The organism is Alicyclobacillus acidiphilus NBRC 100859, from assembly GCF_001544355.1.
Classification (GTDB): domain Bacteria; phylum Bacillota; class Bacilli; order Alicyclobacillales; family Alicyclobacillaceae; genus Alicyclobacillus; species Alicyclobacillus acidiphilus.
Map to the genome: position 1 here is coordinate 1 of NZ_BCQI01000019.1, position 56799 is coordinate 56799.

61 protein-coding genes and 2 riboswitches are annotated in these 56799 nt (G+C 52.8%); of the genes, 30 read left to right on the top strand and 31 right to left on the bottom strand.

The window, feature by feature from the left end; genetic code table 11:
* Positions 1 to 110: 110 nt before the first annotated feature.
* The 5 genes from AAC01S_RS09220 to AAC01S_RS09240 form a co-directional block, all read right to left on the bottom strand.
* Complete coding sequence (locus tag AAC01S_RS09220) at positions 111 to 1043, bottom strand: AAA family ATPase (protein WP_245630144.1); 933 nt, start codon at positions 1041 to 1043, stop codon at positions 111 to 113.
* Positions 1044 to 1246: 203 nt separating this feature from the next.
* Positions 1247 to 2122 (bottom strand): metal ABC transporter permease, encoded by an 876-nt coding sequence (locus AAC01S_RS09225; protein ID WP_217997822.1) that lies wholly within the window; start codon positions 2120 to 2122, stop codon positions 1247 to 1249.
* Complete coding sequence (locus tag AAC01S_RS09230) at positions 2094 to 2984, bottom strand: metal ABC transporter permease (RefSeq protein WP_306307174.1); 891 nt, start codon at positions 2982 to 2984, stop codon at positions 2094 to 2096. Before AAC01S_RS09230 ends, AAC01S_RS09225 begins: the two co-directional genes overlap by 29 nt.
* Before the next feature lie 50 nt (positions 2985 to 3034).
* Positions 3035 to 3886, bottom strand: coding sequence for a metal ABC transporter ATP-binding protein (locus AAC01S_RS09235; protein ID WP_067621410.1), 852 nt, complete (start codon positions 3884 to 3886; stop codon positions 3035 to 3037).
* Positions 3886 to 4848, bottom strand: coding sequence for a metal ABC transporter solute-binding protein, Zn/Mn family (locus AAC01S_RS09240; RefSeq protein ID WP_217997825.1), 963 nt, complete (start codon positions 4846 to 4848; stop codon positions 3886 to 3888). Before AAC01S_RS09240 ends, AAC01S_RS09235 begins: the two co-directional genes overlap by 1 nt.
* Positions 4849 to 5185: 337 nt before the next feature.
* Here AAC01S_RS09240 and AAC01S_RS09245 point away from each other — a divergent pair, with 337 nt between their 5' ends.
* From AAC01S_RS09245 to AAC01S_RS09275, 7 genes are all read left to right on the top strand, one after another.
* Positions 5186 to 5611: a Fur family transcriptional regulator gene (locus AAC01S_RS09245; protein ID WP_067621411.1), complete on the top strand. Its 426-nt coding sequence runs from the start codon at positions 5186 to 5188 to the stop codon at positions 5609 to 5611.
* A 302-nt stretch (positions 5612 to 5913) separates the two neighbouring features.
* The gene (locus AAC01S_RS09250) at positions 5914 to 6945 is read left to right on the top strand and encodes a LacI family DNA-binding transcriptional regulator (RefSeq protein WP_067621412.1); all 1032 of its coding nucleotides are present in this window, start codon (positions 5914 to 5916) and stop codon (positions 6943 to 6945) included.
* Positions 6946 to 7021: 76 nt separating this feature from the next.
* Positions 7022 to 9151: an amylo-alpha-1,6-glucosidase gene (locus AAC01S_RS09255; RefSeq protein ID WP_067621413.1), complete on the top strand. Its 2130-nt coding sequence runs from the start codon at positions 7022 to 7024 to the stop codon at positions 9149 to 9151.
* A 25-nt stretch (positions 9152 to 9176) separates the two neighbouring features.
* Positions 9177 to 10457 carry an extracellular solute-binding protein gene (locus AAC01S_RS09260; RefSeq protein WP_067621414.1) on the top strand — a complete coding sequence of 427 codons (1281 nt, stop codon included), beginning with the start codon at positions 9177 to 9179 and terminating at the stop codon, positions 10455 to 10457.
* Between the two features lie 93 nt (positions 10458 to 10550).
* Complete coding sequence (locus AAC01S_RS09265) at positions 10551 to 11441, top strand: carbohydrate ABC transporter permease (RefSeq protein WP_245630146.1); 891 nt, start codon at positions 10551 to 10553, stop codon at positions 11439 to 11441.
* Positions 11442 to 11453: 12 nt separating this feature from the next.
* On the top strand, positions 11454 to 12272 hold the full coding sequence (locus AAC01S_RS09270; protein ID WP_067621415.1) for a carbohydrate ABC transporter permease: 819 nt from the start codon (positions 11454 to 11456) through the stop codon (positions 12270 to 12272).
* A gap of 90 nt (positions 12273 to 12362) precedes the next feature.
* Positions 12363 to 13970: a glycoside hydrolase family 13 protein gene (locus tag AAC01S_RS09275; protein ID WP_067621464.1), complete on the top strand. Its 1608-nt coding sequence runs from the start codon at positions 12363 to 12365 to the stop codon at positions 13968 to 13970.
* 57 nt (positions 13971 to 14027) lie between these two features.
* On the opposite strand, the gene hxlB is transcribed toward AAC01S_RS09275, so the two are convergent.
* Both hxlB and hxlA read right to left on the bottom strand, forming a co-directional pair.
* Entirely contained in the window at positions 14028 to 14585 is a 558-nt protein-coding gene (hxlB, locus tag AAC01S_RS09280) for a 6-phospho-3-hexuloisomerase (RefSeq protein ID WP_067621416.1), read from the bottom strand.
* A gap of 7 nt (positions 14586 to 14592) precedes the next feature.
* Positions 14593 to 15225 (bottom strand): 3-hexulose-6-phosphate synthase, encoded by a 633-nt coding sequence (gene hxlA / locus AAC01S_RS09285; RefSeq protein WP_067621417.1) that lies wholly within the window; start codon positions 15223 to 15225, stop codon positions 14593 to 14595.
* Positions 15226 to 15406: 181 nt separating this feature from the next.
* On the opposite strand from hxlA, the gene AAC01S_RS09290 reads away from it, so the two are divergent.
* Both AAC01S_RS09290 and AAC01S_RS09295 read left to right on the top strand, forming a co-directional pair.
* Positions 15407 to 15781: a winged helix-turn-helix transcriptional regulator gene (locus AAC01S_RS09290; protein WP_067621418.1), complete on the top strand. Its 375-nt coding sequence runs from the start codon at positions 15407 to 15409 to the stop codon at positions 15779 to 15781.
* A gap of 153 nt (positions 15782 to 15934) precedes the next feature.
* Positions 15935 to 16336, top strand: a complete 402-nt coding sequence (locus AAC01S_RS09295) for an SRPBCC family protein (RefSeq protein ID WP_067621419.1) — start codon at positions 15935 to 15937, stop codon at positions 16334 to 16336.
* Between the two features lie 90 nt (positions 16337 to 16426).
* Here the strand turns inward: AAC01S_RS09295 and AAC01S_RS09300 are convergent, their stop codons facing one another.
* Together AAC01S_RS09300 and AAC01S_RS09305 are read right to left on the bottom strand one after the other, a co-directional pair.
* Positions 16427 to 16720, bottom strand: a complete 294-nt coding sequence (locus tag AAC01S_RS09300; RefSeq protein ID WP_067621420.1) for a hypothetical protein — start codon at positions 16718 to 16720, stop codon at positions 16427 to 16429.
* 84 nt (positions 16721 to 16804) lie between these two features.
* A complete protein-coding gene (locus tag AAC01S_RS09305; protein ID WP_067621421.1) occupies positions 16805 to 17509 on the bottom strand; it encodes an SGNH/GDSL hydrolase family protein in 705 nt (234 codons plus the stop codon).
* A 271-nt stretch (positions 17510 to 17780) separates the two neighbouring features.
* On the opposite strand from AAC01S_RS09305, the gene AAC01S_RS09310 reads away from it, so the two are divergent.
* On the top strand, positions 17781 to 19241 hold the full coding sequence (locus AAC01S_RS09310) for an amino acid permease (protein ID WP_067621422.1): 1461 nt from the start codon (positions 17781 to 17783) through the stop codon (positions 19239 to 19241).
* On the opposite strand, the gene AAC01S_RS09315 is transcribed toward AAC01S_RS09310, so the two are convergent.
* Together AAC01S_RS09315 and AAC01S_RS09320 are read right to left on the bottom strand one after the other, a co-directional pair.
* Complete coding sequence (locus tag AAC01S_RS09315; RefSeq protein ID WP_067621423.1) at positions 19238 to 20683, bottom strand: protein O-GlcNAcase; 1446 nt, start codon at positions 20681 to 20683, stop codon at positions 19238 to 19240. The genes AAC01S_RS09310 and AAC01S_RS09315 overlap by 4 nt on opposite strands.
* 52 nt (positions 20684 to 20735) lie before the next feature.
* Positions 20736 to 21344: a TetR/AcrR family transcriptional regulator gene (locus AAC01S_RS09320; protein ID WP_067621424.1), complete on the bottom strand. Its 609-nt coding sequence runs from the start codon at positions 21342 to 21344 to the stop codon at positions 20736 to 20738.
* 231 nt (positions 21345 to 21575) lie between these two features.
* Between AAC01S_RS09320 and AAC01S_RS09325 the strand changes: the two genes are divergently transcribed.
* From AAC01S_RS09325 to AAC01S_RS09350, 6 genes are all read left to right on the top strand, one after another.
* Positions 21576 to 22931, top strand: a complete 1356-nt coding sequence (locus tag AAC01S_RS09325; protein ID WP_245630147.1) for an MFS transporter — start codon at positions 21576 to 21578, stop codon at positions 22929 to 22931.
* A 120-nt stretch (positions 22932 to 23051) separates the two neighbouring features.
* Positions 23052 to 24671 (top strand): spore germination protein, encoded by a 1620-nt coding sequence (locus AAC01S_RS09330; RefSeq protein WP_067621426.1) that lies wholly within the window; start codon positions 23052 to 23054, stop codon positions 24669 to 24671.
* Between the two features lie 12 nt (positions 24672 to 24683).
* Entirely contained in the window at positions 24684 to 25895 is a 1212-nt protein-coding gene (locus tag AAC01S_RS09335; protein ID WP_067621427.1) for a Ger(x)C family spore germination protein, read from the top strand.
* Positions 25895 to 26122, top strand: a complete 228-nt coding sequence (locus AAC01S_RS09340; protein ID WP_067621428.1) for a hypothetical protein — start codon at positions 25895 to 25897, stop codon at positions 26120 to 26122. Before AAC01S_RS09335 ends, AAC01S_RS09340 begins: the two co-directional genes overlap by 1 nt.
* The gene (locus AAC01S_RS09345) at positions 26119 to 27252 is read left to right on the top strand and encodes a GerAB/ArcD/ProY family transporter (protein WP_067621429.1); all 1134 of its coding nucleotides are present in this window, start codon (positions 26119 to 26121) and stop codon (positions 27250 to 27252) included. The genes AAC01S_RS09340 and AAC01S_RS09345 overlap by 4 nt, the downstream gene beginning before the upstream one ends.
* Positions 27249 to 27572 carry an antibiotic biosynthesis monooxygenase family protein gene (locus tag AAC01S_RS09350; RefSeq protein WP_245630148.1) on the top strand — a complete coding sequence of 108 codons (324 nt, stop codon included), beginning with the start codon at positions 27249 to 27251 and terminating at the stop codon, positions 27570 to 27572. The genes AAC01S_RS09345 and AAC01S_RS09350 overlap by 4 nt, the downstream gene beginning before the upstream one ends.
* A 445-nt stretch (positions 27573 to 28017) precedes the next feature.
* Here the strand turns inward: AAC01S_RS09350 and AAC01S_RS09355 are convergent, their stop codons facing one another.
* Together AAC01S_RS09355 and AAC01S_RS09360 are read right to left on the bottom strand one after the other, a co-directional pair.
* Positions 28018 to 29283, bottom strand: a complete 1266-nt coding sequence (locus tag AAC01S_RS09355; protein ID WP_067621430.1) for an MFS transporter — start codon at positions 29281 to 29283, stop codon at positions 28018 to 28020.
* Positions 29280 to 30344 carry an ArsR/SmtB family transcription factor gene (locus AAC01S_RS09360; RefSeq protein WP_067621431.1) on the bottom strand — a complete coding sequence of 355 codons (1065 nt, stop codon included), beginning with the start codon at positions 30342 to 30344 and terminating at the stop codon, positions 29280 to 29282. The genes AAC01S_RS09355 and AAC01S_RS09360 overlap by 4 nt, the downstream gene beginning before the upstream one ends.
* A gap of 362 nt (positions 30345 to 30706) precedes the next feature.
* Positions 30707 to 30795, top strand: a riboswitch (cyclic di-GMP riboswitch).
* Positions 30796 to 30868: 73 nt separating this feature from the next.
* On the opposite strand from AAC01S_RS09360, the gene AAC01S_RS09365 reads away from it, so the two are divergent.
* The 10 genes from AAC01S_RS09365 to AAC01S_RS09410 all read left to right on the top strand — a co-directional run bounded on the left by AAC01S_RS09365 (position 30869) and on the right by AAC01S_RS09410 (position 38677).
* The gene (locus AAC01S_RS09365; protein ID WP_067621432.1) at positions 30869 to 32719 is read left to right on the top strand and encodes a FapA family protein; all 1851 of its coding nucleotides are present in this window, start codon (positions 30869 to 30871) and stop codon (positions 32717 to 32719) included.
* Entirely contained in the window at positions 32694 to 33131 is a 438-nt protein-coding gene (locus AAC01S_RS09370; protein WP_067621433.1) for a response regulator, read from the top strand. The genes AAC01S_RS09365 and AAC01S_RS09370 overlap by 26 nt, the downstream gene beginning before the upstream one ends.
* A 101-nt stretch (positions 33132 to 33232) precedes the next feature.
* Positions 33233 to 33317, top strand: a riboswitch (cyclic di-GMP riboswitch).
* Between the two features lie 27 nt (positions 33318 to 33344).
* The gene (locus tag AAC01S_RS09375; protein ID WP_067621434.1) at positions 33345 to 33557 is read left to right on the top strand and encodes a hypothetical protein; all 213 of its coding nucleotides are present in this window, start codon (positions 33345 to 33347) and stop codon (positions 33555 to 33557) included.
* 82 nt (positions 33558 to 33639) lie between these two features.
* Positions 33640 to 34317 carry a sensor histidine kinase gene (locus tag AAC01S_RS09380; RefSeq protein ID WP_067621435.1) on the top strand — a complete coding sequence of 226 codons (678 nt, stop codon included), beginning with the start codon at positions 33640 to 33642 and terminating at the stop codon, positions 34315 to 34317.
* A gap of 6 nt (positions 34318 to 34323) precedes the next feature.
* Positions 34324 to 35784 carry an HD domain-containing phosphohydrolase gene (locus tag AAC01S_RS09385; RefSeq protein ID WP_067621436.1) on the top strand — a complete coding sequence of 487 codons (1461 nt, stop codon included), beginning with the start codon at positions 34324 to 34326 and terminating at the stop codon, positions 35782 to 35784.
* A gap of 552 nt (positions 35785 to 36336) precedes the next feature.
* Positions 36337 to 36546 (top strand): spore coat protein, encoded by a 210-nt coding sequence (locus tag AAC01S_RS09390; protein WP_370670820.1) that lies wholly within the window; start codon positions 36337 to 36339, stop codon positions 36544 to 36546.
* Positions 36547 to 36573: 27 nt separating this feature from the next.
* Positions 36574 to 36972 (top strand): spore coat protein, encoded by a 399-nt coding sequence (locus AAC01S_RS09395; protein ID WP_245630149.1) that lies wholly within the window; start codon positions 36574 to 36576, stop codon positions 36970 to 36972.
* Between the two features lie 13 nt (positions 36973 to 36985).
* Entirely contained in the window at positions 36986 to 38122 is a 1137-nt protein-coding gene (locus AAC01S_RS09400) for a zinc-dependent alcohol dehydrogenase (RefSeq protein ID WP_067621437.1), read from the top strand.
* 31 nt (positions 38123 to 38153) lie between these two features.
* Complete coding sequence (locus AAC01S_RS09405) at positions 38154 to 38387, top strand: hypothetical protein (protein WP_067621438.1); 234 nt, start codon at positions 38154 to 38156, stop codon at positions 38385 to 38387.
* A complete protein-coding gene (locus tag AAC01S_RS09410; RefSeq protein WP_067621439.1) occupies positions 38384 to 38677 on the top strand; it encodes a spore coat protein in 294 nt (97 codons plus the stop codon). The genes AAC01S_RS09405 and AAC01S_RS09410 overlap by 4 nt, the downstream gene beginning before the upstream one ends.
* A 27-nt stretch (positions 38678 to 38704) precedes the next feature.
* On the opposite strand, the gene AAC01S_RS09415 is transcribed toward AAC01S_RS09410, so the two are convergent.
* From AAC01S_RS09415 to ribF, 4 genes are all read right to left on the bottom strand, one after another.
* A complete protein-coding gene (locus tag AAC01S_RS09415) occupies positions 38705 to 39049 on the bottom strand; it encodes an ArsR/SmtB family transcription factor (RefSeq protein ID WP_067621440.1) in 345 nt (114 codons plus the stop codon).
* 1 nt (position 39050) lies between these two features.
* Entirely contained in the window at positions 39051 to 39395 is a 345-nt protein-coding gene (locus tag AAC01S_RS09420; RefSeq protein WP_245630150.1) for an SRPBCC family protein, read from the bottom strand.
* A gap of 501 nt (positions 39396 to 39896) precedes the next feature.
* Complete coding sequence (locus AAC01S_RS09425; RefSeq protein ID WP_067621441.1) at positions 39897 to 40175, bottom strand: hypothetical protein; 279 nt, start codon at positions 40173 to 40175, stop codon at positions 39897 to 39899.
* 140 nt (positions 40176 to 40315) lie between these two features.
* On the bottom strand, positions 40316 to 41263 hold the full coding sequence (ribF, locus tag AAC01S_RS09430; RefSeq protein WP_067621442.1) for a riboflavin biosynthesis protein RibF: 948 nt from the start codon (positions 41261 to 41263) through the stop codon (positions 40316 to 40318).
* 222 nt (positions 41264 to 41485) lie between these two features.
* Between ribF and AAC01S_RS09435 the strand changes: the two genes are divergently transcribed.
* Positions 41486 to 42214 carry a VIT1/CCC1 transporter family protein gene (locus AAC01S_RS09435; RefSeq protein WP_067621443.1) on the top strand — a complete coding sequence of 243 codons (729 nt, stop codon included), beginning with the start codon at positions 41486 to 41488 and terminating at the stop codon, positions 42212 to 42214.
* 99 nt (positions 42215 to 42313) lie between these two features.
* On the opposite strand, the gene AAC01S_RS09440 is transcribed toward AAC01S_RS09435, so the two are convergent.
* Together AAC01S_RS09440 and AAC01S_RS20085 are read right to left on the bottom strand one after the other, a co-directional pair.
* Positions 42314 to 42691: a hypothetical protein gene (locus AAC01S_RS09440; protein ID WP_083511661.1), complete on the bottom strand. Its 378-nt coding sequence runs from the start codon at positions 42689 to 42691 to the stop codon at positions 42314 to 42316.
* Between the two features lie 51 nt (positions 42692 to 42742).
* On the bottom strand, positions 42743 to 42865 hold the full coding sequence (locus tag AAC01S_RS20085; protein WP_281178123.1) for a hypothetical protein: 123 nt from the start codon (positions 42863 to 42865) through the stop codon (positions 42743 to 42745).
* Between the two features lie 154 nt (positions 42866 to 43019).
* On the opposite strand from AAC01S_RS20085, the gene AAC01S_RS09445 reads away from it, so the two are divergent.
* A complete protein-coding gene (locus tag AAC01S_RS09445; RefSeq protein WP_067621445.1) occupies positions 43020 to 43415 on the top strand; it encodes a polysaccharide deacetylase family protein in 396 nt (131 codons plus the stop codon).
* 19 nt (positions 43416 to 43434) lie between these two features.
* Here AAC01S_RS09445 and AAC01S_RS09450 read toward each other — a convergent pair whose 3' ends face one another.
* The 7 genes from AAC01S_RS09450 to AAC01S_RS09480 form a co-directional block, all read right to left on the bottom strand.
* Positions 43435 to 43971 carry a hypothetical protein gene (locus AAC01S_RS09450; protein WP_067621446.1) on the bottom strand — a complete coding sequence of 179 codons (537 nt, stop codon included), beginning with the start codon at positions 43969 to 43971 and terminating at the stop codon, positions 43435 to 43437.
* Positions 43972 to 44137: 166 nt separating this feature from the next.
* A complete protein-coding gene (locus AAC01S_RS09455) occupies positions 44138 to 44860 on the bottom strand; it encodes a response regulator (RefSeq protein WP_067621447.1) in 723 nt (240 codons plus the stop codon).
* Positions 44847 to 46133 carry a sensor histidine kinase gene (locus AAC01S_RS09460; protein ID WP_245630151.1) on the bottom strand — a complete coding sequence of 429 codons (1287 nt, stop codon included), beginning with the start codon at positions 46131 to 46133 and terminating at the stop codon, positions 44847 to 44849. The genes AAC01S_RS09455 and AAC01S_RS09460 overlap by 14 nt, the downstream gene beginning before the upstream one ends.
* A gap of 48 nt (positions 46134 to 46181) precedes the next feature.
* Positions 46182 to 46670 (bottom strand): His/Gly/Thr/Pro-type tRNA ligase C-terminal domain-containing protein, encoded by a 489-nt coding sequence (locus AAC01S_RS09465; RefSeq protein WP_157071114.1) that lies wholly within the window; start codon positions 46668 to 46670, stop codon positions 46182 to 46184.
* 287 nt (positions 46671 to 46957) lie between these two features.
* Positions 46958 to 48598, bottom strand: coding sequence for an MFS transporter (locus AAC01S_RS09470; protein WP_067621450.1), 1641 nt, complete (start codon positions 48596 to 48598; stop codon positions 46958 to 46960).
* A gap of 1 nt (position 48599) precedes the next feature.
* The gene (locus AAC01S_RS09475; RefSeq protein ID WP_067621451.1) at positions 48600 to 49148 is read right to left on the bottom strand and encodes a PadR family transcriptional regulator; all 549 of its coding nucleotides are present in this window, start codon (positions 49146 to 49148) and stop codon (positions 48600 to 48602) included.
* Between the two features lie 160 nt (positions 49149 to 49308).
* Positions 49309 to 50598, bottom strand: coding sequence for an Nramp family divalent metal transporter (locus tag AAC01S_RS09480; RefSeq protein ID WP_067621452.1), 1290 nt, complete (start codon positions 50596 to 50598; stop codon positions 49309 to 49311).
* An 888-nt stretch (positions 50599 to 51486) separates the two neighbouring features.
* Here AAC01S_RS09480 and gnd point away from each other — a divergent pair.
* Positions 51487 to 52899, top strand: a complete 1413-nt coding sequence (gene gnd / locus AAC01S_RS09485; protein ID WP_067621453.1) for an NADP-dependent phosphogluconate dehydrogenase — start codon at positions 51487 to 51489, stop codon at positions 52897 to 52899.
* A gap of 70 nt (positions 52900 to 52969) precedes the next feature.
* Here gnd and AAC01S_RS09490 read toward each other — a convergent pair whose 3' ends face one another.
* Positions 52970 to 53287, bottom strand: a complete 318-nt coding sequence (locus tag AAC01S_RS09490) for an AzlD domain-containing protein (protein ID WP_067621454.1) — start codon at positions 53285 to 53287, stop codon at positions 52970 to 52972.
* Entirely contained in the window at positions 53284 to 54000 is a 717-nt protein-coding gene (locus AAC01S_RS09495; protein ID WP_067621455.1) for an AzlC family ABC transporter permease, read from the bottom strand. Before AAC01S_RS09495 ends, AAC01S_RS09490 begins: the two co-directional genes overlap by 4 nt.
* An 89-nt stretch (positions 54001 to 54089) precedes the next feature.
* Here AAC01S_RS09495 and AAC01S_RS09500 point away from each other — a divergent pair, with 89 nt between their 5' ends.
* Positions 54090 to 54677, top strand: a complete 588-nt coding sequence (locus AAC01S_RS09500; protein ID WP_067621456.1) for a thioredoxin family protein — start codon at positions 54090 to 54092, stop codon at positions 54675 to 54677.
* 8 nt (positions 54678 to 54685) lie between these two features.
* Here the strand turns inward: AAC01S_RS09500 and AAC01S_RS09505 are convergent, their stop codons facing one another.
* The 3 genes from AAC01S_RS09505 to AAC01S_RS09515 all read right to left on the bottom strand — a co-directional run bounded on the left by AAC01S_RS09505 (position 54686) and on the right by AAC01S_RS09515 (position 56721).
* Positions 54686 to 55243: an NUDIX domain-containing protein gene (locus tag AAC01S_RS09505; protein ID WP_067621457.1), complete on the bottom strand. Its 558-nt coding sequence runs from the start codon at positions 55241 to 55243 to the stop codon at positions 54686 to 54688.
* Positions 55244 to 55318: 75 nt separating this feature from the next.
* Positions 55319 to 55804, bottom strand: coding sequence for a hypothetical protein (locus AAC01S_RS09510; protein ID WP_067621458.1), 486 nt, complete (start codon positions 55802 to 55804; stop codon positions 55319 to 55321).
* Positions 55805 to 55884: 80 nt separating this feature from the next.
* The gene (locus AAC01S_RS09515; protein WP_067621459.1) at positions 55885 to 56721 is read right to left on the bottom strand and encodes a TIM barrel protein; all 837 of its coding nucleotides are present in this window, start codon (positions 56719 to 56721) and stop codon (positions 55885 to 55887) included.
* Positions 56722 to 56799: the final 78 nt, after the last annotated feature.

Here is a 56799-nt window from a genome sequence, read left to right on the forward strand (position 1 = left end):
AAAGTAAAAGAGAAACCAAACGAAATAGCCGCCAACTTCGCTGGCAAACCAAAACAATCCCAGTAGAATCAAAATCATCGCCGCAACCGCGGCCGTTCTCTTGAACGCTGTCACGTCAAGACGCTCCTCGGCGACGGAACGGGGGTCGAGCTCAGGATATCGTCGATGACCCCTTCGACAGTCACTTCTGAGAGTTTCGCGTCTTCGGTTAACATGATGCGATGTCCAAACACGTATGGAGTCAGATGCTTGACATCGTCCGGTATGACATAATCGCGATCCGAAACAAATGCCAGCGCTTTCGACGCGTTCAACAGCGCAAGGCTTGCGCGTGGACTTGCGCCAAGATAGACATGTCTGTGTTCTCTCGTGCGTCTGGCCAGGTCGACAATATAGTGTTCGATGGATTCATCCACTATGACCTCATCCACATCTGCGCGCCAGCGAAGAATCGCTTCGGGGCCGATTTCGGTATGAATTTGGTCCAAGTAACTTGTCCGACGTTTCGACTGCAGTATCTTAAGTTCCTCATCCTTCGTTGGATAGCCTAACTTGAACTTGAATAGAAACCTGTCTAATTGAGCCTCGGGAAGCGAGTACGTTCCGTTAAATTCAATCGGATTTTCTGTGGCCAACACAAAAAACGGTTCTTCGAACTCGTATGTCACGCCATCCACCGTGATGGCATGTTCATCCAGCGCTTGCAGCAATGCGGATTGCGTCCTTGGGGATGTCCGATTGATCTCATCCGCTAGAATGACTTGTCCAAATATAGGCCCCTTTCGGAACTTGAAAATCTGCTCTCTCTGATCGAATATGGAGAATCCTGTAATGTCCGACGGCAATAAATCCGGTGTAAATTGAATGCGTTGAAAATTGCAGCCTAGAGCCCTTGCGACTGCTTTTACGAGCATGGTCTTGCCAACACCTGGAACATCTTCGAGCAGGCAATGTCCGCCTGCCAGGAGGGCCGTCAAGACCAATCGTATCCCTTCGTCTCGTCCGACGATAGCGCGATGGATGGTCTCTACAACTGGTTTCAATTCGGCTCTCCAAGTTGCTGGGGATGGAAATCGATTCGCTTCCGGCAAGTGATTGCGCCTCCATCTGGACAAAGGATCCAAGAACGCCGGTGGACTCCGATGTGACAAGTCAACCAGCGATGATTGGCTGGTATTCATTTTGATGGATAGAATGAGCAAACGCAAGATAAGTCGAAACGAATACGATTTGCAAATCGATTCGATTACGAGGTTTGTTCGCTGAGCTTTTGTCGATCACGTGCGGACAATCGCCCTCTGCTTCGGAGATTCCGCCATCCTCGGGCCAGACCATAGGCCGCAGTGGCGATCGCAGCGACGAAAAAGCCTACGGGCAATCCCGTATCATAGGAAACGAGGATCGAAATCCAAACGGTTACGACGGCGATTGCAACCGACATGCCAACAGCCCGCATGGGGTGATGCGTCACATAGCTTGCCGCCGCGGCGGGCGCAATCATGAGACTGAAGGTCAGTAAGGCGCCGACGATCGGCACCGTGATCGCGGTCGCGAGGCCCACAATAACGAGGAAGCACATTTCGATTTGGCGCACTCGAATGCCTCTTGCCTCGGCGCCCTCGCTCATCACCGATGCCAGCATCAAGGGGCGGTAGAGGATAACCAACGCCGCGACGCAGAGAATGCCCAACACGGCTGTGTCGACGATTTCCACGCCGCTGACGCCAAGGACCTCGCCGAAGAGGAGTGAATAGATTTCAGGCGCGTAGACATCGTGCAAATTGAGGAACAGATCACCGGTGCCAAGCAAAAAGGTTAAGATAAGTGCGGTGACTACATCATGACGGCCTCGTCTGCTGAGCCACCCGATGCTGAGCGCCCCACCCACGGAAAACAGGGCTAGGCCAATCACCGTATTGACGCCTAGCAAAGCGGCCCCTGCGGCACCCGCAAATCCGCCTTTCGGCAGAGCGTGCGCAACGAAGGCCGATCCGCGCAAGACGACGAAAAAGCCGATAATCCCGGAGATCACAGCGACAATGGTGCCGCTTATCCAAGTGTTGATCATAAAGCTTTCTGAGAACATCCCTGGGCTAAGAATGGCGTTCCACACTGTACTCATGCCGGATGGCCTCCTTTCTGCGGGACTCTGTTTGGGTCTCCCGTGCCACCGTCAATGGATGCCGCAAACGAAACCGAGAAACCAGATAAAATAGGAGGATCAGACTGGTCACAAAGAAGCTCACCGGCCATCCGCGCCCGACCGGCGGCCAATCGTAACTGTCATAGGCGAGCAGGATGCCCAACCATGTCGCAGCGATCCCGATGGTTGCCGACCAAACCATTGCCAAGCTGGTGCGCTTCGTTAACCGAACTGCTGTTGCGGCTGGTCCGATGAGCAACGCGGTGCTTAGCAGCGCGCCAATCACCAAGGAAGATTGCGCGACGGCCATGGCCATGCAGCACATGAAGAAAAAACTGACCCACCGCACGGGAATGCCTCGCGCCTTGGCCAAGTCCGCGTCAAGAGAACTGAGCAAGAGCGGGCGGTACAGAATGAGGAGAAACAGAAGCGTTAGCACCCCGAGGACGACAACCACGGGTACAAGCGACGGATCGAAAACGAAAATAGAGCCGAACAGAATCGTCTCCGGAGCGCCCGTCACATTGGTCATCGTCGTATCGAAATACAGCAACAGCGCGCCGATCCCCATAACGAGTGCGTGGATCACACCCGTGGTCACATCTCGCCCGCGCCGCCGATGTCCGTGGCCCAAAACATCGCTTCCCGCGCCTGAGATCACTCCGGCACCAAGAAATCCCCACAATGTCGCTAATCCGAAGAGAAATGTCGCGGACGCTCCTGTCGCGCCGAAATCCCCCAGCGCGTGGCCGAGATACGATTGGCCTCTGATCACGACGAACACTCCGACAACCCCTGAAATGATCGCTACTACAGCACCCACCAAAACCGCATGCCCCACCGAGGCGTTTGTAAAGAAACCCGGAGCGAAGAGAACATGGAGCAGCTTTTTCAATCTGTCGCACCGCCCATACTATCGAGGTGTTGTGTCGGTTGGAGCAAATCGGTCGAAACCTCGTTGTTGCCGCCAACCACCAGAATGCGACCGCGGACCCGAATCACCTCGACATCGTATCCATACAGTCGACTCAGGACTTCGTTCTGAACCACCTCGTCAACGGTTCCGATGGCGGCGTTTCCCGCGGCCAAATAAACAATTTTGTCCATGACACCCAGAAGTGGATTCATATCGTGGGCCACGAGCAGGACCGCGATGCCTTGGTTCTGCGCGATGCTGGACACGAGACGCACCACTTCATGCGCGCTCCGGATGTCGAGATTCGACAACGGTTCATCCAGCAGCAGGAGTTTGGGCTGGGTCAGGAGAGCTTGCGCAATCAGAAGCCGTTGTTGTTCGCCCCCAGAGAGCCTTCCAACCGGAGCGTCGGCGAAGTCGAGGGCGTCGACCGCCCTCAACACTTCGTCCACTTTCTCCCGGCGCGATCGCGATGGAAGCGGGATCCCCCAACGATGGCCATCGAGGCCCAGTGCGACTAAATCGCGCGCGCGAAGCGGCGTGTCTGGTTCCAGATGGATCTTCTGTGGTACGTACCCTACGAGCGGGTTGCCGTGTTTGACAGGAAGTCCGTCGACGGTCACAGATCCTCGATTGGGCGTAAGCAGCCCAAGAATCACTTTGAGCAGCGTTGTTTTGCCGGCTCCATTCGGGCCAATCAGGCCCACAAATTCTCCAGGTTGGATCGCGAACTCAATATGTTGGAGCACGAGTCGATTGTGAAACTGGACGTGAACGTCCTTTAACGTCAGCACATCGCCGTGACTTCCTCGTTGCGTGATCTCCATCAAGACAATCTCTCCGTAGACACGTGGTTTTTCAACGCTTTTTCAAGATCCTTGACTTCATCCAACATCCACGATTGGTACGTGTAGCCTGTAGGCATGGTTTCGTACACACCTACCACAGGAATATGGTTTTGTTTCGCAAGATTCAGAAGAGATGTTGTCATGGTGTCCACGACTTGCTGATTGTACAAAAATACCTTGACCTTGTGCTGCTTGAACAGGTTCTCCTGGAGGGTGACATCCTGTGGGGCGGGATCCGTCCCATTCATGACTGCGGCCTGAAATGCCCACGGCGTCATATTTTTGGTACCTGCTGCTTGAAGCATGTAGTCGGCGACAGGTTCGGTGGTCGCAACCGGCGCATTCGGGAATTCCTTTTTGACGAGAGCCAATTCCTTGTACCACGGCTGCAGCGATTGATCGAACGTCTTTTCATTCTTAGTAAAATACGATGCCTGTGCAGGGTCAAGCGCGGACAAATCTTTCACGATTGCCTTTGCAACCTGCGGCATCGTGGTCGGTTTATACCACAGGTGAGGATTGGGCGTATTATTCGGCAACCCGAGCACGGTCTGGACGTCAATCACCTTGCGTTTCGCATTCGGCGACGCGGATTCTAATTTACCCATAAAATCGTCATAGCCAACGCCGTTCTGGACCACCAGTTGCGCTGAGGCAATGGCTTTCGCCGTTTGTGGACTCGCTTCGTATGTATGCGGGTCCGTATTTGGATCGCTCATGATGGAAGTTACGTGAACGTATTTGCCGCCGATTTGAGAGATGACGTTTCCGTACTCATTTTCCGCTGCAACCACTTGAATAGGAGAACTGACAGTCACGGAAGCAGCACCGTTTTGACTGGATGCGGTTGTTTCCGATCCTGTACCACAGCCTGCAATACCTGCCACTGCCAATCCGAGCGTTCCGCCAGCCAAGGCTGCGAATTTTGCGCCGTTTTTCAAACTCCCCAACTCCCCTATCGATTGTATTCTCGAATTCCTATCACAGTATATCGGCATGATTACGGTTTGTAAATAGGAACAATTACGATATGCGGAGGCGATGTGGGATACACCGGCTACGATCCCGACGATTCCGTGTCTTCCACGGTGGGCGAGAAATACAGTCGCTCGATTTCAAGAAAATTGACAAATGGGCTTCCATCCACGCCAGACGTAGTAAAATTGTCAACGACGAAAAACTGCGACATAATGACATGGGAGCAACCATCTTGGGCAGTGCGGCCTCAAGACCGTATCATTCAGGATTCAATTCGCACCGAAGAAGGGAGACAGAATTGTGGAGCTGACAACAGATGCGATATTGCGAAAATTGAAAGATGAAGGTCTGAAGTTTACAGGGAAGCGCCAGGAGACGGTGGATTTTTTTGTGCGAAACAAGGATAGGTATCTGTCTGCGAAGGCAGTGCATGAATATGTAAAAGAGAAGTTTCCGAGCGTTAGCTTCGACACCATCTATCGAACGTTAACAACATTGCTGGAGCATGGAATCATAGAACACATGGAATTCAGCGATGACGCTGCAAAATATCGGCTGAAATGCCATGAAGAACACCATCATCACTTGGTTTGCCTCCAATGTGGAGCTACGATTCCTCTGAATGAGTGTCCAATGGATGGAATTGGTGATAAAATCCAAAATTTCAAAGTGATGAATCATCGATTTGAAGTGTATGGGTATTGCGAACACTGCCTTCCCGCGTAATCATCTGCTTCATCGCTAGAAGGGAGGCCATCACGAGCGAGGTGTTCTTCACCTCCCCATGGTGGACGCAACCCTATCGGACTCCACTCGTTTGCTTGGTCGGCAGGATCGCCTGGATCCACTCTTGAACGTGTCCGACCTAATTTCCTGATTGTTGCGTGATTGCTGCGTGCGAAAGTTGTCTTTGTCTCACCATGAATGGATGGTATGAAACACCTTACATAGACACCAAAAATGTTTTCGCATGAATTTGTCATCGTAGTTGCAAACCAAAACGTTTTGGTTTAGACTCACTTCTGTGAATGGGCTTTCAAGTGGGGGAAGTGATTCTAATCCCAACTACGATAAAAGATGTTGCGGAAGTCGCCGGTGTGTCTGTTACGACTGTTTCAAGAGCGTTGAACGGGTACTCGGACGTCGGTGAAGAAACCCGACGCAAAGTGCAAAAGGTTGCAGAGGAGTTAAACTACAGGCCGAGCGCTGTCGCCCGCAGTCTGGTCATGAAGCGGACAAAAACCATCGGTCTTCTTATCTCCGAGATGATGAGCGACAAGTCTGGGCATCACTTTACGTTTGAAGTGTTGCGCGGATTGCACGATGCCCTGGCGAAGAACGGGTATGATTTGATTTTCGCCAACACGACGACAGCGAAACAACGCTTGCTTTCCTATTTGGATTTCTGCACAGAAAGACGGTTCGATGGCGTGATCGTCATGGGTATCCGACTCGACGATCCGTATGTGCACGAGGTGACGGAGTCTCCTTTGCCGAGCGTAGTCATCGACATTCCTTTGTTAAGCAAGCATTGCGGGTATGTCATGACTGACAATATTCACGGTTGTGAACTAGCCATTCAGCATTTGACCAGCCGTGGACACCGCAATATCGGATTTGTGAATGGGCACAAGGAGGCGGAAGTGAGCCGCCAACGTCTTCGGGGCTATAAAGACGCATTGGAGAAATGTGGTCTTCCGTTTGAGCCATCGCTTGTCTACGAAGGCGATTTCTCGGTTGAGAGCGGCGCAGCCGGGCTGGAGGCTCTGCTGTCTGCGAATCCTGATTTGACCGCTGTCTTTTTTGCCAGCGATCTCATGGCTATTGGCGCCCTGCGCTGGGCCCAGCAGCAGGGGATCAAAGTGCCTGGCGATGTTTCGATTGTTGGGTTTGACAACATCGAACTGTCCGAGTATGTTACGCCGGGATTGACGACGATTCATCAAAGGCGTTACGAGATGGGGGTAACCGCTGCGAATTCCCTTGTCGCCATGTTGGAAGGCGATATGGCTCAAGGACGTGTCTTACCTCCTGACATTGTGATTCGCGGAACTACTTAGGGGAACGGCTTGGGGCATCTACGTTTCAGCTCCCTGTGATTTTTCCCAAAACGTTTTCGAAAGGTGCCGCATAGACATGGAATTTAACGTAATTAAAGAGAACGATCTGTTTTATCTCTCGGAGAAAGGGAATGTTCCGCTGGAAAACCCTTTCGGCTATGGGCTTTATACAAAAGATACGCGAGTGCTTTCTCAACTCGAATTTCAGGTTCATCCGAATATGCTGATCGAGCTCAAAGCGGATGATTCTGGGAACTATGAATCAGTCTATGAGTACACCAACAAGGAAGTCATCGAGGATGGCGATCTCAAGGTTCTTCGCGAATCGCTGCGCATCCGTCGAAGGCAGTTCGTAGATGGAGCGCGCATGTATGAAGAATGCGTTGTCGACAATTACGCGCAAACCGATGTTCACTTCGACGTGTTGTACAAACTTGATGCGGACTTTCGAGACATGTTTGAAGTTCGAGGATTTTCTCGAGGGCAAGAGCCGGGAACCACGATGGTCGAGCACGGTGACTCGTGGTTGCGATTCCGGCACACTGCAAACGACGGAGTGACAAGTGAAACGGTGGCACGGATCTTTGCGCTTGGTGACAGCGTCGCTGTGAGCGTGTCCGATAGGTCTCTCGTGGGAAGCGTCCGCCTGCCGGCTCAAGGGCAAGTTCGATGGGTTTTTGTCGTCGAACCGAACATCGGAGGTACAGGGACTCTTGCTGTCCTTTCCGAAAACGTTTTGGAAAGTCAGTTTGAAAACGCTCGGGTCTCTATCCTCGGAAGCTATGCCGAATGGCTGTCCGAAGCGCCCAAAGTCGAGGGAGATCCGGACTTCAAAGCCTGGTACGACCGGGGACTGCTGGACGTTCGAATGCTATTGACCGACATTGGCTATGGACAGTTTCCTGTTGCGGGTGTGCCTTGGTTCGCCGTTCCATTTGGCAGAGACAGTCTCATCACCTCACTTCAGTTGCTGCTCGTCAACACCAAGGCGGCGAAGGGTACATTGGCGACCATGGCGGCTTATCAAGGGACAAAGGTCGATCCCACACGGGATGAGCAGCCTGGGAAAATCATGCACGAATTGAGAGCAGGCGAATTAACCAGAACAGGTGAAGTCCCGTTCGGCCCATACTATGGAACGATTGATGCGACGGCTCTATTCCTGAATTTGGCTGCGGATTACTATGCATGGACCCGCGATACGTCGTTTGTTCAGCAGCTGCTTCCGAACGTCGACAGGGCTTTTGATTGGATCGAGAACTATGGCGATCGCGACGGTGATGGGTTCGTCGAATATTTTCAAGAGGCCAGCAAGGGAATCGCCAACCAAGGTTGGAAGGATTCCGGCGATTCGGTTGTCCACAAAGACGGCTCCTTAGCACAGGCGCCGATTGCGCTTTGCGAAGTTCAGGGTTACACGTATCGCGCTTATCACCGTTGGGCACAAGTCTACGAAGCTTTTGGAGATGTTGAAAAGGCCCATGCATTCGAAGCGAAAGCAAAGCGGCTGCGAGACGATTTCATCAAATCGTTTTGGATCGACGAAGAGTCTTCCGTGGCGTTGGCTCTTGATGGAAACAAGAACAAAGTCGCCAGTCACTCGTCGAACATGGGGCAAGTGCTTTGGAGTGGGATCTTACCTGATCATCTCGCAGCGCGTTTGAAGGATCGTCTCTTGCGTGAAGACATGTTCAATGGATTTGGCATTCGGACTCTGTCTTCTGATGAGAAAGCCTATAATCCGTTGAGTTACCATAATGGCTCAATTTGGCCGCATGACAATTCGATGATTATCGCTGGAATGAATTTGTATGGTTTCACGGATGGCGTCGAAAAAATAAGCCAGGCGTTGCTTTTGGCCGCTCATGGATTCGCGCACATGCGATTGCCCGAACTGTTTTCAGGGTTCGGAGCAGATGAGGTCAATGAACCATTGCCATATCCAGTATCCTGTTCTCCGCAAGCATGGGCGGCGGCAACGCCAGCAATGGTTCTGCAATCCATTTTAGGCCTTGAACCACCCATGAATGACACTTGGATCCGTTTGAACCCCATCCTGCCGACAGGGATAGACAGACTGACGGTTACTGATGTTCGTGTTGGCGATGGTTATTTAGATGTATCTCTGAGTCGCACGACCTCGGGAGATACCGCTGTACACGTAAGCAGAAACACGACAGGCAAAGCTCTTCGGCTGGGGTTCTAAAATCATTTCCTTAGGGGGAAAAACGATGAAAAAGTATCAAATCGCTACTGTAGGTGCCTCAATTGTCATGGCAGCTGGTATTATCGCGGGGTGCGGCACCAGTTCCCAGAATTCCAACTCAACCCCATCTGCGCCGTCAAACCAAGCGGCGGCCAGCGTCGCACCTGTAGACCTTTCCGTTGGGATCGCGTCTTCGGGCCCTGCTGAAACCGCCTTGGTGAACAAGCAGGTGAAAGCGTTTGAAAAACTGAATCCAAACGTGCATGTGACGGTTATTCCTTTCAATGGGAATGAACTGCAAGATCTGCAAACAGAATTCCCGGCTCATAAAGCGCCAGATATTTTCTATGTTGACTCCTCTATCGCTCAACAATTGGAGGCCTCTGGCGCTGTCGCTCCGCTTGATTCGTACATCAAGGCCGACGGCATCAAGACAAGCGATTACACGCAGTCCTTGATGAAGGGTTTCCAATGGCAAGGTAAGCAGTACGGTATTCCAAAGGATGAAAACTCCTTGGCGCTTGAGTCCAACATGACTCTGCTCAAGAAGGCAGGCATCACGACACCGCCTAAGACCTGGGAAGAGTTTGAGAAAGATGCTGCGAAATTGAAGGCGAAGGGTATTGCGCCGCTTTCGATGCCCATTGACGTCGCGCGGTATTATCCGTTCATCCTAAATGGCGGCGGAAGTTATTACAACGCTTCCACAAACAAGGTTACCTTTACCAATCCGAAGAACATTGCGGGGCTTAGTTTCTTCATTAACAACATGAAAAAGGGCTACATTGTAAATCCGACCGACCTTGGCGGGTCATGGGCTGGTATCCCATTCGCGCAAGGCAAGGTCGCGATGGTTGCGGAAGGCGCATGGTTGCTTCCATCCATGCAATCGACCGCACCGAAGATGAAGTTTACCATCACCGACTTCCCCACACAGAACGGGAAGGCAAACAACATGGTCTATACCGTTGCGTATGAGATGAACGCGCAAACGAAGAACCCAACTGAAGCTGCGAAGCTCCTGTTCTTCTTGACGGGCGCACAAGCTGAAAAGATGACTGCGGCTTCCGGACTTGCGATTCCGTCCTACATCCCGGATCAGGCGGACTTCCTGAAGGCGAATCCTTCGTACAAAGCATTTGTTGATGGTACGAAGACAGGGACGGCTTATCAGTTCGGTCCACAGGGAAGCAACTTTGTGACCGCCATCAACAACGCAACGCAGGCTGGCGTGTTGAAGAACCTGAGCCCAGCGAAGGTTCTCAGCCAGGCTCAAAGCACGTTCGAAAGTCAATCGCAACAATAAGCACCCTAAGCATAAACGGTTTGAACCCCCCGCTTGGTGGGGTTCAAACTGCTTAAAAGGGAGGATTTGCTTCGAGCGAAGGAGGACAAGCAGGTGAAACTATCTGCATGGAAAAAGAGCAAACTGGAGCAAGCGATGGTTGGGTACATGTTTCTGCTGCCAGCTGTTGTCGCTTTGTGTGTCTTTCTGGTTGGCCCCATTTTTTACGCGATATATGTGAGCTTTTTTCGCTACAATTCGTTGAATGTGAGTCAAAAGCAATTTATCGGACTTGAGAATTTCGTTCATTTGTTTCACGATCCGATGTTTGGACGGGCGTTGTTAAATACATCGATTTATGCTGTCGTCGTTGTCCCTGTCCAAACAGCCATCGCTTTGTTTTTAGCCTTGATTGTCAACAGCATCAAAGGAAAGACCTTTTTTCGAGTCGTTTATTATTTACCAACCGTTACGTCCACCGTCGCGACGAGTCTGATGTTTATGTTTATCTTTGAACCTCAAGGATTATTGAACAGTTTCCTTAAATTGTTTGGAATTCATGGTCCAAATTACTTCAACAGTCCTACGTTTGCCCTGCCAGCGATTATTGCATTGGCTGTTTGGTCCAGTGTCGGTCAATTTATGATTATATATCTGGCTGGTATACAAGACCTGTCAGACGAAGTGTACGAAGCTGCAGCGCTTGACGGCGCCACGGGCTGGAAGCTGTTGCGTCACATCACGTTGCCGCTTCTGCGGAGAACCACGTTCTTGAATGTCGTGTTGTCGCTAATTGGCTGTTTCCAAGTGTTCGATCAAATGTACGTCATTTCAGGTGGAACTGGCGGTCCGCTCAATTCGACCTTGTCCGTCGTGCTCGATCTATACAACCAAGCAACGTCGGGGAATATGGGCTACGCTTCCGCGATCGGAATCGCTCTGTTCATCATCATTTTGATTCTAACGCTGATTCAAAAACTCATTTTCGAAAGAGAAGAAGCGTAAGGAGGTACGGTCATGCAGAAACGAATATCTCCCGCATTTTATGTGGTTGCCATCGGATATTCCTTGATCGCTTTGGTACCTTTTCTATGGTCCATTTATACGTCGTTCAAACCGACCAGTATGGTTTATCATACGTGGGTGCCTTTAAAGGATTTAAGCTTCGGCAGTTACAAATACTTGTTTACTTCACCACAGGTCGCATTTGTGCAATGGCTGCTGAACAGTATTATTGTAGCTATCATCGTGACAGTTGGTAATCTCATCGTCAACACGCTGGCTGGATATGCGTTCGCGCGCTTGAAGTTGCCTGGGAAGGGCCCCTTGTTTTTGGTCTTCCTTGCCGTGATGATGATTCCTGGTCAAGTCATCATGGTTCCGATGTATATGCTTCTGGGGCACCTCGGGTGGATTGGCAATTACTCAGGGCTGACCATTCCCTTTTTGATGAGTCCTTTCATGATCTTTTTGGCACGCCAATTCTTCTTGGGTATGCCAAAGGAACTTGAAGAAGCGGCTCGCGTCGATGGTTTGGGCACGTGGGGGATTTTCCTGAAGATTTTCCTGCCGATGGCGCGGCCGCTCATGGCAACGCAGATCATCTTCACGTTCCAAGGCAACTGGAACTCGTTGATGTGGCCTTCGCTGCTCACGACAGGTTCACCGAACGTCTATACCTTGCCTGTCGGATTAAACTCACTATACGGTCAGTACAATGGCTATTGGAACAACATTTTGGCAGGCGTTCTGTTGCTTACGATACCGATGATCATCATCTTCTTCATTTTCCAGCGCCAATTCGTGCAGGGTATGGCGACGAGCGGTATCAAGTAACAGCTTCCACAACAGAAAAGACAGTACGCCGACATGGTGTATTGTTTTTTCTTTTTGGCCGTGAAACGTATGCAAAGGGGATTCTTGTTTGTGAATCGTACATGGTGGAAAGAAACCGTGGTGTACCAAGTCTATTGGCGCAGTTTCTTTGACAGCGACGGCGATGGTTATGGAGATTTGGAGGGTGTCATTCAGAAGCTTGATTATATCCAGGATTTAGGGGCGGGTGTCATATGGTTGAATCCCTGCTATGAGTCTCCGGATGTCGATAATGGGTATGACATATCAGACTATTACTCGGTGATGGAAAAAGCAGGCGATATGAATACGCTTGAACGACTGATTCGAGAAACGCATCGACGCGGGATGAAGTTGATGATGGACGTCGTTCTCAACCATACATCGGATCAACATCCATGGTTTATCGACGCTCGTTCGTCAAAACAAAGCAAATACCGCGATTATTATATCTGGCGTGACAAGCCAAATAATTGGCGCTCGTATTTCACGCCGTCTGCGTGGGAATTCGACGAGGCGACAGAACAGTACTATTTTCACTCGTTTGCGGTGCAACAGCCAGATCTCAATTGGGACAATCCGGAGCTTCGGCAAGAGATGTATCGTATGTTGCGTTTCTGGCTCGATAAAGGGGTGGATGGATTTCGCCTTGACGCGATCGCGCTTCTCGCAAAACAAGAGAACTTTCCAGACTCCGACGAACCGGAGAATCTGAGCTACCTCACGAACAATCCCAAGCTTCACGATTATCTGCGCGAGATGAATGAAGAAGTTTTTTCGAAGTACGACATCTTTACCGTTGGTGAAGCAGGGTTTACCACACCTGAACAGGGTCTGCTCTATGTGGATGAGCGTCGACGCGAGTTGAATACGATCTTTCACTTTCAAGTGCTCGACGAAATGCCAACATGGGATTTGAGGCGCTTTCAAACTATTCAAACGAACTGGTATGAAACGCTGAAGGGAAGAGGCTGGAACTCGCAATTCCTGAATAACCACGATCATACACGTCTTGTCACTCGTTACGGTGATGACACGCGGTACCGTGCGGAGTCGGCCAAAGCGTTCGCCACGATGATTCATACGCTTCCTGGAGTCCCTTATATATACCAAGGTGAGGAAATTGGGATGACCGGTGTGCGTTTCGATTCAATCGATGACTATCACGATGTTGCCATGAAGAACAAGTACTACGAGGAGGTTGGCAAAGGACACGATCCCAAGGACGTATTCGAGTCGTTGGTGAAGCTGTCACGCGACAATTCCAGGACGCCAATGCAGTGGTCGTCGGCTTTGAATGCCGGTTTTTCAACGGGAACGCCGTGGATCAAAGTAAACCCGAATTACACGTCCGTGAACGTGGAAGAGGACTTGAAGAGGCCGGACTCCATTTACCGGTACTATCAAGCACTGATTCGATTGAGAAAACAGTACGGCGTGATCGTTTACGGGGATTTTGCCACAATACCCTATTCGGACGCGGATGTGTATGTGTACACGAGGAGATTGGGTACGGAACGAATCCTCGTCATTGTGAATTTCTCCCTCTACGAAAAGCGATTGGCCCCCATCGCGGAAATCGCTCTCGACAAGGCTCAATTGTTAATAGGAAATTATCCTGAAGTGGCGCAGCCTGATACATTTCGGCCCTTTGAGGCGCGCGTGTATCACCTTGCCTGAGGAATGTTTCATCCTCCTGTTGCATCGGAGTCGATGGACAGGAGGACGAGACGTTCGCTATTCGAGGTTGGCGTGTCTGCTGAACATGGTGGAGGCGTTGGTTCCTTGCCTGTTCATCAACATCAATATCAATGCGTCGTAAAAGAGCATCAAGCTCTGCTCAAACAATGCGCCCATCGGTTGAATGGATTGATACCCAGTCTCCGATCCCGTCTTAGGCTGAGCGGGCAATTGGACGGCGATATTGGATAGTCGGCCAATGGTCGATTCGGGGAAGATGGACACCACTGCGATCGACGCGTTCAGGTTTCTCGCCTTTTCTGCCATGACGAGTAAGGTCTTGGTCTCCCCTGAACCTGTTCCTACAATCAATAGGTCGCCCTTGTCCAAGTTCGGTGTGACGGTCTCTCCCACCACATAGGCTTCGAATCCCATTTGCATCAGACGCATTGCAAATGCTCGGCCCATCAACCCAGATCTGCCTGCGCCAGCGACGAAGATCTTGTTCGCTTGGAGGATGTACTCGACGAATTGTTCAGCTGTCTCGTCGTCGATCGCGGCGACGACGTGAGACAGTTCCTGGATCATTTCCCTTGCGCAATCTGTGATCTTCATCCGCGTGTCAACCCTGTTCAATGATTTTCTTCATCTCACGTGCTACCGAACGTTTATCGGCTTCTCCCGTGATGCCGCCGCCAACAATGACGATATCAGGTTCAGCTTTCACCACTTCCGGCAAGGTACTCAGCTTGATGCCACCCGCAACGGCGGTCTTTGCATTCTTGACCACACGCTTAATCGTTCGCAGGTCCTCAAACGAATTCTGCCCGACCGCCTGAAGATCGTACCCCGTGTGAACGCAGATATAATCGACTCCAAGTGCGTCGACCTGTTTGGCGCGCGTTTCGAGATCCTTGACACCGATCATGTCAACGAGAATCTGTTTGTTTCGTTTCCTGGCTTCTTCCACCGCTCCACGAATGGTGGCATCTTCTGATACACCCAAGATGGTGATGTAGTCTGCACCGGCTTCGGCTGCCTTCATGACTTCGTATCCACCAGCATCCATCACTTTCAGATCAGCCAAGACCTCGAGGGCAGGGAATGCGTCCTTCATGGCCTTGACTGCATGAAGCCCTTCATTAATGACAATCGGCGTGCCGATTTCTACGATATCCACATACTCCTGAACTTCTTTCACAAGCTCGATTCCATCAGGAATGTTGACTAAGTCCAATGCCAGCTGAAGTTTCATGTTGTTCACTTCTCCTTCACCGTCTAGGTTGCGCAAGCTTGGGGGTTTTTCGGAGCATGCCCCCAATGGGTTGAATGTGCTCGACAAGCGTCCATGCTATACTGAATGGGTTGTTCTGTTAAGTACGCACTTTTTCGTGACATACTACCGAAATGGAAACCATGGATTGGAGCGATGATGGTTGATTCCTGATGAGTTCAATTGCGAGAAAGAATTGACGTTGTCTGTGATTGGCGGAAAGTGGAAGATGATCATTTTATGGCACATTGGGTTAAGCAGTCCGCAGCGATTCAGTTCGCTTAGAAGATTGTTGCCCAAAGTGACACCGAAAATGTTGACTGCTCAGTTGCGAGAACTGGAAAATGACGGGATTATCAACCGGAAAGTATATCAGCAGGTGCCGCCAAAGGTTGAATACACGTTGACGGAATATGGAGAGAAATTGATGCCCATCTTGGAATTGATGTATGAGTGGGGGAAGCAATATGCGAAGGATATGAATATCGTCTTGCCCGAGCAATCCTTATCCGCTTCGTATGACAAGGACGCCTATTAATGTTGGTTCAATTCTTGACACGACACTCATGGCAACCCATAATCAACATGACACTAAATGGTGTCCAAACTGGGCGTTTAGGGGGAGCTTCATACGCAAGCTCTGGACGATGGATGACCTGCGTTTGAACCAATGATACGAGGAGGAAACAGAGTGAGTTCAACACTATCCCTGGATTTTGAATTTAAAACATCCATTGAAAGACTTTGGTCCGCACTAACCGATTCAAACCAGATTGCCCAATGGGCCTGGAGCAACGATTTTAAACCGGTGGTCGGTCACAAGTTCCAGTTTCGAGCGCAACCGGTTCACGGATGGGATGGAATCGTAGAGGGCGAAGTGCTCGAAGTGGACGAGCCCAACCGTCTATCGTATACCTGGGTCAGCGCCGGACAACATCATACAGTCACCTGGACACTACACGAAATCGGAGACGGAATAGTGCGGCTTCATCTTGATCAAACGGGCATCACCGGCGGAACCCAGGCTGTTGAAGGCGCAAAATATGGCTGGACAGGCATGGCAGGTCAGCTCAAAAAGCTGCTGGAGCAATAAGCCAATAGGCCGAAATAACACAGCAAAACATGATAGAAACAGATCACTTCATGGTGTGGATCATTCCATCAAGTGATCTGTTTTTCTCGCTCAAATAATGAACGGGATCGGACGAATTCCAAATAGCCCCCCGTATGGGATGAACAGGCCTGGATACGGAAGAAATTGTGTGTGTACAATGTCCGTCCTACCATCGATGTGATCAATCCCGATTTGTATGTCTGAATCATCCATGTCAGCGCCGCTTGCCACCTGTGTGTGATGAACAAGGATGAATCCATCCCGCAGCGCTCTGTGTACGATGCCGCGATGAACGCCGTACACAGATTCACAATGCACATATTTACCGACATAGTGACGGATGGTTTCTTTCGTGTAGGTCACGGGCAACAGCCTCCATACAGTTTAGATGCCTACACCATATGTGGATATCTGTCCGTGTTCCTGTACGAATGCCTATTTTCGCCTTTAGAAAAACATGTTTTCCATATCCTGGGCAAGCAAGTTCCCGGCCAATGCGTGCCCCGCCGCGTTGGGATGCCAACTATCCGCTTCGTAAGCTTTAATGTTTCCGCCGTGACTTGCGATGTAGTTGTCTTCCTGTGTCAAGAGATCGATGATGTGAATATTGGGATTGTGGAAGGATTTAGCCACTGCGAGTTCAGCGTCGATATATTGCCATACTTGTGTCTTGTTGTAGGTGTAAGACGCGTATGTGGATGCCGGTGTCACAATCACAACCGATGCACAGTGATTGAGCGACATGGCAATTTCTTTGTACACAGATTTTTTGATCTGCGTGATGGGGGTCTTCTTGTAAGAATCATTTAGCATACCGAAAGAAATGACGACCATATTCGGTTTGTTTGTCTTTAACAGGCTGCTCATCCTGGAGGTATATTGAATGGGCCCAAACGCTTCATGTGACTCGTTCACAAAATGGTAGTCCGTGTTCTCCTTGGCGTTCACTTCTCGAAATGCGCGCGCCAGATAGCCGCCTTCGCTCTTTGCGTCATCCCAGCCTAGGGCAGCCGATCCTCCGATCGCGACAACCTTATATGCCTTGTTGGTTCCTGGAGTCACTGGGTGTATGTTTGCGTGTGTTGCTGCTGCAGGGGCGTGTCCAAACAACGATAAAAAGGTTGCAATCAATGCTGAAATTGGTTTCCACATGTTTTCTATCTCCTTCAAAAACGACCGCTGCGAACGTGCAACTGCCGAAATAGATTGTTGAGATCACGAAGAGGCGGCAAGGCACTTGTCGTCTATGGTACAGATCCTGCATTGAATGCGCCTTGAAGAAATTTTGAGGTTTGTATGTATGCGGAGGTAAAAGGAAAACAAGCTAAACATTGCCGTTGATATGATACGCCGTGAAGCGGTATCTTCAAAAAATGACTGTAACTATCCACGACAATACTTAACGAATGGGAAGGAACGCTTCATGATCCACGAAACACCGTCTGAACAGCGTCTACAGAGACACTTGCGCCCGAGGCACGTGTCGATGATTGCGCTTGGGGGTGCAATCGGAACCGGTCTGTTTGTGGCCAGCGGATCGTCGATACATACAGCTGGCCCTGGAGGAGCGCTCATCGCGTACATGATCGTCGGCGTGATGATCTATTTTGTCATGACAAGCCTTGGCGAAATGGCGACGTACATGCCAGTCTCGGGCTCGTTTGAGACCTATGCGTCCAAATTTGTCGATCCCGCTTTTGGGTTCGCGATTGGGTGGAATTATTGGTTCTCGTGGACAGCATGCGTACCAACCGAACTTTCTGCCGGTTCCATCGTGATGAAATACTGGTTTCCTCACAGTTCGGCGATTCTTTGGAGCGCCATTTTTCTGGTCATTTTGTGCTTGCTGAATGCCTTTAGCGTAAAAGGGTATGGAGAAGGCGAGTATTGGTTCGCTGGGATCAAAGTCGTAACGATTATCCTGTTCATTGTTGTTGGGATTCTGATGATCTTTGGTATTTTAAGTGGACATTCCACTGGATTTCGCAATTTTACGCTCGGAGGAAGTCCCATTCACGGCGGCGGCATGGCCATCTTCAGCACGATTTTAGTGGCCGGTTACGCGTTTTCCGGCACAGAGGTCGTTGGACTGACAGCAGGTGAAAGCGAAAACCCGGGGAAGAACATTCCGAAAGCGATCCGAACGGTTTTTTGGAGAATACTCATTTTTTACATTGTATCCATCTTTATTATCGGTATGTTGATTCCGTATACCGATCCGAACCTGCTCAACTCAAGCATTCACAACATCGCGGTGAGCCCGTTCACGATTGTGTTTAAGCGGGCGGGATTCGCCTTGGCGGCGGCGGTGATGAACGCGGTCATTCTGACATCGGTCCTGTCGGCTGGCAACTCGGCTGTGTACGTTTCGAGCAGAATGCTGTGGGCGCTTGCGAAAGAAAGGAAGGCTCCGGCGATATTTGCAAAAGTCAGCAGACGTGGTGTGCCTATCAACGCGATGGTCGTAACCATTCTGCTCAGTCTTGTCGCGTTCTTATCATCGCTTGTTGGCAATGGCGTGTTTTACACGTGGATGTTAAACATTGTGGCACTTAGCGCGTTTATCACTTGGCTTGGCATCACGGTCAGTCATTACCGATTCCGCAGGGCATACGTCGCCCAAGGCAGAGATCTGAACCAGTTGCCGTACCGGGCGAAGTGGTTTCCGTTTGCACCGTTGATCGCCATTGTGATGTGCATCATCGTGATTTTCGGCCAGGACTACAACATCTTTTTAGGAGGAGCAATCGACTGGAGGAAAATATCGAGCACGTATGTTGGAATTCCTGTGTTCCTTCTGCTTTGGTTCGGCTACAAATGGGTGAAACAGACCAAGGTTGTGCGGCTGACAGAGTGTAACTTTGCACCGAACGAGGCCGACTAGCTTCGATTTGCAACCTTCTGCATAAATGCGACGATGTCGCTGCCGATCTCGTAGGGCGAGGCGTTGACCAACCTGATTTGCTTCACCAGCACTTGCTTGTTGCTTTCCGTCGGCTGGTCGATCACGTTCAGCGCGTCCAGCCCGCCCTGTCCTTCTTCGCCGAGTTTGGTAAGCCACGGCTGGATCTCACGAAGCAATTCCTTGTCCGAGATGGTGGGCGGCAATGTCGCAGGCAGTTTGGCCAGCGTGCGGAATTCGGCTCTCAACCGGTTTTCCGCTGACGCTCTTTGGGACTTCGCTGCGGCGCCCCAAAACGCGGAGATCATGGCTGTGGTCGGCGCGTAGCCTGTGGGGTTCAAGACACTGGTCGTATTGAATTCGGCAAACGTCTCGAACAGCGCGGCGTTGGTGACGCCTGGCATTTTCGCGATGGATTTCAGCCAATCCTCCTTCGGTTCATAGCTGCCGGGATTCCGGAGATAATCCGCGATGGTCGTCAACGCCAGCTTTGAGGCCTCTGGCTGCAACATCGGGTTGCTGATATAGCCCGATACGTGATTCAGCAGCGACGGATCTCTGCCCTGAAGCGGGCCCATCATGAGCTGGTGGCTCATGTTTGGGTCATACGTGTAGTCATTGACCGGATAATTGTCCCAAAGGATGGGCTTTCGACCGAGAAGCCGAGTAATGGTTTGCGCTTGTTCACTCGTGATGGTTGCGTTCAGCACCCATTTGCCCGTCCAGATGACTTGGATGGTCGGGCTTAAGGTGGAGCGGAGCGTTTGCCAGTATGGGCCGTCGATCAATCCATAGTAAGAGGTCGGAGTCAACCAGAGCTGAAAACGGGGGTCCAACTTTCTCTCGTCAGACAGGATTTGGTTGGCCAAGGCCATTTGCGCCTTTGCGTAATTCGCGCCATAGACCTTTTCATCGGCAGGCTTCAATGTCGTCTCGATGTCGTCGAAGGACAGCATGAACGTATGGACTCCAACGGATCGAAGCTGGTTGATCTTCGCTTCCAGCGTTTTTCGATCCGACGGTGAACTGTACGTGATGGACTCCTGCATGGCACTCGCAGAAGTGCCTGTCATGCCTGGTGAAATCGAGTAGACAAATTGCACGCGATCTCGCTGTGCGGCGCTGACCAACGCCTTCATTTGGGCGAGTCGCGCGGCGGGATACGGGGCGCGCCAATCGACACGCTGATATGGGTCGTCTTTGGGCGCGTAGACGTACGTGTTTAGGTTTTCTCGTTGCATGAACTGAAACAAGCCAATTCTCTCCTGGTTGGTCCAGGGAGGTCCGTAAAACCCTTCAATAATTCCGCGAATCGCCACCGGCGCTGAACTGGCTAGCGCGACCGGTGTGTGTGGGAAGCTGCTGGCGACGCACGCGGTGCCAAAAGCGAATACGCCTGCAATCAGTCGTCGATACCCGCGCATCTGTGTTCCTCCTGAGTCCTTGTTAAGAACGCGATTCTTGCTCGGATCGGAGCTATCTCTCCGGGAAAAACGTCAAGCCAAGCTGTTCCACAAACATATCGGTTGAGTATCCACGGACGTCTCTTTGGAATACATACGGGTCACTCATTAGGGCCATCAACAGCATATCGGCCCGAAACACGCTGTTGGGTTCCAAGCGGTGTTCGTCGGCCATTTCGTCGAACAGTTTGACGAAGATCTGATGCAGAGTGTCATATACGGGATTGGGTGTCGTGGACTGGGCTCCGTTCAATGGCGAGGATTGCTCGACGCCCCGAAGGAGTTGAAGCTTCCTTTCTCGGAATCGAATGAACAGATGGATAATCCCCCGCAACCGTTCCCTCGGTGGATCGGACGCATGTCGCCGTAGATACGCCCCGATGTCTTCAAAGAGTTGATCGATATTGTCCTTAATGAGATCCAAACACAATTCGCTCTTGTTCCTGTATCGACGATACAGGGTCCCCGAGCCAATTTGAGCTTCGATAGCAATTTGATTCATGCTGACGTGTTCAACGCCATGCTGTTCAAACAGCTTCAGGGCCGCGCCCAATATCCGCTGTCGGTTGATGGCGGCGTCGCGGCGTTCCGCCCGGGGACGGGTGTCTTCGGTGTTTTTCACGTTTGATCAAATCCCAACATCCGAATTTCATGCGTCTTCCACGTTGTTTGACAAACGGACAATTCTCCACCTATCATTAAGCGGAGATATCTCCGCTTGATGCGGCCTTTTGAACAAAGGGTATCATGAGGTCGGTCCGGGAAACAAGGCGTTTTCCAATCGTGCATCACACACATTCACCATGAGGAGTGACGAGTCATGTCGGGTGGAACCCCTTTCTCTTGGAGGTTCGTGGCACCGTTGTATATGGGCTCTACACTGAATCCCATCAATAGTTCGATGATCGCCACGGCGCTCGTACCCATCTCCGCGGCGATGCACGTCTCCGTTGCCCAGACGACCACACTCGTTACGGCACTCTATCTGGCAAGCTCCATCGCACAGCCAACCGCGGGGAAGCTCTCCGAAGAGTTCGGGCCCAGACGAGTCTTTCTGATCGGCATTCTCCTCGTTCTCTTAGGCGGTGTGTTGGGCGGGAGCGCGAGAGATTTGGCCACGCTGGTCGTGGCACGGGTTTTTATCGGTGTCGGCACCTCGACTGCTTACCCTTCCGCAATGCTCCTGATCCGTCGGCGTGCCGAGGCGGCTGGGATGGCGAAGCCGCCCGGGAACGTACTTGGGGCACTTCAGATTGCTGGCGTCGCGACGGCTGCTGTCGGGCTCCCTATTGGGGGCGTGCTTGTAGACGCGTTGGGGTGGCGTGCCACGTTTCTTGTCAATATCCCCTTCGCGATCGTCGCGTTTCTCATGGCTTCGTTTTGGATTCCGAAGGATGAACCGATCGAGGGTACGAAGACAATCCGCGAGGTTGCGTTGCGCATTGATGTGACGGGCATCCTCGCGTTTGCCGCCACCATTACTGCGCTCATGGTATTTCTCTTCTCGTTGCCGAATCCCGTGTGGCCGGCCCTTGCGATATCCGCTGTGTTGGGTGCCGCTCTGCTCTTCTGGGAGCTGAACGTAAAACGCCCGTTCATCGATGTGCGTTTGCTTGCCAAGAATCTCGCGCTCACTCGCACGTACACCCGGTTTGCTTCGCTGACGCTGTGCATGTACACGGTGCTTTACGGCGTTACCGAGTGGATTGGAGCGGCACGAGGTGTATCGTCGTTCGAAGCTGGATTGCTCTTACTTCCGATGAGCGTGATTTCGGCGTTGGTGGTTGGCCCCATCTCGAAACGGAATTTGGTGCTGGGTCCGCTGCTGGTGTCCGCTGTGTCCTCGATTGTTGCGTCTATCGGAGTGCTGGTTCTCACCAGCAGCACGCCGATCATCTGGATTTTGGTGGTCACCAGCGTCTTTGGAGTGACGATGGGAACGATGTCCAGTGGAAATCAGACGGCGCTGTACACGCAGGTAACCGCGGATCAAATTGGAACGGCTTCAGGTTTGTTCCGGACTTTCGGATACATCGGATCCATCGCTTCTTCGGCGCTGATCGGCGTTGTCTTCCATGCGAAAGTCTCCGATATCGGCATGCACCGTATCGCCGTGTTCATGATGGCCGTCAGCGTCTTGGCCTTGCTGCTCACGGTGATGGACCGCCGACTCCGAGAGGCTTCGAAAAACATGCGTGCCGAATCGTAATTCGTCAGCGGAATCTGCAAATGCATATCTCCGTCCCCCCATGAAATGGATAAGTTATTGTCGTTTGTGGAATAAATATCCACGAATCGGATGACTGATATCGGGGTGAGGGGGGCAGGTATGCGGATTCGCCGATCTCGTCCAAGAATCAAATTGAATAGCGTCAAACCCATACTCCCAGAGGATCCTCGGACTGTCGCGGAGCAGTCAACGACAACCCCTCCCGCAAAGTTGTTTGGACATATTGAGGAGAACCTTTCCTATTTTCGTTCTGTCTTTCACCATGCCTCCGACGTGGTCTTCAGAGAATTTCGGATCGCGGATGGTCGCAGCGCAGCCATTATTTACGTGGATGTGCTGTCTGACACCAAGTTGATCGACTCCGACATTTTGTCGCCCTTAAGCGAACATGAACCCTCGCCACACGGGCCTGAGCATGAAGGCAGGTTGACGTTGGCCCAAATTCAAGCGACATTCGCCCACACTTCGGGTGCCGAACGGGTCGCGACGTTGGAGGATGCTGTCACCGCGATCACGACTGACATGAACATTCTTCTGATCGTCGACTGTGAAGATGAGGCACTTGCATTGACGGCTGGGGGAGGTGTTGGCCGAGGCGTTGAAGAGCCGAATACGGAAGCCGTGATCCGTGGACCGCGGGAAGGGTTCAACGAGAACCTTCGCACTGGCATTGCTCTGATTCGGCGCAGAATCCGTTCAGCGGATTTCAAAGTGGAGACCATGAAAGTCGGTCGGTATACGAAGACGAATGTCGGTATCTGCTACATCGAGGGGATCGTGGACAACGCTCTGGTGGAAGAGGTACGTACGCGTATTGAACGGATCGATACTGACGCCATCATCGACTCCGGATACATCGAGGAGAACATCGAGGACAGTCCGTACTCGCCATTTCCGCAGATTCAAAACACCGAACGCCCGGACGTCGTAGCAGCATCTCTTCTCGAAGGCCGGATTGCCATCCTCACGGATGGATCGCCATTTGCATTGATTGTCCCAACCGTATTCTGGTCTGCGCTGCAGGCGTCTGAGGATTATTACGAACGTTATCTCATCGCGAATGCGATCCGATTTTTGCGGTACGCTTTTTTGCTCATCAATTTATACTTGCCGTCGTTGTACGTCGCAGTGACGACATTCCATCAAGAGCTTCTGCCTGAAAAGGCCCTGCTTTCCATCGCGGCGGCCCGAGAAGTTACTCCATTTCCGGCCGTGGTAGAAGCGTTGATTATGGAGATTACCTTCGAAGCCTTGCGAGAAGCTGGCGTGCGACTGCCCAAGACCGTCGGATCGACCATCAGTATCGTTGGCGCATTGGTGATCGGTCAGGCGGCTGTCCAAGCGGGTATCGTTTCGGCACCGATGGTGATTGTGGTTTCGATCACGGGCATCGGATCATTTGTCATTCCCCGATATAACTTCGCCATCACGCTTCGCATGCTGCGTTTTCCCATGATCCTGTTGGCGGCGTCACTTGGATTGTTTGGAATCGTGGCAGGGACAATCGCCATCATTCTGCACCTGAGCGCTTTACGTTCCTTTGGGGTTCCATACTTGTCGCCAGTAGCCCCCTTCATTCGCAAGGGCATGCAGGACACATTTATCCGCGTTCCGCATTGGAGGATGTCTTCGCGGATTTTTAGCAAGGCCAATCCACAGCGAAACACCGAGGCCACGATGCCGAAAAATCGTACCCCAGCAGGCAAGATGCAATCGTAGAGGGGGATGGCGGTGAGTTCACGCGTGCGAAAGATTTTCGCGATCCTCGCGATCTGTCTATTGTGTACGGGGTGTTGGGATGCGACTGAGATCGATCAGTTGGCGATTGTCGTCGCGACCGGAACTGATCTGGAGCAAAGCGGTCAAGGCAACTCGGTGCTCGCCACATTGCAAATCGCGCTTCCCAGCGAGTTGGGATCCACAGGCGGAGGATCGCCCACCACGAAGACCGGTACCAACAATGCGTACGCATTGGTGGAAGCCGAAGGGGCGGACCCTGTCTCAGCACTGGACATTGCGAGCAAAAGACTATCCCGGCGATTGTTCATGGGAGAACGCAGGGTCACAGTTGTGGGCGAGGATTACGCGAAGTTCGGTTTGAGCGATATCGCCGACGAGATCATTCGAAATCCCCAATCGCGACTTCGAACATATATGGTGGTCGCGTACCACAATACGGCGCACGCGATGCTGCAATTGCCGTACGCCTTGAATCGATTGCCTGCCGACGCCATCGCGGATTTGGAGACCGAGCAGTACTTGCCTCCCGTCGACGCGAAAGTGTTCCTGCAGAAGTTGTTGTCCAAAGGCGATCCGTTTTTACTTGGTCTTGAACAGCTCACAACGTCTTCCACCGTGTCAGATAGTCAAGACACGGTTGGCCTTACGCACATCGCTGTCTTCCACAAGGACAAGCTCGTTGGATGGTTAAGCGGTCCGAAGCTTCGGGGCTTCATCTATATCTATGGCCGGATCAACAGGGAGTACATTACGGTCAACATACCAGGGGTACCAGGCTTTATCAGCGCAAGAATGCTCGGTATCAATACGTCGAGGCGCATTCACATAAACGACAAAATCCCAAGCATTACAATTCGCACGCGATGCCAATTTGACATCGTTCAGAATGGCACACCTTTGGACTTAAACATACCCGAGAACATGGAGAGGGTGCGTGCTGCTATTGGACAGGAAATGGCTTCCCAGATGCAATCGACGATGGATACACTCCAACACCAATACCAATCCGATCCGTTCGGCTTTATGGATACCATCCACAAGAAGTATCCGAGGGCGTGGGTTGGTATGGAGAAAAATTGGCGCGACGTGTACAGCAAGATGCCGGCCGTGATTCAGGTCAAAGCTGACATTCGCAACAGCGGTATCACGGGGCCGTCCATACGGGGAACGGATTCCAACACCACAGAGATAGGGGAACCCTAATGTTTGCAGGTATTTTGGTTTTGGCTGCTGTCGTCGGTGTGACGTTGTTGATTGATTACAAGAAGATAGCGCGGGAAAAACATATACACCAAAAAATTGTATATTGGGTCATCTTCTGCGTTGCGTTTGTGGGTATCGCCGTATACATTTTTGACCCCTTGGCGCCAGATTTGATAAGCATCTTTCAACCCGAATACACCCCAATCAAAGAGTGGGTGCAATCATGACGAACGCCACACAAAAGCCAAAAGAACAAGTGTCCAATCTCCAATTGCTTATCATTGTCATCGCGAGTACAACCGCATTCGGCCATTTCGTCTATGTGCGTCTCGCAATTCTGTTTGCAGGGAGAAACGATTGGATATCCCTCATCATCGCGTCCATCATCGGGACGGGGATTGTGTATTTGCATCTGAAGGTAGCCGTGAAGCCAAATCGTTCGCTCATCGAACACGTGCTCAAGGTATTTGGAAAATATCTGGGCGGCGTATTCTCCGTCGTTTATCTGTTGTTTTTTACCTTCGCCGCAGCCATCACCATCAAAGTGGTTACAGACTTCATGGGTCTGATTTATCCCACGACGCCGCCAGCCGTTTTCTTATTGTTTGAACTGTCGCTGGTAGCCTGGGGGGTGTACTCAGGGGTCGAGGTCATGGCGAGGGCGATGACCATTCTATTGCCTCCGATGATGTTGTTGGGCGTTTTGGCTTCACTGCTGTCCGCGAAAGACAAGGACTTTACGAACGTCTACCCCATGCTGCATGCGGGGGTATCGAGCATTGCCTTCGGAACCCTGGCCTTTATCGCCATGTTCTCCGAACTGGTTGCATTCTCTGTCTTCGCCGACCATGCCAGCGATCAAACGAAGTTGCCGAGACAATCACTGTATCTCGGGCTCGTCTTGTTTCTGATGTTCTTGTCGCCAGCCACGGGACCCATCATGGTATTCGGCGAAGGACTCGCTAAGGAGCTGGCGTTTCCGACCTATACGGAGATCCAATACATACGGATCAGCAACATCATCGAACGTTTGGATATCGTTGGGATTTTGCTGTGGACCATCGGCAGCTTCTTTCGAATTACGATGTTTATGTTTGCCGCAGTGAAGGGAATGTCCAAGTTGCTTAATTCGGATCGAATCAATACATTCACATTTCCCGTTCTGCTCTTGACAGCAGCCGTGAGCTTGAGCTTGCTGGGATCGTCGCGTGAAGATCTGTACCATTTTCTTGGCGCCTATTACATCTACATCGCGCCTTGTGTTGGCCTCGGCCTGCCGTTGTTGACCGGCATTGTTTACTGGGGGAAAAAGCGATTTACGGGGAGAGCGAGACAACAAGGGGTGCAAGGACCGTGACAGGAACGAAATTGCATTTCGACACAGAACCTCCTTATTACGCTGTGATTTTTACCGCTCAAAAAAATGGAGACCGCGCGAGCCACGACGCCATGGCTGCTCGCTTAACCAGCTTAGTTCAAGGAATGCCTGGGTTTCTTGGAATTGAGTATGCCGAGTCAGAACGCTGTATCATGGTTTCGTATTGGGAATCCAAGGAGGCCATCCAGGCGTGGATGGCTCATTCGGAGCATCAAGCGGCGAAGGACCTGGGCAAGGAAACGTGGTACGAGACGTATGCGGTCCGCATTTGTTTGGTCGAGAATCAATACGGCAGTTGATCAGGTTGCGACGGCGGGGATAGCGGGGGAGTCGCTGGTTGCGGGTTGCGGGTTGCGGGTTGCGGGTTGCGGGTTGCGGGTTGCGGGTTGCGGGTTGCGGGTTGCGGGTTGCGGGTTGCGGGTTGCGAATAAGCGGCCCACAGCTGCTTAAGTGTGTCGAATCAGCAGATTAGCGACGAATAAGCGGCCCACAGCTGCTTAATGAGCCAAAGGTGCGCCATTTCGGGGGCAGCGGGGGCAAATAAGCGGCTGAGGGCCGCCTATTTGCCTTCGATTCGACCAGTTCGCCGAAATAAGCGTCCTGGGGCCGCCTATTTGCCGTCTACCTTCGCCAACCTTCGCGATCGCGCCGCTGTTTGCCTGCAGCCAGCCGCATGATTCCGTGCAGTGAGGCAGCGACGGCGGAGACTGCGGCGGCAGGGGAGAATCAGCGTCTGCTGGCCATTTAAGTGTGTCGAATCGGTCTGTTTGCAACGAATTGCACTGAAACCTTGATGGCGGCAACGAGAGCGAGGACACATCCCGCGAACGCAAAATACGCTCGAGTGCCGACATGTTGGCTGATGATGCCGGCGATCCCGTCGCCTAGCGGGATCGAAATCCATGCCGACAAGCGAAACGCGCTCGAAGTGCGGCCGAGCAAGTGATCTGGTATCAGCGTTTGACGCAGGGTGGCCGATTGTACATTCCACGCGACCAATAACACGCCAATGAAGATTTGCATTCCACACATGATGATCGGGTTGTTCGAGACGGATAGAACGATTGGAGGAACAACCTGCAGAATGGAAGAAATGGTGAGCCATCGGTCGACACTGACGCGTTGATCTGTCCATCGATGGATGAACGACCCAAGCAGCATACCGGCGCTTAGTCCGCCCATCATGATGCCGGCCCACCATGCCGGAAGAACGAGTTCGTGCTGAATCCGATACAACAATGCCACATCCATCCCTGGTCCAACGAAATTGACGAGTGTCGAAAACACCATCATATAACGAATTGGTTGGATGGCCCATACGGTTCCAACGCCTTCTCGCACATCCCGCAAGAACGAGTTTTTCTTTGCTGTGTATTCCGAAATTTTATGTGATTTTGCCGAAAAGGCCCTTTTGATGGGGAATATGGTCAAAATGGAAACAACGTAGGAGCCCACGTCAAACAAAATCGTATTTGCGGGTGCGATCCAGGCTATCGCGATACCCCCTATAATTGGCCCAACGCTTTTGCTCATCGACAGGGATGTTTGCAGTAGGTTATTTGCTCCCCGCAATTGATTGGTTGTAACGATGCTGGGCAAACACGCCGCGTAGGATGCGTCAAAAACCGCCGAAAATCCGCTGAGTCCCGCCTGAACCAGATAGAGCAGGCATAATGGTGCGAAGCCTGTCACGAGTGAGGTTGCTGGAATCGACAGCAACAAGACGAGTCGTGCGGCATCAGCCACAATCATCAGGGCTTTCCGGTCGAATCGGTCGGCCCATACGCCTGCAGGAAATGAAATACACAGATAAGGTATAAATCCAATCGCGAACGCAATACCAGTTTGTGTGCCAGAGCCTGTGATCTGGAGAAGTAGCCATGGGATCACAAACGTCGTCATCGCCGTGCCCAATTCGGAGACCGTCCGTCCTGCCATCAACCAATTAAAATCGGCGTTCTTCCACAGGGCTTCAGGTATGGGTTGATTCCTCGGAGTACGCTCATTCATGTTTGCTGCGCTCCTAACAGCGCTCGTAACTCCGTGCCAACTCGTGAAATGGCCTCATGATTCAGTGAATATATGCCATCTTGAACCTGAACCAAGTCAGCCGTGCGCAAGAGGGTCAGATGATGGTGAATATTCGACTTGGTGGCGTTCAGTCGATGGGTTATTTCAGCGAGCGACTTCGGAGACTGACGAAGTAGCGTGAGTAATCGAAGACGCTGAACGTCTCCAAGGGCTTTGTGCAATGCGGCCGCTTGGTTCATTTGGGCATGCGTAGTGCCCCAGGGAAGAAACTCGTCTCCAACAGGGTAGTAGTATACGACACACTGAGCCAGATGATTGATGATGGTAAACGGTCGATATGCGAATTGGGGGACAAGCCAAAGCGTATTCACACCAGGATGCGGCTGCAGTTCACTCCCTCTCGTGAGCAGCCGAATGAGTTCACGAGATGTCAATCCGGTGGCGAGCTGTTCGGCATGTCGTCGATCCTGTTCAAGCGCCATCATTGTATCGGCCATACGGAATCCTTCGATTTCCTTATACCAATACGTTAATAGATTCACGAGATGTTCTAGGAAGTCATGCGACTTCACGGAGAACAGGTAACGCAAGTTGAGGTGAATCACAGGGTTGTCTGTGTGAACCTCAATCAGGTGTCGCTGCGCTGTTTGATTTCCGGCGAGGGCATCGTCCAATTCCGATACGTATATCTCACCTAGGTACGGAGCCGCCAGTTTCGTAAGACAGTGTTCATTCTCCTGGATCCAGTTGAGAAAAAGCTGGACGTGCTGTTCCCATGGGGAATTCCATACGTGTGGGCACTGATGCGCTAAGAAGAGCAAGCTACGCCATGTATGCACATGGCCGGACAAACTTACTTCCTTGTGCAGTGTGTCTGACATGCGATCTCGCATGGAGCGGAAATGCTCCAGGCTGTGATCCAGTTTATCGTATATTTCCTCTCGGGTAAAAGCTGCGATGCTTAAGGCGCACTCAAATACAGACGATGAGCTGAATCGGAGTGTGTAGTCACTCGGAACACCAAAATCTAATGTCTTCATCGTAGCATTCTCCATTACTTTTATTTTGAATTCAAAAAATATAGAACGATGCTACGATGAGGAGGGTAGTTTGTCAAGACAAGGTCAATACCTTCGCTGAATATCGTCCCATTCCGATCCGGGGGAGGAAATGGCCACATGGATTCGAATGTATGAAGGATTGAACTTGTGCGTCATGGACGCAGCATGCAATCGGCTTCTGCCGTGATGTGGACCAGGACTTGCGTATGATGGAATTGGTGATGCAGCATCATATCAATCTCTGTATGATTGAGAAGGTTACCATTGGGATTAAGGCTGTACTGGGTCATGTCGAATTGTGTATAATTTTGGCGGATATGAAAAGGTTGTCAAACATTGTGCAAAATCAATGGCAAACCTGTGCGAAAGACAGGGACGCAAAGCCACGTATCTAAGGACGAAGGATGTCTATGATAGACGGGTTGCCGAGATGGTTATCGTATCTCGTATCGATTTCATAAACATCTTTGCGCCCAAAAACCGACAAGGTGGGCGGAAGCAAAATGTCGATTAAATCAGTTTTGAAGAGGCTCTTGGTGGACGATCTCTTTCGTGAACCAAGCAGACCTGAGCCTGTTTTACCTAGTACTTCGCAAAATTCCAACCATTCTGTACAACGCGACCTCGCCATCGTGCACGGTACCGCTTCCGTTCGAGATGGCCAAGTGATCGTTACCGATCCCATCAACGACGGTTCGTATGCTACGATTGTGATCCCTGAAAACCCACTGATACAAGTTTATGTGAATGGAGAACGAGTTGAGGGCGAAACGGTGGTGTCCCGATCACATATCGTGGATATCCAATTTTCCTCGATTCAGCCAAGGGTGTCGTACGACGTGGTGGTGTCTGACGACGAGTTGTCTGTCTCGGTCAGGGCCAACGTCGTGAAAGGTGTAGAATTGCATCTGAAAGACGATCGTGTGCCAAAGAGGCGGCTAAAACTGGAGATTGAGGAAGTGGATAGATACCCCAACCCGGCGTCGCCAGCAGTTATTCTAGACCTTTTGTACAAAAACGGATTTCACGGAGTCATTGATTATCCGGCCATCCATCGCTTGTGTACCGCGCGCGGCACTCAACAGGAGGTCGTATTGCGCGGGAGCCCGCCGCGTCAAGGAAAGCCTGCAAATCTGAGGCTGTCGACCAGTTTCCAAACGGAGCGAGACTCCTTGTTTCGAACAGTGAGACTCCCGAAGGTTGCCATCGGAACGACCTGCGCGGTGATCGAGCCCGGATTCGAAGGCGTGCCCGGCGTCAATGTCTATGGTGTACCGATTCTGCCGGCGTCGACAACACCGCACTTACCGCGATTAGGGGATGGTGTCACGGATGTCAACGGCGACATTGTCGCAATTCGAGAAGGGCGACTGGTGTATACGAAACATCGCATCGATGTTGTGCCAGAATTGATTTTTGAAAGAAATTTGTCTTCGGACGATGGCAAAATCGAGTTTGACGGAAATATCGTCGTTCATGGCTCTATTCGAAATGGTGCCATCGTGAAAGCGTCTGGCGCGGTTATCGTGTATGGCGACATCGAAACGTCGTCCGTGATCGGTGGACAAGGAGTATTGGTTGGCGAAGGCATCTACGGTTCGACCGTGATATCTGGGCATCACCAAATCGTGTATGACCGTTTATTGCAATTATTAAATCGTATGATTCCTGAATTGAGTCGTTTTGGACACGAATACGCGCTCATGATCGCACATGCCATCAAACGGTTTGACGCACATACCACGATTCCGAAGATACCTGGGATTCTCTTCGAGAAGAGGCACAAGCGTTTGGCGCAGATGGTGGAACAGTTTGTGGATGAAGGTTCGGTTGAGTTGTCGAACATAGATCCAATCTATCGAGACTTACGAGAACTCATTGAAACCACATGGTCGCGCAACTATCGTCAGAATGTTTCACAGAAGGACTGTGAAATTTTTTTAGATAAACTGATTGCGTTCAGGCGGAGCCTGGAGTCTTCTCCAACGCAGCGAACGGTTGTTCACGCCAAGCACGTGGCGTCGAGCACCATTCGCAGTGTTGGCAACATCGTCGTGAAATGCAATTGCTATTCAAGCAACTTGGAAAGCGGCAATACCGTGGCCATTCAGCAGGCATTGCGCGGAGGTTTTGTCATCGCCCGCAAATCGGTCTATGTCACTGAGCTAGGCAGTCCGTTGGCTGTGGAAACCAGCGTCCGTGTCGAAGACTTCAACGGGTTCATACGAGCTCAGGTGAATCATCCCAATACGTTGTTAGAAGTGCACGGACGAAGAGTACGGACGTACAACACGGAACGAAATATCCGATATGGGGGAAGTCTTCAATATGATCAAGATCGTGATCGTCGATGATTTCAAGGAAACTGCGGAATCGCTGTCCATGCTTTACGGGCTGCGAAAAGACGTTCAAATTGTAGCGCTGGCCCACAATGGGGATCAGTTGTGGAGCATTTTGCAGGAACACGAAGTTGATTTGATATCGCTGGATATTCAGTTGGGGCGCGAAAATGGCCTTGAGCTGTGTCAAATCATTCACCACAAATATCCCGAGATTTTTACGGTGATATGTTCTGTGGAGGCGACCATCGAAAACCAGCGTTTGGCCGCAGAAGCAGGTGCGTCGTACTTTTTGGCGAAACCGGTGAGCATCGCGGATATCTCGGAGGCTATAGATTTGTTTTTGCGTTGTCAGCAAGATGCGGGTACCGACTCGAGCTCGTTAACGGCTGAATCGCTTGACGATCTTTTCGACTCACTCGGATAGAATGTTCGATCAACCGACAAATTTCTGCAAAGACTTCGTAAATAATCTATCGATCTGTGTCGAAATATCATATAATCAAAGTAACAGCAAATATTGGCTGTTGTTCATGTAGGCAAACCTGTTCGAAAGTCAGGGGCGCAAAGCTTAGGGTCTAAGGGCAATGCCTATGATCGCCTGGTTGCCTGAATCCCACAGTAAGGGGAGAGATTGATTGTGAAAAAGTTTATCTTGTCAGCAGCAGCCGTCGCTGGAATCTGGGCGGCGACAACCGCACCGGTATTTGCGAATGTCGTTCACGCAAACGGGAGCACTGGAGTTCCATCTGCGGTCGGTTCCAATTCTGGCAGTGTTCAGGGACAAACAAATCGTTCGACGACAGGTACCACGATGAAATTCACGAACGATGGCTGGGCCGTGTTAGTGTAAAAGTTGTTCTTTACATATGGAGGAAGGAGCTCATTCCTTCCTCCATTGTCTTGATATTGAAGCCGATAGGGGTAAAACGTATATGACACATACGAAACCAGTTTTGCCTGCCTTCGACGAGGTGGACCACGGTATTCGGATTCTCGAAGAAGAGCGCAGAAGGATTGCCCGTGATCTGCATGATGGGCCCGCTCAGACGTTGACCAATATCAGTATGAAACTCGAAGTCTTGAAAATGATGATCGATTCTGATGTGGAAATGGCAAAGAATCAAGTCGATCAACTCCATAAGAAAGTCGGTTCCGTGATTCGTGAAATTCGCCATTTGATTTACGATCTTCGTCCAATCGCGGTGGATGAAGTCGGCTTGTTTGAGGCGACGAAAGCCTTATGCACGCAGCTTCAGCAAAACTGGAATGTGCCCATCGAAATACACGTGCCGGACTCGGTTGAATCCAAGTCGATTGCGCCTGCCAGGCAAGTCGCTTTGTATCGGTTGATTCAAGAGATCCTGAACAACATGAAGAAACACGCGCAGGCAAAGACTATTACGTTGACCGTTTCGCAAGAGAACGATGAACTGCGAATTACGATTTGCGACGACGGTGTTGGCTTTGATCCGAATCACATTCCTGCTGGTCACTACGGACTTCTCGGCATGAAGGAACGGGCTTTGTATCTCGGCGGAACATTGGAGATTGATTCTGTCATTGGAGAAGGCAGCACGTTTGTGATTCGTGTCCCCGTGCGCAAAGGGTGACGGATAATGAACTGGGATGAAACGTTTGGCGTTGCCAAGAGCATACTGTCCAAGGGACTTTTTCATATGGCAAACAGCATGTTTCTGCAATTGGAGAGTCAGATAGCTGAACATTCTGACGAAAATGCGGTTGGCGAATTGTACGACGAGATCGGGAAAATCTATCTTCTGAGATTTCCGGATTACAAGAAATCCATTCAATACTTCACAAAGGCCATTGAATATGCAAGCGATGAGGACTCCAGAGCGAAATACACCATTCATCTGAGTGTCGCATATTTGAAAATGTCAGAATTTGACACATGTTATCGGTATTTGACAGGCTTGGTGGAAGATTTGAGCGGCATGTCCGACCAGACCAAAGGGATGCTGTTTGCCAATTTGTCCGCGATTCAAGGGATCAATGGATTTTATGATCAAGCCATCGTCAGCACAGAACGCAGTGAGCAATTCTTCTCGAATACCCAAACGCCGTTGCCCGAGTCCATCCTATCGAACAACCGAGGGTTGGCTTATCTTGAACTCGGAATGTACGATGAGGCGGAATGTCACCTAAAAAGAGCTATGGAGCTTGGTGGACGGGACTTTATGGAGCCATTGTCGGAGTTGGGGCGGCTTTGTCTGCTTCAGAATCGATTGGGAGAAAGTGTGCAGTACGCCGAACGTGCGCTTGACGTCATTTGGTCGTCCATCATCAGCTACAACAAGGAGGAAGTCGCCCGCCTGTGCAACTTGTTTGCAAATATTGCGATTCGAATGAGACAAGTCGATTTAGCCATGAGCCTCGGCGAAAAAGCGCAGGTCCTCTTTGGGCAATTGGGCATGTGGAGACAGTGGCAAAACCTTGAGTCTCAATTGGAACACTGGGCGGAAGAGCAGCCCCATCCCTCCACGTTAGGTGACGATCACGCAATTTCACTGGGGCGAATTCGACATTTCTTACAATGCTTAGAAGCGTTGAACTTGCAGGAATTAAGTGGCTCGGAAGTCTCAAATCTATTGGACGTCCGCAGTTACTATGTTCAGCGCTTTGGAATTGAACTGGAGTTGCCTGAACAGGACGTCCACAATTTGATATTGGCCTCTCGGTTTGCGGATTATGGACTTACGGCGCTGGAGAGCGAAGTCGTCATGGATCCCATGCGCTCGGAAGTCGCCTTTGAACAATACAAGCTGCATCCATCACTTGGGGTCAAGATGGTAAAAGCACTCAATCTGTCCGATCCCATTGCCGCAATTATCGCGGATCACCACGAAAACTACGACGGCTCTGGATATCCGGTGGGGAAAAGCGGGGCCCAAATCAACCATCTCTCGCGCGTGTTTCGCGTGGTAGATCGATATGCCAACGGGATCGTCATGGAGGATATGTCCCATTTTGAACTGATGGATGATATCGTTTCAAAGCGCGGGACAACTTTCGATCCGGAGATAGTGGACGCTTTCGTAACCATGCACAGGGTATAAGTGCCGTTTGGTGGCTACCTCCCCTTGAAACATTCCACCTGACCTGCAAAGCATAGTCGGAGCGAACCGGCCCGAGGCCGGTTCGTGCATTTTGTGGCGCCGTGGGGATGGGGATGGGGATGGGGATGGCCTGAATAAGCGTCTCTCAGCGGCTTATTCGCAGAAATCCGCCGGATCGGCAGGATTTAAGCGGTCCAGGGCCGCTTATTCGTGTCGAATCGGCGGGATCGGGTCGGTTTTCCGCAGCTTAAGCGTCCCACGGCAGCTTATTTCGCGGCATTTGCCCGGATTCAGGCACTTAAGCGGCCCAGGGCCGCTTATTCGTGCAGCCCTCGGTCCAGCGCCCGGTCCAGCCCTCGGTCCAGCGCCCGGTCCAGCGCCCGGTCCAGCGCCCGGTCCAGCGCCCGGTCCAGCGCCCGGTCCAGCGCCCGGTCCAGCGCCCCGCCCTGAACCTCGGTTCAAGTGGAACAAATTACCTGGCGTTCGCGGGCTGTGTATTTGTTACCTGCATTGGAGACCGTAAGGTCAGTGCATTGGGAGGGGGTGAGGTGATTGCAACAGCCTATTCGATTGGGTTCGCATGAAATGATGGAACTTCACGAGCTTCTCAACTTCAAGACGATTTGTGCGGCGAAAGCGAAAGCCATTGATGGATTGGTCACGGATGAACAACTTAAGGCGCTGGTGCAACAAGACCTGCAACAATCTCTGAAAGCGTTGGATGAGTTGCAAACGCTCTTGGGGCGTGCACAAGTTCAGTAACAAGTTCAGTAATCGGAGGGATATGGAATGACAGATCCGGGCACAAACGCCAATCCGAATATGGGAAAACCGCTGGATATAGCGGACTTTACCGACCTGATTGGGTTTGCCAACGCTTCTGCGGCGCTGGAGTTTTTGATCACAGTGAAAAGTGGGATTCGCAACGCTGCGATGTCTCTCACGGAGTGCGCCACCCCCGAAGTCCGCGCCGTGGTTCGAAACCAGCTGTTTCAGGCCTTGGACATGCATGAGAAATTGTCGCAACTGATGATTGATAAAGGGTGGCTGCACCCGTACAACCCGGGAGAACAAATTCAGATGGACGCCAAATCCGCGCAAAAGACCGCTGAGATCGCAAAATTGCCGTTGTTTAAAGACAGAACCAAAGTGCTCGAGACATTCGACACACCACAGAGACCTCACTAAGGAGAGAGTGATCATGAAGGCGGTCACCTATCAAGGGATGAAGAATGTCGTGGTCAAAGAGGTGCCAGATCCAAAGATCGAAAAACCAGACGACATGATTGTCAAAATCTCGAGTACCGCCATTTGCGGCTCTGACTTGCATCTCATCCATGGAATGATTCCCAATTTGCCGACAGACTATGTGATTGGTCATGAGCCGATGGGTATCGTGGAAGAAGTTGGACCGCAAGTCACCAAGCTGAAAAAGGGCGATCGGGTGATCATCCCCTTTAATGTGGCGTGCGGCGAGTGCTTTTACTGTACGCACCAATTGGAGAGTCAGTGTGAGCGAGCGAATCCGTATGAAGATACGGGTGGTTTTTTCGGGTACTCGCACACCACCGGAGGGTATGCAGGCGGTCAAGCTCAATATATGCGCGTACCGTTTGCCAATTTCACGTCCTTTAAAATTCCAGACAATTGCGAGGTCGAGGATGAAAAACTCGCCTTAATCGCAGACGCGATGAGCACCGCGTATTGGACTGCCGACAACGCTGGCATCAAGAACGGCGATACGGTGGTCGTCCTTGGATGCGGCCCGGTTGGCTTGTTGACGCAGAAATTTGCTTGGATGAAAGGCGCGAAACGGGTGATCGCGGTCGATTATCTGGAGTATCGGCTGGAGCACGCCAAACGCACCAACCACGTGGAAATCGTCAACTTCGAGAACCAGCAGGATACCGGCGTGTATCTGAACGAGTTGACGCAAGGCGGTGCTGACGTCGTGATCGATTGCGTGGGCATGGACGGAAAAATGACGCCGGTCGAGGTGTTGGAGTCCGCGTTGAAACTTCAGGGCGGAACGTTGGGCCCAATCGAAATCGCGGTCGAAGCTGTCCGAAGAGGTGGGACGATTCAGATCACAGGTGTGTACGGATCGCGATATAACGGCTTTCCGCTTGGGCACATCATGAATCGAAATATCAATATCCGTTCGGGACAGGCCCCGGTAATTCACTACATGCCCTACATGTACGAACTCGTGTCACAGGGAAAGGTCGACCCTGGCGACGTGATCACCCACGTGTTGCCGCTCGATCAGGCCAAACAAGGATATGAACTGTTCGATTCGCGATCAGACGGCTGCATTAAGGTGATTCTGAAGCCGTAATCACCGTGAACTTGTTCAAAGGGGGAGCAAGATGGAGCAAAAGGCGTTCGCAATCCATGAGACGATGGAAGTTCACGAGCTTCTGGCCATGAAGAACGTATGTGTGACCAAATCTTTGACGATGCAGGTGCTTGTGAGCGATCCACCCTTGTTAAGCTTGCTCAAGACGTGTGTCGCGACGGATCGGCGGCACATTCAGGAGCTGCGAGATCTGATGTCCGATGCGCGCATCATGACGAACCACCAAGGAGCGACCCGGCCATGAACCCAATTCTCGAGACGTTGACTGGGACCGCGGCGATGACAGACCAAGTCGTGGCGTCCGATTTGTTGATCACAAGCAAGTCATGCGTGTGGAGTTATGCCGCGGCGCTCACGGAAACCGCTTCGGCGGACGTCCGGGCCGTACTTCGCAAACAATTGGAAGACGCCATTCACGTTCACGAACAAGTCTTTCAGTACATGATGGAACGTGGGTGGTATCACGCCTACAATCCGGAGGAACAGATCCGACTCGACCTGCAAAACGCCGAGACGGCGCTCAACCTCCAGTAAGGGTGTATGTGGAGTGGAGTCGGATATTCAAATGTTGTCATCCGACTCCACAATCGCCTTCAAATGAGACAGGTGGTTGTCCCAATACCGATTGAAGAAAGAGAGCCACTGTTGAAGTTCGTTCAGGGGATCAGGTGTCAATATGTACCGGGTCTCTCGGCCAATTTTGCGAGCGCACACCAGCCTGGCATCAGCCAATACTTGCAGGTGCTTGTTGATTGCCGTCCTGCTGATGGGGAAACGCTTTGCGATTGCGGCTATCGACATTTCGCGCTCCGCTTGGGCGAGTAATGTGAGCAACTGGCGGCGTGTGGGATCGGCAATCGCTTGAAACACATCGCGCTGGAACTTGTTGTTGACCAAATTGCCCATCTTAGCCATCGAATCGGGAAGGTAGCTTTTCCTTGACGATGTTCTCCCATCCGCTGTCCATGATGTCGCGAACCATCGGATGAGGCTGACCAAACTCCGTCACTTTCTCGGGGTCCCAGCCGGAATGAATCAGAGTGAACTCCGTTTTGTCTTCCAAGCGCTTCAATTCAAACGACAGATGCCAGTCCTTCCCCCAGTCAAATCCTACGCGGTGAGGCGGATCCAATTCGGTCACTTTACATGGCGAATCTCCATAGGGACCTGCATGAAGAACGAATTCGTGTCCCAAAATCGGTTCGAACGTGTTTGGCATCCACCATGAAGCGATTCCGTCGGCTGTGGACACAGCTTCCTACACCTTCTCGATTGGCGCGTTGAGTACAATGGTTTTGCGGATTTCCGGAAGTGCTTCCCGAGCGCCCATGGTTATACCTCCAAAGATTTATAACACCATTTGGTATCGAATGAACATCGCAATCATAACACCAAAAGGTGTTATGTCAAGGTCCATCTTTGATTTTCCTGTTGTGAGGCTAGAAAGAAGACGAATGATCGTTGCAAGAGAGGAGATAAACGCAGTCTTGAACGACGGGCGACAGCATGAGCCATCGCCCGTCCAACTTCAGATTAGTAACCGGATGTTCCGTAAGGAACGAGAAGAATGAAGAGGACGAAGATGATCAAAAAGACCACCGCCCAACGGGTGTATGCACCAAATGCTCCGTCATACATGTTTTTCACCCCCTGGTTGACAAGCATATTCGAGAATATGTCAAGCTGAGGTGTCTTGGTAATGATGTTCACCCGATTTAGGGAGCCGTTTCATGGCCGATCACGAAGCTGAAGGTTAGAAAAACGTATTCTCAGGCTGCGTCCGATTCGGTGGGAGCGGAATGGACGGAACAATCCCCAGCTCCGGTTGACGAAAATTTGGTTGTGGGAGCTGGGGTGTCCGCGAGATATCGAGACGTTCATGCAGTTTCTCAACGGATGTGCTGATACTTTCTAGTTCTTCGCGGATGCCTGGCAAATCCTTGAGTTGGCGTTTCAAGGCGCGTAATTCTCGAAGCACTTGCGATTCGGAACCTGCCTTGTTTGCGGGAAGAGACTTCTGTTTTCGTATCATGTGGGTGTCGCACTCCTCATTCAGCAAGATTGGGGTATTGCACGCGGTGGAGCAGGACGAACCTTCTCCAGATTGCATTACAAAGTATGTAGCGCCCCAATCTGTTTGATAGAGGTATTTGTCCAACTGTTAGAACAACCTCAAGATTTGTGCAAACCAAATCTATCTCTTGCGAGTTGTTCGTCTACCCGCATTTGCTCGATCAACGCCTCAGTCGTCGTAAATTGGATTTCGTCCCGCGCCCGGCGCAAAAATGAAACGGATAGGTCCTTGCCGTACAAATCGCCGTCAAAGTCAATCAAATATGCCTCTACCTCGTACGATGTACCGTTTACAGTGGGCCGATAGCCAGCGCTGATCAACGTATACCAGTATGTATTGTCCGTGGCCTTCACGCTGTGAATTTCGGCGATTCCCTCGTACACCCCTGGCGCCGGCAGGACAAAATCGTCAATGCCGCCGAGATTCGCGGTTGGAAATCCCAATTTGCGCCCGAGACCTGCACCATGTACAACCTCACCCGTCAGCGTATAAGGGCGGCCAAGGAGGGCTTGGGCGGCTTCCACACGCCCGGCTTTGACGTGGCAACGAATGTCAGAACTGCTGACGACGCGTTCGTTGACGGTGACAGGTGGGACTACAGTGACTGGCACGCCGATCCGACTGCATAGTTCGACGAGTTCGTCTGTCGTAGAATGAACTCCCTTTCCGAAGTTAAAACCATCTCCGACCACCACTCGCTTCAGGTTCAATCCGGCGAGATGCTCCAAGACGAAGATTTCAGGCGACGTCTTGGCGTATTCCTCCGTAAAGTCGATCTCGTACAGTCTATCGACACCGTATTGCTCAAGCAGTCTCCGTTTTTCTCGTACCGGTGTCAGCGCGCGCTGATAATCGGGATCGCGCTGCAAAGTCCAACGAGGATGCGGCCAAAGACTGATGACGCCAAGCTGCCCGCTGCCCGCATATTGTCTGGCGGTTCGAATGACGGCTTGATGGCCGATGTGAACCCCGTCGAATTTCCCAATACACAACACGAATTCGTCGGAGCTTCGAGGTGGTGCGTACGCGACTTCGAAGATTTCCACGCTCATGTCCTCCGTTTCGTTGACGATTTCATAACCAATCTCTTCACCGATCTCTGCATAGAGCCCGCTTGGTCATTGTAATCATTCGGTGTCGATCGTTCAACGAGGCAGAGGCCTGTCTATCTTCATTCGTTAAGTGGATCTACGAATCCAGATTAGCGTTGACTAATATTTAGTCTAAATTTAATACTTGCCATGTACAAAACAGCAAGAGGTGATCATGTGGCACTCCTATCGCCATCGCAAAGGTTGGACGAACTGTTGGGCAACGACAACAATCGCGTCGCTGGATGGATCGGCGACGCGATATACGGTGTAAATGATGGCTTGGGCGCCATTTTTGGAATCATTGCGGGGGTTGCCGGATACACGTCCGACAGCCGTACGATTTTGATCTCAGGTTTATTCGGCGCGTTGGCCAGTACGCTGTCGATGGGGGCTGGCGCCTGGTTGGCCACGAAATCGGAAAACGAATTGATGGAAACGACCTTGGCGAAGACCCAGCAATCCATCGAAGCCGATAGAGACCGCGAGATCGAAACGCTGGCCTTGATTTATCAAGTGAAGGGGTTTAACGAGGAGAACGCTCGGCACATTGCGGAGACCATCGCCGAGGACGACGAAATCTTCCTGAAAACCGTCGCTCAAGAAAAACATGGTCTGCATGAGTCGATCAGGGGAAATCCGTGGTCATCTGCGGTGTCGGGATCGGTATCGACATTGATTGGCGCCATTGTGCCAATGATTCCGTTCTTTTTCACCAGCGGCACAACAGCGTTAATCTTAGCGGCTTTGATCTCGATTTTGGCGCATTTTGCGGTCGGTGCGGCAAAAAGTTTGGTTACAGTCCGTTCCTGGTGGTCCAGTGGTTTGGAAATGACCATGGCGGGGATTATCGTGGGCGTGGTGTCGTATGGATTGGGATTTCTGGGAAACATCGTGTTGAAGTAGCCAGCCAACTGGCCACGGAGCCATTTTCGACATGCAACGCGGACCGGACTGACTCTGTTCGAATCATGCTGAACAGAGTCAGTCCGACTCCTTCGCGTTTTACCAGAACCACAGTCCCCAGAGCAGGTAAATGATGAGGAACGACACTGCCCAACGGCCCCAGCCGTAGCCGGCCCAACCTCCATAACCTGCGCCGCCGTGTGGCCCATATCCCCCTACCGCGCCTGGACCATAACCGACAGCCGGGTAACCGCGGCGGCCGAATCCACCCCACCAAGCCAGGGCTACATCGAGTCGATGGCTTTCGTCGTCGGTTATCTCGGTGCTCGCGAGTTGTGCGGGGATATATTGACGCGGGGACAACACAATCGCACTATCCTTGGTGATCCGTTCAACCTTTCCGATGTGGTATCCGTATCGGGTCCGAAAGCCGACCCACTGGCCCACATAGCGTTGGCATTCCGCTCTTGTACACACATCCATCCAGCCTTTCGATGTTTGGCCCCGGCAGCGGACAACCCGTCGTGATCAATATACCGGCGTCGTCGTGCAAGTCGTTACATAGCTCGGTACGAGCAGGAAGAACAGGACGAAAATAATCAGAAACACGACTGCCCAGCGGGTGTAAGCGCCGAATGTTCCACCGTACATACAATCGCCTCCCCTCTAAGTCATTGCTGCACACTATGCTAAGAGGCACGGCTTCGAGGGCGGTGTTCGTCCGCAGTCTTTGCAAAAATTTTTTGGCCGACGATCACGTTCAGTATGGCGGCGGAAAGGTAGGGGATATTGGGACTGGAGGACGATGTCTTACGAGGCGTCAGACGATGCGATTCGACAGGTATCCGTCCGCGAGAAGGCGATCGCGCTGACGTTTGACGATGGACCAAGTCAAACGTTTACGGCGGTCGATCACGGTTACGCCATGGTGCTGTGGAGCGTGGACTCCAAGGATTGGGCGAATCCCGGCACAGCGACCATCGTCCGCAATGTTGTGAGCAACGTGCATCCTGGCGATATCGTCCTGTTTCATGACCAAGGCGGCGACAGAACGCAGACCGTGGAAGCCCTCCACCAGGTGCTCGATAGGCTCAGCAGGAAAGGATACGCGTTTGTGACCGTCAACGATCTGCTGGACATCGCGTCGACGGATGAGCGGGGGCAGCATTATCCACCCCGGATTCCGTCTGGCGTATCCTAGAGCGGGGCGGATTTGCAGTTTATCGATCGCGATGCTGAACAGCTCGTCTGGCAAGGTGGTTCTGACGAGCTTGGCGAACCGCTTCAGGGTGGCGAAGCGTCAGCATCAGTGCGCGCCCAAGCAGCAGTCCGGCGATGGAGAACAAATAGGGCAGCGAACTCGACGGCCCGTGAAACGCGGCGCCCGCTCCGAGCAGTGGCACGAGGGCGAAGCGGAGTCCGTAACGAATCGGGATCGAGACAAGCCAAAGCAGCAGGGACTTCACGGAACCGGCAACCATCCACACGCCGTTCTCTTGGTAAACACGTACGATACGGCCGCGGATCAGGCCAACCAAGAAACTGAGCGCGAGCGTGAGCATCAGTGAAACCCAACCTGCCCAAGCGATCGAAGGGTTGCTTGCGGCCTCATAGAGCGCGTAGGCGCCGAGAATGAGCGGCAGGACCAGCAGTCGTCCGCTTAACGGCCGCGGCGTGAGTTGGCGTCGAATGATCAAGATCAAAATGATTGCGCCTATGATGATATCCTTTGCAATCGGCATCGCTGCAGTCGGCATGGCGTTTCCTCCTAGATGGCTTTTTCATCTAGGAACAGCTTACACGCAAGAGGGCCCATCCGACGTCTACGCACGGATGGAAATCGACACGTGATGGGCTGGCCTGCGTATATCTTGAGATATAGACAGTGCGGCCGGAGAGGGAGCGTGATGGGGCAACTTGTCGTTATCGCACCATTCCCCTGCGAAGGGCGAACACGACAGCCTGGGTTCGATCATCCACGCCGAACTTTTGCAGAATCCGGTGCACGTGCGTCTTGACCGTCCCTTCCGAAATGGAGAGTTTCGCCGCGATTTCGTCGTTGCGCAGTCCCCAAGCCATTTCTTGCAGAACCTCAAGTTCCCGGCCAGTGAGTTCCTCGAACGGTGCGACATCTTCCGGCTGCTCGATCCGGGCGTCCTCCATCGCTTGCGTCTTTCGCAATGAAGCTGGTGCATCGGATGGGGCGGCCTTCAGGGCTTTCGACAGCGCCTCCGACGCCGCAGGTGTACGATACAACGCTTCTCCACGGCAGACAGCCCGAATACTATCCAGCAAGTCCATGGCATCCGCGTCCTTCAATAGGTAGCCGACCGCACCTGCGCGAATTCCGTCATAGACGTAGTCGACCACGTCAAACGTCGTCAGCAGCAGGATTTTCGTGTCCGGCAGCGCGGCGAGGATCTTGCTCGTCGCGGTCAGACCGTCGCCGCCAGGCATTTGGATGTCCATCAAAATCACATCCGGCTTGGTTGCCAAGGCCAGCTCGAAAGCGGCCAAGCCGTTCTCGGCTTCTCCGGAAACGCGCATATCTGGCTGCGTATCGATGATGTAGCGAAGGCCGTCGCGAATCAGCCGTTGATCGTCCACCAACATCACCTGGATAGCTGCGCCGTTACTGGCCGACATTCGATCTCACCTCTTGCGCGGATGGTCTTCTCCACGGAATCGTCGCTTCCACGAGGAAGCCGTGGGGCGACACTGGGCGACAGCAGCATTTCCCCCCGACGTCTTGGCATCTCGCCGACATGCCTCGCAGGCCAAATCCTGCCTGGGGCGGTTCGGACGGATTCGCCTTGCCATTGTCTTCGACCTGCAGTCGCACGAACAGGATCGGTCCGGCATCGGTCCCGTGCACCGATTCCACGCGATCCAGGCGGACGGTTGCGCTGGTCGCGCCGCTGTGGCGAACCATATTGGTCAACGCCTCTTGCAGCACTCGGTATAGCACCGCACCGGTTTCGAGCGGAAGGTCCCTGGTGTCATCCGATGGGCGAAACACGATGTCGATCCCGCTGTTCGCGCGCATTCCATCGACGAGCGCGGACATCGCCTGGATGCCGGAGATGGGCTCCGCATCTGCGACGTCGCGGACGGAACGACGCACTTCGTCGAGGCTCTGGCGGGCGATGGCGACCAAATCCTTGATTTGCTGCTCGGTGCCTTGGACATCGCGCTGCACGCGAAATTGCAATGCTTGCAATTGGACGACGAGCGTGGTCAAAGCGTGTCCCACGCTGTCGTGGATGTCGCGCGCGATGCGGTTTCGCTCTTCCACCACAGCCAGTTGCATGGCCTGAACCGACATGTCCTGCAAATCGGCATGGGCCGCCTGGAGTGCGCGATGGGCTTTTTCCAACTCGGCCAGATATTGAAGCTGCGCCTCGCGCGCCCGCCGCCGAATGCCGCTGTTGCGCGCGCCGACGAACACTCCGAGCAGTCCCGCCATATAGCCCGCGTACGCCACTGGGTGCGGGCCAAACGGGCGCTCGACGACCAACGGAATCACTGCGGCCGCAACGCCCATACCGCCGATCCACCACGTCCATGGCTCTTGCATCCGCCCACCGGCAATGCCGACGATGAAGTAGATCAGTGTCGCGCAAATCAACGTGTGCTGGAACGAAAACTCCCATACCACCGTGATGATGGCGATGAGACCATAGGGTATCGCGTTCCACGCTGCGGACAGTCGCCGATGTGGAATGAGCGCAATCACGCCGCAATAGATCAAGCATTCGGCCACATTCATCATTCGCGTGAGCGCCGGACCATGGGTCATCGAATCCCACAGTACAAAGACCACAGCGAGTACGATGGCCGTGCGTCGAAGCAGCTTTGCCGTATACTGTCTCTCGATCATCACGGCATCATGCCATCGGCTAACGAGTTTCGCATCCATCCGCACATGGGCGTACCACCTTTACGAGCACTGCCTTTGGCCACTATCTTACCTGTCCACCGCGTCCGGAGCCACAATTTTGCTCACACCCGTTCGCCGGCAGGTCAACTCGACGCCGCCCGCCGCAAGCGCTCGTCTGCTCACCGTTATGCGGTGAGGCATGCCGAGCAGGTCGGCATCGGAGAATTTGACCCTTGGTGTGACGTCGCGATCGTCATACAAGACTCGTTCGGCACCGAGCTGTGTGTACAGGCGTTCCGCCAACTCCGAGATCTCGGCGTCGGTTCCAATTTGGACGAGGTGATACCGATAGGGTGCCACGGACTCCGGAAAGACGATTCCCTTTTCGTCGTGATTGTCCTCGATCACGCACGCGAGTGTCCGTGTGATGCCTATTCCATAGCATCCTATCACCATGGACGTCAGCGAGCCGTTTCGATCCGCGTACGTAGCTCGCATCGGTTCTGAATACCGGGTACCAAGCTTGAAGATGTTGCCGCCGTGGACAATCGCATGTTCATTCCTCCCAAACGTCAAATAACCCCCGTCCAAAAGGACGGGGGGTGATCCCGTGGTACCACCTTCGTTGGCCGCGCGGGCCCACTTTGTTGCCGCCCCAATCTCGGCGCGGCCATCCGCTGTAACGGGCGGAATCCCGGACGGCTCGTCACCATCGGCTCAGAGGTGGGTTCCGAATGGATGCGACGTCCGATTTCTCACCAAACAATCGGCTCTCTGCGCATCGGATCCATGCGTACTTGCCTCGTCGAAGCTCCGTGAAAACTTTGATTTCCGCGTACTATACACGAGGAAGAACTTGTCTGTCAATCTCTCTGTTGTTTGCCATGCGGTTCCTGTCGATGGAACAGGTCCTTGTTGCGAATCAAAATGAGGGCCAAAATGGTGCCCGCCGTCAAGAAACAGCCGGCGATGATCAAAATGTGAACCGTCGCGTCGACAAATGAGGTCCGGGCGATGTGCTGGATGGTCGGGAAGATAGGCTGGCTGCGGTAGGATGCTGCCGCGCTGCTCAAGCCAAGGCTCCCTGCGATGGGGCCGGCCGATTGCACCCCGTGAATCATGCTCGTTTGCGCGCTTGCCGGCAATCCGGATTTTAACGCTGTGATTTGGTTGTGGACCAGCGTGTTGTATCGGTTCGACAGCATCGCGCCGAGGAAGGCGATCCCGAAGGAAATCCCCACCTGCCTGCTCACATTGCTGACGCCAGACGCCATGCCGATTTTCGAAGGGTGTACCGTGCCCATGGCCAGGGATGACAGCGGTGGGTTCGCCATGCCGTTCGCGATCCCGGCGATGATAAACGCTGGCAGAAGCACCACCCAGTCCGCCGCTTTGTCCGACGGGGAGATGCGGGTCATGAGGAAGACCGCGATCGACATCAGTCCCAACGCCGTCACCAGCAGCCACTTAGGACCGAACTTGTCAGTCAGCCTTCCCGACAACGGCGCGCCAATCAATACGAGCGCGCTCATCGGCAACGTCCGAAGGCCGGCCTGCAATGAGTCGAAACCAAGGAAATTCTGCAAGTACAGAGTCAGGTAGAAGAACAGCGAATACAGGCCTGCGCTGAGGCAAAACGCCGCGATCGCCGAGCCCGTGAAGCTTGGATTCTTGAACAGCCGCGGATCGATCATCGGATGTTTGATGTAAAGTTCCCCGGTGATGAACACCGCGAGCGCCACCGCAGCGATGACAAACAGCGTCAGGATGTAGCCGGACGTCCACCCCTTGTCGTTGGCCTGCATCAAGGCGAGCACCAGGCAGAACATGCTGATGGAGAACGTAAGCAGGCCAAAGACGTCGATGAACCTCGAAGCCCGTTCATCCTTCGATTCGTGAATGGCCCACGCCGACAAGATGATGCCGATCACGCCAATCGGCACGTTGATGTAGAAGATGGACTGCCAGTTGACCTTTTCCACGAGGAGGCCGCCGACGAGCGGACCAATGGCCGTCGCCAGGCCCGCGACGCCGCCCCAAATGCCAAATGCCGCGCCGCGTTCTCTGCCGTGGAATTCGGTGGAGATGATCGACAGCGACAGCGGCATCATCGCCGATCCGCCGATACCTTGGATCACCCGCGAGATATTCAACACGTCGATGTGCGACAGCCCCTGTACCGAAACATCGCCGGACAGGGCGCACAGCAGCGATCCTGTGCTGAAAACCCCCAAGCCGATCATAAAGATTTTCTTTCTCCCGAGGATATCCCCGAGTCTCGACGACGTCACCAGCACCACCGCCAACGCGATGGCGTAGGCGTCAATGACCCACTGCAAGTCCGAAAATTGTGCATTCAGGCTCTTCTGTATCGTCGGCAAGGCGACGTTTACAATTGTCACGTCCAGCAATGCCATAAACAACCCGAAACACACGGCCGCCAAGGCCCACCATTTGTGCGATCGCTGAGGCGCTGTCTGCGCCTGTTCCCAACTCGTGCCCATTCTACGTATCGCTCCTCGTCACAATGCGATCACGCATGCGTGTCGCCCAGTCAATGTCCATTTCCCAGATTTTTTTGGTGTGTTCCATCATGCTGATTGGATTGGTGAGATCAGAATCGATGCGCTCCGCTCGCGCCCGCAAGTCCTCGATCTCGCTCTCGATATGGTACAAGTGCGTTTGGCAGTAGTGGATGTAGTGCTCGATGAGGTATATCTGTTCATCCACGGGCAGCAAGTCAAAGAACACGTACTTGAATCCAAACAGCCTGCGATAGTCGCCAAGGTTGGATGTGGTGTCGAGCATCAGCCTGTAAAACCGCTGCCTGCCAGTTTCCGTGATGCGAAAGGCCCGATGTCGATGTCCGCCGGGATCAGAATCGTCGTCCACCGCCTCGACGAATCCGTCTCGCTCCAGTTTGTCGAACAGCGGGTAGAGCCGTCCGCTGCTGAATTTTGCGTAAGGGCCGATCATGTCGTTGATGATTTTCGAAATCCTGTAGCCATGTGTCACCGTCTGCATAAGAAAACCAAGAACAATCAGTTCGTACATCCATTCACCTCCGATCCCCGAGCATCTCACTCACATAGATATATCACATTGATATAAAATCGCAAGTTGAACACTCCGGGATGTCGGCGGATCAGGCAGGTGAAGACGGATTAGGGCTGATGAAGACTGCTGAGGAAGCGGATCGAGTTGTACATCCAAGTCAAATCGATCCGCCGAAGGTGAGGTACAAGAGGAGGATGTTCAGCGCAAGGATGATACTTGCGGCAATCGATGCGGCCCAGGTGACGATCCGGCGGTTGACGAGCACGCCCATGATGTCGCGTCGGCGCGTGAAGTAAATCAGCGCGATGACCGGCATCGGCAGGACGAGGCTGAGTACCACTTGGCTGATGACCAAGGTGCGAGTGGGATCGAGGCCCATTGCAACGACAACGACGGTTGGGAGCATGGTGATAATTCGGCGGATCCAGATCGGGATCGTGAATCCCACGAAGCCTTGCATAATCACCTGGCCAGCCATGGTGCCCACTGCGGAGCTCGATATACCGGATGCGAGCAGCGAGATGAGAAAGGCGACTGCTGCCGCAGGCCCGAGTAACGGCGTGAGCGTCTTGTAAGCGGTGGATATGTCCGCGATCCCTGTGTGCCCGGAAGCGTGAAACGCCGACGCAGCCATGAACATCATCGACAGGTTGATGAGGCCGGCGAGGCCCATGGCGATGATGACTTCTTTCGTGTTAAACCGGAAAATGCGCCGTTTCTCTTCGTCATTGCGGGCGATCACCCGATTCTGCGTGAGTCCGGAATGGAGATACACGGCGTGCGGCATGACGGTTGCCCCAATCACACCCACAGCCAACAGCACCGAATCTTCGTTTCCAATCCATGGAACGACGCTGTGGTAGGCGATTTGGCCGAACGCAGGCTTTGCCAGGATCGTCTCCAGTAAGTAGCACAGCGCAATGATCACGACAAATGCGGCAATAAACTTTTCCAGCGGCCGAAAGCCAAGGCGCTCCATCATCAAAATAAGGTACGTCACGACGCCGGTTACCAACGTGCCAATCAGCATCGGGATGTGAAAGAGCAAGTTCAGTCCCAATGTCGCCCCGAGAAATTCCGCGATATCAGTCGCCATGGCGGCGACTTCAGAAAACCCCCACATGACGTAAGATAGCCAGTTGGGGAAGTATTCCCGACACATTTCAGGCAAATTCTTTCCCGTCGCGATCCCCAATTTCGCGGACATGTTTTGAATCAACATCGCCATCAAGTCGGCCAGTACAATCACCCACAGCAGTTTGTAGCCGAATTCCGATCCACTTTGGATGTTTGTGGCGTAATTGCCGGGATCGATATATGCGATGCAAGCGACAAAGGCAGGTCCAAGGAACGGAAGAAGCGCACGCAAGCCGCGTCTTTGGTTGTCGATCGAGGCACGAGCCGCACGAACTGCCTTGCTCTCCACCTCACAAGAATGCGTACTCACTTCGAGCACCACCTTTCTGTATACGGTCGAAATACGGTCGAAGCTTGATCACGGTTCAATCTCGATTGCGGTTCCAATTAGGGTTCAGTTCCGAGCACGGTTCAATACCGATTAGAGTTCAATTCCGATCGCAAGTGAAATTTGTGTCCAAGAAACAATTTTGGTTTAGGGAAACATTTCTGAAGTCATTATAGTACTTCATTCCGAAAATGTGCACACATTTTTAGCCTAAGGAAAAATCTTTACAATAGGGAAACATTCGATCGCGCTCGATCATCGCTGTTGATCATCGCGGTTCGATCGAGTGAATGCGGTAAGTTGCCGCGACAGAATCAGGCGGTGGACACTCCGAGCGTGGTTCTGTTTGTTTCCCTTACATTGGATATCCGGAATTGATGACGCTCTTCGGCGCGATCCGCTGCCACGTGCGCTCCGATCCGGGTGGCATAAGCTTCCCTGGGCCGCTTATTCTTGTCGAATCGGCCGGCTCGGGGGCAAATAAGCGTCGCATGACCGCTTATTTGCCGAAAGTGTGGCGAGTTCGCCCCGATCCGGGCCAAATAAGCGTCCCACGGCGGCTTATTTCGGACGAATCGGCCGGGTCAGGGCAAATAAGCGTCCCAGAGCCGCCTATTTGCCGCCTATTTGCCCGCTTATTGACCGCTTGTGCATTGCCGCACGTGGGACGTGCTCCGAAATCTGTTAGATTCCTCTCCACTCTAGCCAGTTTGCGAGATTACCTTCTGATATATTTTTCGAAATAATATAATAGATATATGCTGGCGTTGCCGGCACTCTGTGGTGCGCACTCTGCAACGCGCAAACTGTGACTCACATCGCACTCTCACCCGGCACTGCGTAATCATGAGGCAAAAGGAGAGAATGGAATTGGCAAAATCGAATATTGGCGTGATCGGGCTCGCCGTCATGGGCAAGAATCTGGCGTTGAACATCGAGAGTCGGGGATTTTCGGTTTCTGTGTACAATCGATCCCGCATCCGCACGGATGAATTGGTGGAAGAGGCAGGGGAGAGGCGAATCCAGCCGACATACTCCATTGAAGAATTCTTGGCATCCCTTGAAACACCCCGCAAGATTCTGTTGATGGTGCAGGCAGGTGGGCCCACGGACGACACCATTGAACAGTTGCTGCCTCATCTGAGCGAAGGTGACATTCTGATTGATGGCGGCAATTCGTACTTCGAAGATACTCGTCGCCGCAACCAAACTCTCGAGGCGAAGGGGATCCGCTTCATCGGGACCGGTGTTTCCGGCGGGGAAGAGGGCGCGCTTAAGGGACCAGCCATCATGCCGGGCGGACAGCGGGACGCGTACGAATTGGTCGAACCGATTCTGACGGCGATTTCGGCGAAAGTCGACGGTGAGCCTTGCTGTACATATATCGGCCCTGATGGCGCTGGGCACTATGTGAAGATGGTGCACAACGGGATCGAATATGGCGATATGCAGTTGATTTGTGAGGCGTACCACTTGATGAAAGACGTCCTCGGCCTGTCGACGGAAGAGCTGCATCGCGTGTTCTCCGAGTGGAACGAGGGTGAACTCGACAGCTATCTCATCGAGATTACGGCGGACATTTTCGGCAAGCGCGATCCCGACACAGGCAAGCCCATGGTCGACGTCATTCTCGACACAGCCGGCCAGAAGGGCACTGGCAAATGGACGAGTCAAAGCGCGCTCGATCTCGGCGTTCCCCTTTCCATGATTACGGAATCCGTCTTTTCTCGCTTCCTGTCCGCGATGAAAGAGGAACGCGTCGCGGCGAGCAAGATCTTGCGCGGACCTGATGTGCCGCCGTTCGAGCAGGACAAGGAGCAGTTTATCGAAGCCGTGCGCCAAGCCTTGTACGCGAGCAAAATTTGCTCCTACGCCCAGGGTTTCGCGCAAATGCGCAAAGCTTCCGAGGAATACGGCTGGGACTTGCAACTGGGCAACATCGCCATGATCTTCCGCGGTGGGTGCATTATCCGCGCGCGTTTCCTGCAAAACATCAAAGACGCGTACGATCGCGATCCGGCCCTGAACAACCTTCTTCTCGATCCATACTTCCAAAGTGTCATCGACAAGTATCAGGTGGCATGGCGCAAGGTGATCGCGATCGCCGTCACGCACGGCGTACCCGTGCCAGCGTTCGCCAGCGCCTTGGCCTACTTCGACAGCTATCGTTCCGCGACGCTGCCGGCCAACTTGCTGCAGGCTCAGCGCGACTATTTTGGCGCTCACACGTTTAAGCGCGTCGACAAGGAAGGCGTGTTCCACTTTAACTGGATGGCACACTGAGATCGTGCGTTCCGCGGTTCGGGTGGCTGGCGGCGGCAGAGGGGGCGTTTCGTCCCTCATTGGCCGCTTCTTACATCGCTCGAACCAGCGCGATCACGACAATGCCCGCAAGCATCGTCCACAGTGGGCTGCGCGTCCACCAGGCCGTGGCGATGGCGATGGCCGTCGCGCACCAAAATGGCCAATCGACGTGGCCGTTGGTGGCCGGATGCAGCGCGATCGCCGGCGCGAGCAACGCGGCAAAGACGCCAATCGGGATGTAGCGCAACCCTTGCTGGATGCGCGGTGAAAGCGTGAGGGACCTGCCCAGCAGCAGCGGCGGCATCCGGGTCAAATAGGTGGCGACGGCTGCCAATCCAATCGCGATTGCGTAGTGAATCCCGTTCATCGTTTATACACCCCCACGCAAAACGCGGTGATGGCGCCTGCGAAGACGGCGCCGGACGTGCCAAGGAAGTGGTAGGCGGCGGTGGAGGTGGCAGCGGCGGAGATCGCGGCGACGACATGCCTGCCGCTCTTCACCTGCGATGCCAACAGCCCGAGGAACGCGCCGATGTAAGCGTAGTCCAGCCCAAACCGAGCTGGGTCGCCGATGAGGCCGCCGATCGCAAAGCCGAGCGACGAACTGAGCAGCCACGGTCCAAAGATGGCGGTGCCTGCCCCGGCGAAGTAGGCAGCTTTCACCCGAGTCGACGTCGCCTCGACCATGGTGACGCTGTAGCTCTCGTCCGTCATGCCGTGCGCGAGCCAGAGGATGTCGCGAACTCGGAGATGCTTCAGCGAGTGGCCGAGCGTCAGGCCGTACAAAATTTGGCGAGCGTTGATGAGCAAGGCCCCAAACAGGATGGTCCACACGGCTGCGCCTTGATGGAGCAGCGAGAGGATTGTAAATTGGGACGCTCCAGCGAACACGAACGCCGACATCGCGATGGTCTGAAGGAACGTGAGATGATCCGCGCTGTGGGCCAAGGCACCGTATGCGGTTCCATAGGCAAACACGCTGAGCGACAGGGGGAACGTGTCGGCGAGCGCACGTCGAAATCCTTTCGTCGCGGGCGTATCGGAGAACCTTGGAGAAGCGGGAGCGGTTGTCGAGCGCATACGCGAACCTCCTGCGTCAGTTGTCAAGCAACCGTCGTTTGGTAGATTCTTTCGTGGTGTGTACAATTTCAACAGGGAGGCTGGTGCAGATGACCGTCAATATGGCTTCATATCTAGGAAAAGGGCTGTCACCGCAGCAATTCATCGACAGCATGACGCGCAATCGGGAAGCGTTCACGGACTGGTACCGTCGATTTGATTGGCCGTCGGACGACAGCAAAGAGTTCTTTCACAATCTGGCCGAACGATCGACCGATTTGCACTGCGTCGTCATCGCAGCAGACTGGTGCGGAGACGTCGTTCGCAATGTGCCCGTCGTTTTTCGCTTGATGGAGACGGCGTCGATCCCGGCCGAAGTCCTCATCCTGGAGGAACATCTCGATCTCGTCGACAAGCACTTTCTAACGATGGGCGGCCGCTCCATTCCGATTGTTCTCTTTGTTCAAGGCGACGGAGAGATTGTCGGGCGCTGGGGACCTCGACCCAGCTATGTCCAAGAGGTCATGGTCGAATTTAAACAAAATTATCCGGACAAGTCGGCACCAGATTACGAAGACAACCTCAAACGCGCACGCGCCGAACTCATCCGGCGCTATGGCGAGGGCACAGAGTACCAGCCTCTCGTCGTCTCAGAGATTCAGACGCTGCTTGAGGGCCTTCTGACCCCATCCAAGTAAACACCCATTTATATGCGAAACAGTTGATGGCTGCCGGGGTACGGGAATTCTGTATCGTCTTCCGTCAGCCCTCGACCGTTCGCGCCTTCGGCGACGTCGATGAGCCAACGTGTCATCGCCGCCACCGGCATTTCGGCCATCTGTTCGAACGAGAAGAATCCAGCGCCGTCGACCTCAACCCCGTCGGCGATAGGTTCGCCGCTTTCATAGGTCATGTCGAATGCGACGTATAGATTGTGCTGCTGGCGGTGTTGATCGCGCAGGGCAATCACGCGGTTCAGCTTTGCCACAACGCCTGTCTCCTCGAAGACTTCACGTTCGACTGCTGTGCCAATGGTTTCGTCGGGATCGCAATAGCCCCCTGGATTCGTCCACATCCCTTTGCCAGGCTCTTGAGCACGGCGAATCAGCAGGTACTTGCCCGCGCGGCGGATCAACGCTCCCACTCCGATGCTGAATGCACCCCAATAAATAAAGTCGCATTGAGGGCACGCCGGTCGCGTGGTGTCCCCAATCACTCTGGGTTCAAGCAAATGTCCACATTGCAGGCAGTACTTGGCTTGCATCAGTCTCATCTCCAAATCGTTTGGATGCGCTCCCGACCATACCCCGTTGCCAATCGCCGTCGCCCTATGCGGCCGTCACTCCGTCGGCAGCGTCTTTTTCGATCTCCGGCGCCTCGTCGTCGCCTTGCGTTTGCTGATCCGCAGCTTCATCTCGCGTTCGGTCTGCGTATACTTGGTGATCATCGCAGGTGTGAGCTTGCCCTGTGAAGTAAACATGCTGAAATCGAACGGCGTTTTCAAATCGTCTTTGGAAACGGCCATTTCATCGGCCAATGCGTCTTTGTCGAGTACTTCCCGCTCTCGAAACGAAGGAGACAAGACGGCGAGTTCGCCGTTTGGCAGGGGCAAAATCAACTCTTCCGACTCGCTCTCTTCGAAGAGCGCTTCAAGTTCCTCAAAGATGAGCTTATTCTCTTCGTTGCGTTCCTTTGCAATTTCTTTGTTCTGGAAATAGCGGGCTACGAGTTCTTCCATTTTCAGTCGTTGCTGTTCAGCCTGTTCAGTCGCCTGTTCAGTCGCCTGTTCCTGACTTTGCACGATGTCGTGTTCTACAGTAGACATACTAGAATCTTCCTCGTAATACAAGATGGTCCTCATTGCAAACGCGTCGGGACAAGAATTAATGATACATGATGATGCCTTTAGCTGTCCAAATCATCCGATGGCAGCGCGGCGAAGAATGTTGCGCTCTCCACCATAGCAGTGCAGTCCCCTTGATCCTGGAGGCCAATTTCGAAAATAAAATCCCGCTCCACGATGTACGGCTTCAGGGCTCTCCAGTCAATTCGGCCTTGGCCCAAGGGCAGCGCGTCGTGCACAACTGTGCCAAGGCTGTCGACGACGTGGTAATACCTTGTGTACGGAAACAAAGCTCGCACGTCTTCCACGAGTCTGCGATTATCTCCCTTTAGGGACATAAACGAATGGCTGATATCATAGCAGACGGGTAGTTCCAGCGGGGCAACAATGTGTGTAAGCCAAAGAGGATTCATGTTGGAAAAGACGCCTGTCGGTGTGTTTTCCCAGAGAAACCATTCTCCCATCGTGCTCCGGACGTCCTCGATCGCGTCTCGAAGTTCGATGGACCGAGCCTCAACTTCCGCATTGTCGCCAAGGTTCAGCCTACCACTTGGGCCCCTGGAATAGTGCGGGTGGACGACGCAGTATACCTGATGTTCTTGGCAGATGTCGTGAAGCACCCGACAGGAGAATCTATAATACTCAAATACTTCCGGATCATCACTCAGGATGTCGAGATATTTTCCTTGGATCTTCATCGGATGGTGAAGGAACACCTTGATGTCGAGGCCCTGCAGTTGCTGAATGACAGCCGCGATCCGCTCGGGTTGTTCCACATCCACTTCGAATAGGTGCAATTCCATCGTCTGCGGCCGATACTGCAGTCGATCCGCAATCTGATCCGGATCGAGCGAACTCTTCAAATGTCGATATAGCAACTGTCCATGCGCATTCGTCAAATTCAGTTCCTCCTTGAAGGCGTCCTCCATAGCGGATGGATTGAGCGTCAATGGCCTAGGACCAGCTTCCATAGGTTT

Excerpts from the sequence above, each read along its gene's own strand:
- AAC01S_RS09495 (WP_067621455.1), bottom strand. The coding sequence starts at position 54,000 with ATGCGCTCGACAACCGCTCCCGCTTCTCCAAGGTTCTCCGATACGCCC.
- AAC01S_RS09400 (WP_067621437.1), top strand. The coding sequence starts at position 36,986 with ATGAAGGCGGTCACCTATCAAGGGATGAAGAATGTCGTGGTCAAAGAG.
- AAC01S_RS09395 (WP_245630149.1), top strand. The coding sequence starts at position 36,574 with ATGACAGATCCGGGCACAAACGCCAATCCGAATATGGGAAAACCGCTG.
- AAC01S_RS09405 (WP_067621438.1), top strand. The coding sequence starts at position 38,154 with ATGGAGCAAAAGGCGTTCGCAATCCATGAGACGATGGAAGTTCACGAG.
- AAC01S_RS09410 (WP_067621439.1), top strand. The coding sequence starts at position 38,384 with ATGAACCCAATTCTCGAGACGTTGACTGGGACCGCGGCGATGACAGAC.
- AAC01S_RS09310 (WP_067621422.1), top strand. The coding sequence starts at position 17,781 with ATGATCCACGAAACACCGTCTGAACAGCGTCTACAGAGACACTTGCGC.
- AAC01S_RS09475 (WP_067621451.1), bottom strand. The coding sequence starts at position 49,148 with ATGTACGAACTGATTGTTCTTGGTTTTCTTATGCAGACGGTGACACAT.
- AAC01S_RS09355 (WP_067621430.1), bottom strand. The coding sequence starts at position 29,283 with ATGAATGAGCGTACTCCGAGGAATCAACCCATACCTGAAGCCCTGTGG.
- hxlB (WP_067621416.1), bottom strand. The coding sequence starts at position 14,585 with ATGAAGATCACAGATTGCGCAAGGGAAATGATCCAGGAACTGTCTCAC.
- AAC01S_RS09365 (WP_067621432.1), top strand. The coding sequence starts at position 30,869 with ATGTCGATTAAATCAGTTTTGAAGAGGCTCTTGGTGGACGATCTCTTT.
- AAC01S_RS09340 (WP_067621428.1), top strand. The coding sequence starts at position 25,895 with ATGTTTGCAGGTATTTTGGTTTTGGCTGCTGTCGTCGGTGTGACGTTG.
- AAC01S_RS09460 (WP_245630151.1), bottom strand. The coding sequence starts at position 46,133 with ATGGATGCGAAACTCGTTAGCCGATGGCATGATGCCGTGATGATCGAG.
- AAC01S_RS09255 (WP_067621413.1), top strand. The coding sequence starts at position 7,022 with ATGGAATTTAACGTAATTAAAGAGAACGATCTGTTTTATCTCTCGGAG.
- AAC01S_RS09505 (WP_067621457.1), bottom strand. The coding sequence starts at position 55,243 with ATGCAAGCCAAGTACTGCCTGCAATGTGGACATTTGCTTGAACCCAGA.
- AAC01S_RS09455 (WP_067621447.1), bottom strand. The coding sequence starts at position 44,860 with ATGTCGGCCAGTAACGGCGCAGCTATCCAGGTGATGTTGGTGGACGAT.
- AAC01S_RS09470 (WP_067621450.1), bottom strand. The coding sequence starts at position 48,598 with ATGGGCACGAGTTGGGAACAGGCGCAGACAGCGCCTCAGCGATCGCAC.
- AAC01S_RS09415 (WP_067621440.1), bottom strand. The coding sequence starts at position 39,049 with ATGGGCAATTTGGTCAACAACAAGTTCCAGCGCGATGTGTTTCAAGCG.
- AAC01S_RS09450 (WP_067621446.1), bottom strand. The coding sequence starts at position 43,971 with ATGCCGACTGCAGCGATGCCGATTGCAAAGGATATCATCATAGGCGCA.
- AAC01S_RS09305 (WP_067621421.1), bottom strand. The coding sequence starts at position 17,509 with ATGTGGAAACCAATTTCAGCATTGATTGCAACCTTTTTATCGTTGTTT.
- AAC01S_RS09425 (WP_067621441.1), bottom strand. The coding sequence starts at position 40,175 with ATGATACGAAAACAGAAGTCTCTTCCCGCAAACAAGGCAGGTTCCGAA.
- AAC01S_RS09315 (WP_067621423.1), bottom strand. The coding sequence starts at position 20,683 with ATGCGCGGGTATCGACGACTGATTGCAGGCGTATTCGCTTTTGGCACC.
- AAC01S_RS09250 (WP_067621412.1), top strand. The coding sequence starts at position 5,914 with ATGGGCTTTCAAGTGGGGGAAGTGATTCTAATCCCAACTACGATAAAA.
- AAC01S_RS09330 (WP_067621426.1), top strand. The coding sequence starts at position 23,052 with ATGCGGATTCGCCGATCTCGTCCAAGAATCAAATTGAATAGCGTCAAA.
- AAC01S_RS09370 (WP_067621433.1), top strand. The coding sequence starts at position 32,694 with ATGATCAAGATCGTGATCGTCGATGATTTCAAGGAAACTGCGGAATCG.
- AAC01S_RS09490 (WP_067621454.1), bottom strand. The coding sequence starts at position 53,287 with ATGAACGGGATTCACTACGCAATCGCGATTGGATTGGCAGCCGTCGCC.
- AAC01S_RS09500 (WP_067621456.1), top strand. The coding sequence starts at position 54,090 with ATGACCGTCAATATGGCTTCATATCTAGGAAAAGGGCTGTCACCGCAG.
- AAC01S_RS09260 (WP_067621414.1), top strand. The coding sequence starts at position 9,177 with ATGAAAAAGTATCAAATCGCTACTGTAGGTGCCTCAATTGTCATGGCA.
- AAC01S_RS09445 (WP_067621445.1), top strand. The coding sequence starts at position 43,020 with ATGTCTTACGAGGCGTCAGACGATGCGATTCGACAGGTATCCGTCCGC.
- hxlA (WP_067621417.1), bottom strand. The coding sequence starts at position 15,225 with ATGAAACTTCAGCTGGCATTGGACTTAGTCAACATTCCTGATGGAATC.
- AAC01S_RS09380 (WP_067621435.1), top strand. The coding sequence starts at position 33,640 with ATGACACATACGAAACCAGTTTTGCCTGCCTTCGACGAGGTGGACCAC.
- AAC01S_RS09510 (WP_067621458.1), bottom strand. The coding sequence starts at position 55,804 with ATGTCTACTGTAGAACACGACATCGTGCAAAGTCAGGAACAGGCGACT.
- AAC01S_RS09345 (WP_067621429.1), top strand. The coding sequence starts at position 26,119 with ATGACGAACGCCACACAAAAGCCAAAAGAACAAGTGTCCAATCTCCAA.
- AAC01S_RS09270 (WP_067621415.1), top strand. The coding sequence starts at position 11,454 with ATGCAGAAACGAATATCTCCCGCATTTTATGTGGTTGCCATCGGATAT.
- AAC01S_RS20085 (WP_281178123.1), bottom strand. The coding sequence starts at position 42,865 with ATGTACGGTGGAACATTCGGCGCTTACACCCGCTGGGCAGTCGTGTTT.
- AAC01S_RS09235 (WP_067621410.1), bottom strand. The coding sequence starts at position 3,886 with ATGGAGATCACGCAACGAGGAAGTCACGGCGATGTGCTGACGTTAAAG.
- AAC01S_RS09385 (WP_067621436.1), top strand. The coding sequence starts at position 34,324 with ATGAACTGGGATGAAACGTTTGGCGTTGCCAAGAGCATACTGTCCAAG.
- AAC01S_RS09225 (WP_217997822.1), bottom strand. The coding sequence starts at position 2,122 with ATGAGTACAGTGTGGAACGCCATTCTTAGCCCAGGGATGTTCTCAGAA.
- AAC01S_RS09360 (WP_067621431.1), bottom strand. The coding sequence starts at position 30,344 with ATGAAGACATTAGATTTTGGTGTTCCGAGTGACTACACACTCCGATTC.